Source organism: Vibrio phycocola (genome assembly GCF_053850235.1).
Map to the genome: position 1 here is coordinate 634,385 of NZ_JBSQDJ010000001.1, position 57,671 is coordinate 692,055.

39 protein-coding genes (2 of these 39 running past the window's edge) are annotated in these 57,671 nt (G+C 40.9%); 11 read left to right on the forward strand and 28 right to left on the reverse strand.

What is annotated here, in order from left to right:
- The 5 genes from prpC to ACWU4D_RS02950 form a co-directional block, all read right to left on the reverse strand.
- On the reverse strand, window positions 1–39 hold the 5' portion of the coding sequence (gene prpC, locus ACWU4D_RS02930) for a bifunctional 2-methylcitrate synthase/citrate synthase (RefSeq protein WP_456049877.1). It extends 1,089 nt beyond the left edge of the window; 39 of the gene's 1,128 nt are visible here — the first part of the coding sequence; it begins with the start codon at window positions 37–39; its stop codon lies off the left edge, out of view.
- Window positions 40–177: 138 nt separating this feature from the next.
- Complete coding sequence (prpB, locus tag ACWU4D_RS02935) at window positions 178–1,068, reverse strand: methylisocitrate lyase (RefSeq protein WP_456049878.1); 891 nt, start codon at window positions 1,066–1,068, stop codon at window positions 178–180.
- Between the two features lie 9 nt (window positions 1,069–1,077).
- Window positions 1,078–1,788 carry a GntR family transcriptional regulator gene (locus ACWU4D_RS02940; protein WP_456049879.1) on the reverse strand — a complete coding sequence of 237 codons (711 nt, stop codon included), beginning with the start codon at window positions 1,786–1,788 and terminating at the stop codon, window positions 1,078–1,080.
- Between the two features lie 326 nt (window positions 1,789–2,114).
- Window positions 2,115–2,822, reverse strand: coding sequence for a DUF2057 family protein (locus tag ACWU4D_RS02945; RefSeq protein WP_456049880.1), 708 nt, complete (start codon window positions 2,820–2,822; stop codon window positions 2,115–2,117).
- Between the two features lie 99 nt (window positions 2,823–2,921).
- Window positions 2,922–6,029 carry a beta-galactosidase gene (locus tag ACWU4D_RS02950; protein ID WP_456049881.1) on the reverse strand — a complete coding sequence of 1,036 codons (3,108 nt, stop codon included), beginning with the start codon at window positions 6,027–6,029 and terminating at the stop codon, window positions 2,922–2,924.
- A 257-nt stretch (window positions 6,030–6,286) separates the two neighbouring features.
- Here ACWU4D_RS02950 and nqrM point away from each other — a divergent pair, with 257 nt between their 5' ends.
- Window positions 6,287–6,502 (forward strand): (Na+)-NQR maturation NqrM, encoded by a 216-nt coding sequence (gene nqrM, locus ACWU4D_RS02955; RefSeq protein ID WP_456049882.1) that lies wholly within the window; start codon window positions 6,287–6,289, stop codon window positions 6,500–6,502.
- Window positions 6,503–6,534: 32 nt separating this feature from the next.
- Here nqrM and ACWU4D_RS02960 read toward each other — a convergent pair whose 3' ends face one another.
- From ACWU4D_RS02960 to ACWU4D_RS02995, 8 genes are all read right to left on the reverse strand, one after another.
- Window positions 6,535–7,017, reverse strand: a complete 483-nt coding sequence (locus ACWU4D_RS02960; protein ID WP_456049883.1) for a DUF2947 domain-containing protein — start codon at window positions 7,015–7,017, stop codon at window positions 6,535–6,537.
- A 9-nt stretch (window positions 7,018–7,026) separates the two neighbouring features.
- A complete protein-coding gene (locus ACWU4D_RS02965; RefSeq protein WP_456049980.1) occupies window positions 7,027–7,581 on the reverse strand; it encodes an HD domain-containing protein in 555 nt (184 codons plus the stop codon).
- A gap of 39 nt (window positions 7,582–7,620) precedes the next feature.
- Window positions 7,621–8,187, reverse strand: coding sequence for a GNAT family N-acetyltransferase (locus ACWU4D_RS02970; protein ID WP_456049884.1), 567 nt, complete (start codon window positions 8,185–8,187; stop codon window positions 7,621–7,623).
- 52 nt (window positions 8,188–8,239) lie between these two features.
- Window positions 8,240–9,784, reverse strand: coding sequence for a transcriptional regulator TyrR (gene tyrR, locus ACWU4D_RS02975; protein ID WP_456049885.1), 1,545 nt, complete (start codon window positions 9,782–9,784; stop codon window positions 8,240–8,242).
- Between the two features lie 143 nt (window positions 9,785–9,927).
- Entirely contained in the window at window positions 9,928–10,977 is a 1,050-nt protein-coding gene (locus ACWU4D_RS02980; RefSeq protein WP_456049886.1) for a YcjF family protein, read from the reverse strand.
- Window positions 10,974–12,356, reverse strand: a complete 1,383-nt coding sequence (locus ACWU4D_RS02985) for a YcjX family protein (protein ID WP_456049887.1) — start codon at window positions 12,354–12,356, stop codon at window positions 10,974–10,976. The genes ACWU4D_RS02980 and ACWU4D_RS02985 overlap by 4 nt, the downstream gene beginning before the upstream one ends.
- Window positions 12,357–12,464: 108 nt before the next feature.
- Entirely contained in the window at window positions 12,465–12,653 is a 189-nt protein-coding gene (locus ACWU4D_RS02990) for a hypothetical protein (RefSeq protein ID WP_456049888.1), read from the reverse strand.
- A 128-nt stretch (window positions 12,654–12,781) separates the two neighbouring features.
- Window positions 12,782–14,299, reverse strand: a complete 1,518-nt coding sequence (locus ACWU4D_RS02995; RefSeq protein WP_456049889.1) for a fumarate hydratase — start codon at window positions 14,297–14,299, stop codon at window positions 12,782–12,784.
- 193 nt (window positions 14,300–14,492) lie between these two features.
- On the opposite strand from ACWU4D_RS02995, the gene pabB reads away from it, so the two are divergent.
- Window positions 14,493–15,896: an aminodeoxychorismate synthase component I gene (gene pabB, locus ACWU4D_RS03000; RefSeq protein ID WP_456049890.1), complete on the forward strand. Its 1,404-nt coding sequence runs from the start codon at window positions 14,493–14,495 to the stop codon at window positions 15,894–15,896.
- On the forward strand, window positions 15,893–16,477 hold the full coding sequence (locus ACWU4D_RS03005; protein WP_456049891.1) for a CoA pyrophosphatase: 585 nt from the start codon (window positions 15,893–15,895) through the stop codon (window positions 16,475–16,477). The genes pabB and ACWU4D_RS03005 overlap by 4 nt, the downstream gene beginning before the upstream one ends.
- 1 nt (window position 16,478) lies before the next feature.
- On the opposite strand, the gene ACWU4D_RS03010 is transcribed toward ACWU4D_RS03005, so the two are convergent.
- Complete coding sequence (locus ACWU4D_RS03010) at window positions 16,479–16,880, reverse strand: phosphate-starvation-inducible protein PsiE (protein WP_456049892.1); 402 nt, start codon at window positions 16,878–16,880, stop codon at window positions 16,479–16,481.
- Between the two features lie 188 nt (window positions 16,881–17,068).
- On the opposite strand from ACWU4D_RS03010, the gene ACWU4D_RS03015 reads away from it, so the two are divergent.
- Window positions 17,069–17,542, forward strand: a complete 474-nt coding sequence (locus tag ACWU4D_RS03015; RefSeq protein ID WP_456049893.1) for a redoxin family protein — start codon at window positions 17,069–17,071, stop codon at window positions 17,540–17,542.
- 42 nt (window positions 17,543–17,584) lie between these two features.
- Here ACWU4D_RS03015 and ACWU4D_RS03020 read toward each other — a convergent pair whose 3' ends face one another.
- Entirely contained in the window at window positions 17,585–18,082 is a 498-nt protein-coding gene (locus tag ACWU4D_RS03020; RefSeq protein ID WP_456049894.1) for a DUF2127 domain-containing protein, read from the reverse strand.
- Window positions 18,083–18,561: 479 nt separating this feature from the next.
- Here ACWU4D_RS03020 and asnS point away from each other — a divergent pair, with 479 nt between their 5' ends.
- Both asnS and ACWU4D_RS03030 read left to right on the forward strand, forming a co-directional pair.
- Window positions 18,562–19,962 carry an asparagine--tRNA ligase gene (asnS, locus tag ACWU4D_RS03025; protein ID WP_456049895.1) on the forward strand — a complete coding sequence of 467 codons (1,401 nt, stop codon included), beginning with the start codon at window positions 18,562–18,564 and terminating at the stop codon, window positions 19,960–19,962.
- Window positions 19,963–20,207: 245 nt separating this feature from the next.
- A complete protein-coding gene (locus ACWU4D_RS03030) occupies window positions 20,208–21,398 on the forward strand; it encodes an amino acid aminotransferase (protein ID WP_456049896.1) in 1,191 nt (396 codons plus the stop codon).
- A gap of 98 nt (window positions 21,399–21,496) precedes the next feature.
- Here ACWU4D_RS03030 and ACWU4D_RS03035 read toward each other — a convergent pair whose 3' ends face one another.
- From ACWU4D_RS03035 to ACWU4D_RS03060, 6 genes are read right to left on the reverse strand one after another with little or no spacing between them, the layout of a single operon-like run.
- Window positions 21,497–25,210 (reverse strand): cellulose synthase subunit BcsC-related outer membrane protein, encoded by a 3,714-nt coding sequence (locus ACWU4D_RS03035; protein WP_456049897.1) that lies wholly within the window; start codon window positions 25,208–25,210, stop codon window positions 21,497–21,499.
- Entirely contained in the window at window positions 25,207–26,325 is a 1,119-nt protein-coding gene (gene bcsZ / locus ACWU4D_RS03040; RefSeq protein ID WP_456049898.1) for a cellulose synthase complex periplasmic endoglucanase BcsZ, read from the reverse strand. Before bcsZ ends, ACWU4D_RS03035 begins: the two co-directional genes overlap by 4 nt.
- Before the next feature lie 15 nt (window positions 26,326–26,340).
- A complete protein-coding gene (bcsB, locus tag ACWU4D_RS03045; protein ID WP_456049899.1) occupies window positions 26,341–28,551 on the reverse strand; it encodes a cellulose biosynthesis cyclic di-GMP-binding regulatory protein BcsB in 2,211 nt (736 codons plus the stop codon).
- A 3-nt stretch (window positions 28,552–28,554) separates the two neighbouring features.
- Window positions 28,555–31,155, reverse strand: a complete 2,601-nt coding sequence (gene bcsA / locus ACWU4D_RS03050) for a UDP-forming cellulose synthase catalytic subunit (protein ID WP_456049900.1) — start codon at window positions 31,153–31,155, stop codon at window positions 28,555–28,557.
- On the reverse strand, window positions 31,148–31,912 hold the full coding sequence (locus ACWU4D_RS03055) for a ParA family protein (RefSeq protein WP_456049901.1): 765 nt from the start codon (window positions 31,910–31,912) through the stop codon (window positions 31,148–31,150). Before ACWU4D_RS03055 ends, bcsA begins: the two co-directional genes overlap by 8 nt.
- The gene (locus ACWU4D_RS03060; RefSeq protein WP_456049902.1) at window positions 31,890–32,093 is read right to left on the reverse strand and encodes a hypothetical protein; all 204 of its coding nucleotides are present in this window, start codon (window positions 32,091–32,093) and stop codon (window positions 31,890–31,892) included. Before ACWU4D_RS03060 ends, ACWU4D_RS03055 begins: the two co-directional genes overlap by 23 nt.
- Window positions 32,094–32,336: 243 nt before the next feature.
- Here ACWU4D_RS03060 and bcsG point away from each other — a divergent pair, with 243 nt between their 5' ends.
- The 4 genes from bcsG (at window position 32,337) to ACWU4D_RS03080 (ending at window position 40,084) form a co-directional block, all read left to right on the forward strand.
- Entirely contained in the window at window positions 32,337–33,941 is a 1,605-nt protein-coding gene (gene bcsG / locus ACWU4D_RS03065; RefSeq protein ID WP_456049903.1) for a cellulose biosynthesis protein BcsG, read from the forward strand.
- Between the two features lie 170 nt (window positions 33,942–34,111).
- Complete coding sequence (locus ACWU4D_RS03070) at window positions 34,112–35,128, forward strand: ABC transporter substrate-binding protein (RefSeq protein ID WP_456049904.1); 1,017 nt, start codon at window positions 34,112–34,114, stop codon at window positions 35,126–35,128.
- Window positions 35,129–35,135: 7 nt separating this feature from the next.
- Entirely contained in the window at window positions 35,136–36,458 is a 1,323-nt protein-coding gene (locus ACWU4D_RS03075) for a diguanylate cyclase (protein ID WP_456049905.1), read from the forward strand.
- 251 nt (window positions 36,459–36,709) lie between these two features.
- Complete coding sequence (locus ACWU4D_RS03080) at window positions 36,710–40,084, forward strand: EAL domain-containing protein (RefSeq protein ID WP_456049906.1); 3,375 nt, start codon at window positions 36,710–36,712, stop codon at window positions 40,082–40,084.
- A 110-nt stretch (window positions 40,085–40,194) separates the two neighbouring features.
- Here the strand turns inward: ACWU4D_RS03080 and ACWU4D_RS03085 are convergent, their stop codons facing one another.
- The 7 genes from ACWU4D_RS03085 to ACWU4D_RS03115 form a co-directional block, all read right to left on the reverse strand.
- On the reverse strand, window positions 40,195–41,409 hold the full coding sequence (locus ACWU4D_RS03085; protein WP_456049907.1) for an HlyD family efflux transporter periplasmic adaptor subunit: 1,215 nt from the start codon (window positions 41,407–41,409) through the stop codon (window positions 40,195–40,197).
- Window positions 41,399–43,597 carry an ATP-binding cassette domain-containing protein gene (locus ACWU4D_RS03090; RefSeq protein ID WP_456049908.1) on the reverse strand — a complete coding sequence of 733 codons (2,199 nt, stop codon included), beginning with the start codon at window positions 43,595–43,597 and terminating at the stop codon, window positions 41,399–41,401. Before ACWU4D_RS03090 ends, ACWU4D_RS03085 begins: the two co-directional genes overlap by 11 nt.
- Window positions 43,594–44,820 (reverse strand): TolC family protein, encoded by a 1,227-nt coding sequence (locus ACWU4D_RS03095; RefSeq protein ID WP_456049909.1) that lies wholly within the window; start codon window positions 44,818–44,820, stop codon window positions 43,594–43,596. The genes ACWU4D_RS03090 and ACWU4D_RS03095 overlap by 4 nt, the downstream gene beginning before the upstream one ends.
- Window positions 44,821–45,008: 188 nt before the next feature.
- Window positions 45,009–47,654: a sulfotransferase gene (locus tag ACWU4D_RS03100; protein ID WP_456049910.1), complete on the reverse strand. Its 2,646-nt coding sequence runs from the start codon at window positions 47,652–47,654 to the stop codon at window positions 45,009–45,011.
- Window positions 47,655–48,032: 378 nt separating this feature from the next.
- Entirely contained in the window at window positions 48,033–52,175 is a 4,143-nt protein-coding gene (locus ACWU4D_RS03105) for a beta strand repeat-containing protein (RefSeq protein ID WP_456049911.1), read from the reverse strand.
- A gap of 288 nt (window positions 52,176–52,463) precedes the next feature.
- Window positions 52,464–53,777 carry a cadherin repeat domain-containing protein gene (locus tag ACWU4D_RS03110; RefSeq protein ID WP_456049912.1) on the reverse strand — a complete coding sequence of 438 codons (1,314 nt, stop codon included), beginning with the start codon at window positions 53,775–53,777 and terminating at the stop codon, window positions 52,464–52,466.
- Between the two features lie 39 nt (window positions 53,778–53,816).
- Window positions 53,817–55,409, reverse strand: a complete 1,593-nt coding sequence (locus ACWU4D_RS03115; protein ID WP_456049913.1) for a cadherin repeat domain-containing protein — start codon at window positions 55,407–55,409, stop codon at window positions 53,817–53,819.
- A 900-nt stretch (window positions 55,410–56,309) separates the two neighbouring features.
- Here ACWU4D_RS03115 and ACWU4D_RS03120 point away from each other — a divergent pair.
- Window positions 56,310–57,671, forward strand: the 5' portion of a protein-coding gene (locus ACWU4D_RS03120; protein ID WP_456049914.1) for a TonB-dependent receptor plug domain-containing protein. It continues 705 nt past the right edge of the window; 1,362 of the gene's 2,067 nt are visible here — the first part of the coding sequence; it begins with the start codon at window positions 56,310–56,312; its stop codon lies beyond the right edge, outside the window.

The window sequence follows — 57,671 nt, forward strand, 5'->3', positions numbered from 1 at the left end:
GCCGCGCAAGCCCGCCCCGCCTATTGCTTTATAAGGCATGGTTATCTCCTTTTGATCGCTGCGCTTAAGTGACTGATTGTCGTCGCCTCTTTGGACGAGCCTCTATGGGCAAAGTCGCGTTGATCGATTCACGTTATTAGATGTATTTGAACTATTTTTGTCAGTTCGTCGAGCTAGTTAAGATTTGTATAACTGATCAAGCTTATCCTCATATTGGTGATAGTTGAGATATTCGTAGAGCTCTGATCGCGTTTGCATTTGGTCAACAACGTCACGTTGATGTCCTTCACTTAGTAATGATTGATAAACCTGTTCAGCCGCTCGATTCATGGCTCGAAACGCACTCAATGGATAAAGCACCATATCAACACCAACTCTGGCTAGTTCCGTTGATGAATACAAAGGTGTTTGTCCAAATTCGGTAATATTGGCAAGAATTGGCACTGGACGACCAATAGCGGAATCAAGTGCTTCCTTGAATTGTTGATATTGCTCGAGTTGATTAATCGCTTCAGGAAAAACCATATCAGCACCTGCCTCGACATAAGCAACTGCTCGCTCTATCGCTTTATCTATGCCTTCAATTGCGAGAGCGTCCGTTCGAGCCATCATAACGAAACTGTCATCGTGTCTTGCATCAACAGCAGCTCTGATGCGATCACACATCTCTTGAGTACTGACTACGGCTTTGTTTGGTCGGTGGCCACATCGTTTTTGAGCAACTTGATCTTCCATATGAACCGCTGCGGCGCCCGCTTTCTCCATCATTCTAATGGTACGAGCAATGTTAAATGCACCACCAAAACCCGTGTCGATATCAACTAGAAGTGGCAACGTCGACGCATTAGTTACTCTATCAACATCGGCTACCACATCATTCAACGTGGTGATTCCTAAATCGGGTAATCCGTATGACGCATTGGCGATACCGCCACCAGAAAGGTATATAGCGTTATGGCCCAGTTGTTCTGCCATCATTGCGCAATAGGGATTAATCGCACCGACAATTTGTAGCGGGTTATTGTCGACAATTGCCTGTCTAAATTTTTGTCCGGGAGTCACTGACATCACCTTCTCCTAATTAGAGGATTCATTGTTTAAATCAAGTTCAATCAATTTTCTGCTTGCCGCGATATGACGACGCATGAGCATTTCAGCTAACTCTTGATCGTGTTGAGAAATGGCATGAAGTATATTTTCATGCTCTCGAAGTGCTTCTTGGGGATCGGTTACCGCTCGTGGAGATTGATAGCGAAACATTCGCAACTGCTGGTAGAGTTCGTCACATAGCAAAGTGATAAGATGTTGGTTGCCGCTTGCTTTTATAACCAAGTAATGGAAGTCGAAATTGCCATCTTGTTGCAAGTAGCGTTTTCCTCCATTTTGATTAAGGTGTTCGCGGTGCGATTGCAGTAGTTGCGTTAACTCCGCTAATTGTTCATCGGAGATGTTCTTTGCAGCTAACCGTGCTGCCATTCCTTCTAATGCTTCACGTACCGAGTAAAGCTCGATTAATTTTTCACTGGTGAGCTCAATAACACGAGCGCCAACATGTGGAATTCTTTCGATTAACCCCAACCCTTCTAGTCTCATTAACGCTTCTCGCAATGGGCCACGACTTACAGCAAGACGCTTTGCTAGCTCCGGTTCAGAGATTTTACTACCAGAAGGAATTTCTCCTTGAACGATGGCATCGACTAAGTATTCGGTAAGATGTTCCGATTTGGTGTTCTCTTTTTCACTTTCCTGGTTTCTTTGTTTTTTTATTGGTTTCAATTCGCCCATCATATTTGGTACCTGTCCTCAATGCGTACAACAAGCATAATCGGTTAGATTGTCGACAATCAATACAATTGTCGACAATCTAGACTAAGGTCTAAAGCAAAACTAGCTGAATTAGTGTAATAAGGGGAAATATCGCACCTAAAGTCTTATAAGTTAAATCTCACGAAGTGACATTGTTGACAATATTAAAGGAAAATTAAAAGAAGGGAGTAAAGCTATTCACCGTTATTGATTGACTAAAACCGACTATTTTTTCGATAGACTGAACACATGTTGGTACATAATTGCCAACATGTGTTTAAAGGAGAGTTGCGTTAACTTTTCGGGATTTATTGATTCACATATTCTCTAAAGCGCGCTTGAGTTTGCGCATCAGCTTTGTGATACCAGAATAGCAACATCTCTTCTGCAGTATTCCCGTTTTCGGGAGTACTACTGCTCTGAGAGGTTGTAGCGTTATCTAACGCAACATTTGTCGTTGTTAATGTTCCTGGGGCTGGAGCAACAACAGTCGAGCTACTACCAAAAGGGGCAATCACTGCAACGCCACGACCTTTCCGATTATAATCTTCTGCTTCACGACTATAGTTTCTTGAGACTTGAACACCACCTTTAATCAACACATCTTCGACAACGGCAATTGGTGCACCACTTTTATCATTCAGAGACCAGTGAAGGTTTTCAATATCGGCTTCGGCTTGATCGACATTTTTATAGCTAGGAAAATCAAACGTTAGCTCGGTATTAGTCGCTTCAAAACGTGCAATAATGGCTTTACTTGATACTGTCACCGTTCGTTCTTGACCATCTACCTCAGCGTCAAAGTAAGGTTCATATTTAAATACAATTTGACTGACACCATCGGGTAAATTAACCGTACGCTCCGATGACAAAAACCCTTTACTGGTTATGTCTGGGGAACTCGCATTCACTGAAAGGATACTGACTGTGTCATCGGTTTTTATTGTCACTTCAGCATTTACGATTGCACTACAACTTGCGATTAGCGCACCAATAATAATTTTCCGTAGTTTCATGAATTTATCCAAACTAGTTTAATAACTCTTAACCTATCCAAGCTCACCATATTATCAGAAAACTGCAAAGCTCCCTGTGTGACTTACATAAATTGAGAGTTATATACTCATATTCAATGTTAATTGATAACGATATTCTTTACTCTTCAAGCGAAACTCTTCGTGAACACTAGGAGTCCATGAATCGTCACCACCAACGCCCATGTGACAGTGATCTAGCCTCACCCAACAAATTCCGTCGTCAATAAGCTCGTTGGTGTGGTTAGCGTGAGTTAGGTTATCGAGACTGTAACGACTCACCTGTAATTGATGTATTCCACTGACCATTAATTTCCCAATAGAACTCCAACGAACATCACAACGCAGACCATTATCCGTAGGGAATATGTAAGGGGTATGCATTTCACTTAATGATACCGTGTAATTTCCGATCTGTGCTGATGCTTTGCGGTCAGGGTAATTTTCATGGGGACCACGACCATACCAATTGACAGACTCAGGTTGGCGGTTCAATCCTAATTCAATCCCTACACGCGGCAGTGAAGGCAGCGATGACGCCGGCAAGACTCGAATATCAAAGCTGACATCACCACTTGCTTCAATCGTCGTTTCCCACTGGGTAACCAGCATAAGTTCAGATTCAAAGTGATAATGATGTTCACTCACTACTTTTACGGCAAAAGGTGTAACGTAATGAGTTAACAGTTTACCTTGATGTTGCCAATCGCCAATACCAGCGTTCGACCAAACGGCGATCCATGAATTAGGATCGAGAAAATTGGCTTCACTGGTGCCGATATCGTTATCGAGAGGTGCTCGATAGAAGTTATCATGAATTGGAGATGCGAGTTGTGGTTCGCCGTTGACTGTCCACTGTTCAATTCGTCCGGTTGAAGTAGAGAATATAACCTTCTGGCGAGCATTTATAACTGTCAGAGAAGTGTTATTTTTTACAACCTCAAACGATTCTGTTGCCAATTTTGGTATTGGTGCTTGAAGCCTTTCAACTTTGCTATATGGAAATTGCTGTTGTGAGATAATATGCCCAGCTTCGCTCCAATTCGTCGCGACACTTTTTATCACACTAACTTCAACAAAATACTCTTTGCCTGCCACATAGGTACAATTAAAATCGGGAACGTTTAAGATGATCGTTTGTTGTGCCGAAAGTTCTAAATCAAGACTAATCGATGATAATTCATGCCCATTCTCAAGTAGACGCCAACGCACTTGTTCATCAATCGAATCAGTAAATAGATATTCGCTGGTAATCGAGACGGTAAAAGGATCCGGCGCCACTAACTCAATTTGATGAAACTGCTGACATTGCTTCGCTTCATATAGTGTTGGATGCGGCGTTCGATCTGGAAAAATCAAACCATTGATACAAAACTGTCGATCGTTGATTTCATCGCCAAAGTCACCCCCATATGCCCAATATTTTTGACCGTTTTCGTCGGTCTTGGTAATTCCTTGGTCAACCCAATCCCAGATAAATCCACCTTGAAGCCGAGGATACTCACGAAACGCTTGCCAATAGTCTTCAAAGCTACCGAGACTATTTCCCATTGCGTGCGCATATTCACACAGAATCAATGGTCGAGTTTCGTCAGGTAGTGATATCCACTTTTTGATCGCGATTTTTGGCACCACATCGGGCGCGTCGGGCAAAAGTTGGTCAGTTTCTACTCGGGCATACATCGGTGCGATGATATCGGTAGCAGCGGTAGCCGAACCTCCCCCTTCATATTGTACAGGTCGAGATGGATCGCGCTGTTTAATCCATTGGTATAAAGCGTGATGATTGCTTCCAATTCCCGATTCGTTCCCCAGTGACCAAATAATAATTGAAGGGTGATTCTTGTCTCTTTCGACCATTCTAGTTACTCGCTCGCTATAAGCATGTAACCAACTGGTGTCATTGGATAGTCGGGACATTGGAAACTGACCATGAGTTTCAATATTGGCTTCATCAACAACATAGAGACCATATTCATCGCACAACTCATACCACAAAGACTGATTTGGATAGTGCGCGGTACGAACGGCATTAAAGTTGAACTGTTTCATCAATTTGATATCAGCAATCATAGAATCTCGATCCACCGCGTGACCAAGCTCAGGATGATGTTCGTGACGATTGACGCCGCGAATCAGTAGCGGCTTACCATTTAAAGTGAGCAAACCACTCGTAATTTCAACGTTGCGAAAACCTATATTGTAAGCTTCACAATCCAGAGTATTTCCTTGACCGTCTTTTAGGGCAATCACGATGCGGTATAAGCTAGGGGACTCCGCACTCCATTTTGAAGGGTTTGCCACGCGAATATCGTGAAAGGCTTTGTCTGCCCAACGCCCTTTTTCATCGACGTAGCGAGTGTTGGGCATTGCTGACACAGGTTCAATGATCGTGTTTCCAGCCCTGTCGTATAAACTGACTTCGACTCTGTGCTTATCACTCACATTGGCAATATGTGTTTCAACCTTTAACTGCGCATCTCGATACAACGCATCTAGGTCTGTTTTAATATCAATATCAAACAAATACGATGGTGCTTTATGCGTTAGGGTAACATCACGAAATATTCCGCTGAGCCACCACATATCTTGATCTTCTAAATATGAACCGTCCGACCAACGCATGACCATCAAGGTGATTTGGTTTTCTCCATCAACAAGAAATGAGTTTAGGTCGAATTCGGTTGGTAAGCGACTGTCTTGACCATACCCTACCCATTCACCATTACACCAGAGATGGAATGCTGAATTCACTCCTTCAAACGTGACAATGTCACTCCCTTGTTGGAACTTATATTTGAATTTATGCCGATAGACCCCTGTTGGGTTCTGAGATGGTACCATTGGTGGCGTATCAGCAAAGGGGTATTTTATATTGGTATAAATCGGATGATCAAAGCCTTGAAGTTGCCAATTGCTTGGTACCGTAATAGATTCCCATCCGCTGTCATCACACTCTCTACTTACCTGTTCAGCTACCACGGATTCTGGCTGATCAAACAACTTAAATTTCCATTCGCCATTTAAACTGATTTGATTACTTGCCGTTTTACTCAAGGTATCATTTTGCAACGCTTCTACTTCATCACAGTAACCATGATAAACAGCGTGCGCGTTAATCGCGTTTCGTTGAGTAACATTCTGATTTTCCCAATCTCTTGCGGCAATGATGGAGCTGAAATCTTTCATCGATGAATGACCTTTTGTGGTGACTTATTAGAATAGATGAATCCGAGTGTAGAACGAAAAGTTAATAGTACGATGCTATCAATGGTAACGTTTACATTAATTCCGATAAATTATCAAAATAGCCAGTTAACAACTGAGAGCAACGTTAGATTTTCTAGCAAAGTAAGTCGAGTTTCCTTAAAATATAACCTCTTTCGACTTTATAAATTGCATATGCTATTATCTATAAATCGAAATTGATTTCTTGTAGGTTAGCGATGACATTACTTTATACGTTTCTATTTTTTCTAATTGTGATGGCTTTAATGGCTATTGGCGTAATGATGAAGCGCAAAGCAATACAGGGCAGCTGTGGTGGGTTGGCAAATGTAGATGTAGATAGGTTGTGTAATTGTGAAACGGTTTGTGAAGAAGAGCATGACGTTGAGAAGCAGCTATATCAAATAGAAGAACCCAGTAAGCCAACCGAGTAAACGATTGACCTACCTATTTCAAGCGTTCTTCATTACGCTTCTTTATTTCGAAAACCAATTTTCACCGAACCATTATCATGAAACCAAAGCGCTTCATTACGACGCCGAGCAATCAATATTGGCCCATCGTCATAAAATAGAAAGTTCTTCCAATGTTGCTTAAATACTTTCCATTTGGTTTCAATGACGTTGTATTTTTCATAACAGAAATAGACCGTCACATCATCCTGCCAGTTTATGTGTTCTAAAACCGCCAAAGGCAATGCTGCATCGTCCCCTTCCCACTCCTGCATCCAGTTGACTTCATTTGACCAGTTGGCCAATTTCATCGGCCAATCCGATTGAGCTAACCTTTCAGCATCAGGGCTTGAATCACTGACATTCTCTTTCCAAAACAAACTCGCGCGTTGTTGAGACATCGGTTTTATTTGTTCTAATGCTTCTGGTGGCAATGGCATTGAAGCATGGGTGAATATCCACTTCCGTGAATATTCTTCAAGTGATATATAAGCCAAACCTATCTCCTAAGATTTTAACCAGCCGTTTTTGACTGCGTCACCGATGATCTTTTGTGCGTATTCCCACAACGTTTGCGAACCAACTTCAATTCGTTGATTCACTGCAATCACTTGATCACGATGAATACCATGTTCTTTCCAACTTTGACCTTGGTTGTGATAATTGAGCAACATTGGCACTAAACGATCAAGTGCTTTGGCAAACTGTGCATCCGCCGTTGCTGCGGCTTCGAACTCTAGCCAAAGTTGGTATAGCTCCTCACCTTGTTCTTGAGGTAACATTCCGAACAAGCGTTTCGCGGCCTTTAGTTCTTCGTCTTCTTGAGTTGCCGACGCAACAACATCGTAAACAAATGTATCACCTGCATCAATTTCTACTACATCATGAATCAGTAACATCTTAACTACGCGCGCTATCTCTACGGGACGATTGGCATGCTCTTCCAATAACACAGCCATCAATGCAACGTGCCAACTGTGTTCAGCGCTGTTCTCTTCACGTCCGCGTGCAGATTTCACTCTAGTACGGCGTAAAACTGATTTAAGCTGATCCAGCTCCATCACCAACTCGAGTTGTTTTTCTAAATTTTTGTTCAAACGTTATTCCTCGTTTGGTTTCCAATTTGGGTTAATTAATGCGGTTAAATTATGGTCTTCCCATTTCCCATTAATTAATAAATATTCTTTTGCAAATCCTTCTTCAACGAACCCGTTACGATGTAACACATTTGAACTGCGTTTGTTTCTCGGCATATAAGCAGCATTGATTCTATGCATATGTTGTTCTTCGAACATATACTCACACGCCAATTTTAAAGCTGCGGTCATGATACCTTTTCCAACTGCAGCAGCAGCCAAAGAGTATCCAACATTGCATGAATAAACAGGAAAACGGACTAATTGACTGAATGAAATGGTCCCGACCATCTTATTGTCAACAAACACAAGCAGGTAAAAACCCAAGCCTATTTTATGTAATTCAGCTAACTTAATTAAGCGTTGCGACCATGACGCAGGGCTATAAAAAACCCTTTCTCGTTCTGGTTCCCAAGGTTTTAAGTGGTCTCGATTGGTAATAAAATAACTACTAATTCTCGATGCATCATCCAAACGCGCATCACGAACGATTACATTACCATCGGTTAAATAGACATGCCCAGCGGTCATCTTACGTTAAACCTCTTTACCATTTATCGATAAATTGTGTTCTAACTCGAGACTAAGACTTATTGATGCCATAATCACGCAGTTTATTGGCGATTGAAGTATGAGAAACCCCCAATCGTTTCGCGAGTTTTCGACTCGACGGAAAAGATTGATACAGCTTATCCAATATTTTTGACTCATAATCACTCATGATTGTGTCGAGTGTACCTTCCAAGTTTAACTGCAATGCAGCAGCGGCCTCACTTTCTACGCTCGGTAATTGAAAATGCTCAATATTCATCGCTTGGTCATCGACTTCAGTTAATGCTCTGAGTACCGAGTTCTCCAACTGACGAATGTTGCCTGGCCAAGGGTAATACGCCAGTTGCTCAAATAGCTCGGTACTAATTTGGGGTTTTAGCATCCCCAGTACTTTACAGTGCTTAGCAACAAATAATTCGACTAAAGGTTGAATATCGCTCGGTCGGTCTTTTAATGTGGGAATCTTAAGAGTCAATACATTAAGGCGGTAATAGAGATCTTCACGAAACTGTCCCGATTCGGCCAATAATGCAAGATCATGCCGAGTAGAGGCAATGACCCTAACATTGAACTGAAGTTCCTGTTCTTCACCGACACGACGAAATGAGCCGTCTTGTAGAAAGCGGAGTAACTTGCTCTGCAAATGCGGAGACATCTCACCGATTTCATCGAGAAATACTGTGCCACCGTCGGCTTGCTCGAAAATTCCTTTATGGCCTTGCTGATGATTAAACGACCCGGGAGCATGGCCAAACAATTCCGTTTCAGCCACATCATCAGGCATCGATGCACAGCTCAGAACCAAGAATGGTGCATTTGCGCGTTCAGAACGGTTATGGCACGCTTTGGCTAACATTTCCTTGCCAGTACCCGTATCGCCCTCTATCAATAAAGGCTGTTCCAATAGCGCGAGTTTTTTAGCTTGATTGATTAATGCCTTGTGGCGGTTGGATACCCCAACAAAGTGCTCAAACCCTAAATCATGATGCAAAGGCAATAGACTGTTAACCTCGCCGTGTGCTTGACTCGCACGGAAGATCATCATAATGCTTGCGAGTGTTTTTTCATGGCTGTCGGATTGAATATAAACCGGCATGATTTCAAGACGATAGTCCAGCCCATCTAATACAATATATTCACGCAAGCGAGCTTGATTTCCTTCAAGCCAATCGGTCAGATTAAAAGAGGTAACAAAATTTGAAATCGGCTGTTCAACAATCTCTTGTTCCGATTTGTTGAACAACGCTATAGCTGCACTATTGGCCATATCAATCGTACCTTTTAGGTCGATAGAGAGTACAGCATCGGGTAAGTTATTTAGGAGTGAAACCAATTCAGTATTGTGACGCTCAATCGGCATAAACTGGATTTTTCGTACGTCTTTTACCCCTTGAATTCGACGTATCTGTGTCATTAGTTCGCTGAATGTATCAAAATCGATGTCAGGACAGTTGAGGTAAATTATGCCGACAACATCAATTTCGATTCCTCGTAAATCAATATTACGGCTGGCTAGGAGATCAAGTAGTTCACGGGTTAATCCGAGACGATCTTCGCATATAACTTCTAGACGCACGTCCACCAATCCTTAGGTGTAAGGTAAAGTTGACAGTAGTGTCTATCAAGCCCTTAACTAGGTCAAGGTATCTCATCGCTTATTTAATAAAAATACCCGCATAATCAATCTAAAGCCGATTAACGAACGGGTTATTCTAATCTTCATTTTTTATTGCTAGTAGTATCAGTAACTAACGACTTAACACGGCCAATAATCTGTTTTCGCACATGACCTAATTTAACGTTGCGATCAGGAAACCAGGGTAATGGCCGAAGTAATGTTAGAGCTTGAACACCAAGCCTCGCATTTAAGATACCCACACCAATACCTTGCCCTGCTCGTGCCGACAACTTACTGGCTAAACTGGTCGATAACATGTCCATGCCACTGTCTATTGCCAATTCGGTCACACCGGCAAATGCCATGTTTTTCAGGACGCTTTTAAACAAACGAATTCGCGCCCAATAGCCCAAAGATACCCCATAAATCTCGGAAAGATCATCGACCATTTTCAAGTTTCGCCATGCAACCAGTAACATGTCGGCAATCGCGAGCGGACTTATTGCCACCAGAGCGGCGCTTTCACTGGAATATTTCGAAATGGTTTCAAGTGCAAGCTCATCTTGTTGCTTCATCACAATACTGTCATAGAGATCGAATACTTCCGCATCGCTATGAGCCCCGTGCAGCTTGTTTTTCCATTCCGCTAGCTTGACCTTATCGACCGCGTCTTTGCCATTGGTTGCGAGTTTTTCACAAAACTCTTGTGCATGGCCGACACTATTTTGCTTAATGAGTGCTTCAGCTTGTTCTTGCAATGTAAAGTGATAACGTAACTTTCTTAAGGCTATCACTTCTTTCAACAATCTCGCTATACCAAATACTGACAAACCAGCAATAAAGCCCGTCCAGCCCAGACTCAACCAACTTTTGGTGTTAATTGCATCCAATACTAAATCAGTCAATTGCCACGCCAATAGCCCAGTAAACCCTACAGCAAGTAGAGAAATGCCCCATTTCCGAGTGCGACTCGGGCGAATAACGGATGCAACATCACTCAAAGCGGCTTCACTAGCAAGAGAGTCTTGTTCGACAAAGGTTGCCGCTAAATCAAACTCTTTCGACGAAGTCGCCTTAAACGGATCGCCAATGGCTTCATTTTGATTATCCGTTGGTTCTTCAAATATTCGTTCTCGTTTTATATCTTTCATCGTAATTTATCTCCCAATAGAAAATCGAGAACACTATCCATTCTTATATGTGGTAATGGTTCATCATTACTTAGGTGTGGAGGCATAAACGAACGAAAATTAAAGCTATTTTCATCTTTCCAAAAGCTTGGTTCTGGTAGCTTAGGAGGAACATCGCCCGGATAAAGAGTAATACTGTTCCCCTGCTCTGTTCTGCCTCTAAGAGCAAAGTGAGACTCACCATCTGCTTCTATCTTTCCTGATTTCGTTGCTCTAATAGACGCAACACTCGCGCAACTTAACTCAATATCTTGGTAGGCAACTTGCTGCCAAGCTGGGTGGACTAATTGAGTTAACAACGATACCAAGTTCTCATGTTGATCAGGCGTAATATGATCAGCTTTCGTCGCTGCAAAAAGCACTTTATCAATTTTTGGCGAGAATAAACGACCGAGTAGTCCCGTGCGTCCATATTTGAAGCTGGTCAAGAGCTGCTCTAAAGCATCACGCATGTCGGAAAAGGCTTCATCACTGTGGTTTAATGGAGTTAAGCAATCCACGAGTACAATCTGACGGTCAAAGGTCGAAAAATGTTGCTCGTAAAACGCTTTGATGACTTTAGATTGATATTCCTGATAACGGTTGCGAAGCTTTTGGTAACTTGAATCACGTTGTTGTTCAGATGCCTTTCTATCAAACAGTACTGGGAAAAACTGCAACACAGGTGCTCCAGCAAGCTCTCCGGGTAATACAAAACGCCCAGGCTGAGCCCAATGAAGACCGCTCGTTTTGCATTGATTCAGATATTCTGTGTAACTCTCAGCAACTCGAGTCAATGTCCCATCGTCAACATTTTGGGTAAAATCGAGTTCGTTATAGTGACTAAGCCAATCACTTGCGAGTGTTTTTCTGACACCTTTGATTGCATCGAATTGCTGCTGAGACCACTGTTCAAAACTTTGATTTAACATTGGCAAGTCTAATAACCACTCTCCAGGATAATCAACAATATCAAGATATAGCGTTTTTGTTCTGCCAAACAGACCTTTGGTGCGACTATTCGTGCGGTATTTTAGTGCCAATCTAATCTCACTCACATCTCTTGTCGGCACTGGCCACTGTGGAGGTGTGGATTGCAGTTGAGTCATCGCATCATCATAGTTAAAACTGGGGATCAACATATTCTGTTGAGAAACCCGTTTTGCTCCAATAAGGCGATGTTCGCGTTGAGCATTTAGAAACGGCAAATTCTGATGGGTTGAGGTGTGTAGCAGTTGATTCACTAGCGATGTAATAAATGCGGTTTTACCAGCACGTGATAAACCAGTAACGGCAATCTTAATATTTCCATCTACCGTTCGGTTTAATATGTCTGAAATTTCGTGAGTCAAATCTATCAAGAGGTACGGCTCCTTCGAGAAACAGTTTACGCGCTGAATGTTGTGCTTTGTTATCAACTTTATATGTGGTTCGTCGTTCTCATTTTAAAGTGGCGATGATAAAAGCAGCTACACGTCATCTTGGATTAATTTCACGATCACCAGTAATGCGAGTTCGAGAAGCAATAAGAACGCTCCGCTTAGTAACACATAGCGCTCTGTTAATATCCCAAACCCTTGAAGAAAGAAATCATATCCCACCATTACGGCGAATAACGTAAAAAAACAAAGTTGTAAAAATTTAATAAATTTGACCATGTTAGTACTCGAAACTTGAATAAGTATGTAGATTGTTTCCGAGGATAACATACTAAAAAACAAAGAGCTGCCGTTTCAATGGCAGCTCTATCAGCAAAAAGTAAACGTGGCTAACTACTAAGACTTGCTTACTTATTGGCTTCCATTATTTTAACTTTCCATGTGTCAGGACCAATTTGGTGAGCATTGGCGCCAGTTGAGTCAACTGCAACCGTAACGGGCATATCTTCGACTTCAAACTCGTAAATCGCTTCCATACCGAGTTCTTCAAAGGCAACAACGCGAGCTTTTTTAATCGCTTTAGCCACTAGATACGCAGCTCCGCCTACGGCCATTAAATAAACCGATTTATGTTTCTTGATCGATTCTACTGCCGCCGGTCCACGTTCCGCTTTACCAATCATGCCCATAATACCGACTTGTTCGCCAAGCATAAGGTCGGTAAATTTGTCCATACGAGTTGATGTCGTCGGTCCAGCAGGTCCAACAACTTCGTCGCCAACAGCATCGACGGGACCAACGTAATAGATAAACTTATCTTTCAAATCCACACCATCTGGCAAACTTTCACCATTGGCTAACATGGTTTGAATTCGTTTATGTGCAGCATCACGACCAGTTAAAATTTTACCAGAAAGTAGAACAGTCTCTCCGGTACGCCAAGTTTGTGTTTCTTCGCGAGTCACGGTATTTAAGTTAGCGCGACGTGTATTTGCGCCCGCTTCCCAAGTGATATCTGGCCAATCTTCAAGTTTTGGTGGTGTTAATTCAGCAGGGCCAGATCCGTCTAGAGTGAAGTGAACGTGACGTGTCGCTGCACAGTTTGGAATTAAACAAACGGGTTTAGACGCTGCGTGAGTTGGCGCTGACTTGATTTTTACATCAACAACCGTTGTTAGACCGCCTAAACCTTGCGCACCGATACCCAATTTATTCACACGCTCAAAGATATCTAAACGTAATTCTTCTTCAGCATTTGATGGGCCACGATCAATTAACTCTTGGATATCAATATGTTCCATTAACGATTCTTTAGCTAACACAGCGGCTTTCTCTGCTGTACCGCCGATACCAATACCCAGCATGCCAGGAGGACACCAACCCGCCCCCATTAATGGAAGGGTTTTCTCTACCCATTCAGCAATATCATCGGATGGATTGAGCATCACCATCTTAGTTTTGTTTTCAGAGCCACCACCTTTCGCGGCAATCTGAATTTCAACACTGTTTCCCGGTACCATATTAATATGAACAACCGCAGGTGTGTTGTCCTTAGTATTGATACGCTTACCCGCAGGATCTTTTAACACCGATGCACGAAGTGGATTATCTGGATTGGTATACGCCTGACGAACCCCTTCATCTACCATCTCTTGAACTGTCATATCGCCTTCCCATTGGACATTCATACCAATGTTAACGAAGCAGGTAACAATCCCCGTATCCTGACAGATAGGACGACGCCCTTCTGCGGACATACGTGAGTTAATTAAGATTTGGGCCATGGCATCTTTTGCCGCTTGACTCTCTTCTTTGTGGTAGGCTTTTTCTAGAGCTTGAACGAAATCGAGAGGATGATAATAGGAGATGTACTGAAGCGCATCAGCCACACTGCTGATTACGTCTTCCTTTTTAATTACCGTCATTGCTTGCCTCATTTAATGTGTGATCTACTGTCCGTAGTTTATTATCGTTATAGATTGAATATAATACTTCGCTTCCATCAAAAATAACCATAATGAACGATACGTCGTAGAACTTTATGTTTGTATTTTATGATACTCTTGGTTTTACAATCATTCTACGCAGTCAGCTTACTCTCTGTCACATTTTAAACAAATGATTAACAATAAAAACTTACATTTATCCATTGTCGAAATGGAATACCAGAAAGACTTAGCAACTTCACTTTTCGATAGTTTACAATCTCTCGACTGGTCGATGTTATTACACTCTGCGGCCGATGATCATGTCGATAATCGATACGATATTATTGTTGCAAATCCATGTGCAACATTAACCACTTTTGGCGAAGATACACTGATTGATATCTCTGGTGATACACAATCTAGTCAAACGGACCCTTTTGAACTTATTGCTCAGTTAACCGCCAAGTTCACCCCTTCTGCATCCATTGATTCGGAATTTCCGTTTACTGGTGGAGCTTTAGGTTACTTCGCTTATGATTTGGGGCGCCGAGTTGAACGTATCCCAACTATTGCTGAAAATGATATAGATATGCCGGATATGGCGATTGGCATATATACTTGGGCCATAGTTATTGATCATCAATCTAAAACTGCGCAGTTAGTTGGAGAGAATTTATCAAACGCAAAGCAGTTTATTGACCGACATATCCAATCCAATCAGGAAGCGATTGAATTAGAATTTGCGTTGACCAGTGATTGGACGTCAAATATGACGCCGCAAAGCTACCAGAAAAAATTTGCTAAAATTCATCATTACCTCTTATCAGGAGACTGTTATCAGGTAAATTTAGCACAGCGTTTTATCGCGAATTACCACGGTAGTGAGTGGAAAGCCTATCAGGAATTAGCGACCTCTAATCAGGCGCCGTTTTCTGCATTTCTCCGCCTTCCTCAAGGGGCGGTTCTCAGTGTTTCTCCCGAACGCTTTATTGGGCTAAATAACCGAGTTATAGAAACGAAGCCAATTAAAGGAACTAGACCAAGAAGTGATATCCCGCATCTAGACGAAGCTCATGTCGAAGACCTAAAGAATGCTAAGAAAGATCAGGCTGAGAACCTTATGATTGTCGACTTGTTGCGCAATGATATTGGCCGGGTCGCTTTGCCTGGTTCTGTCTCTGTTCCTAGCCTATTTGATATTGAAAGCTTCCCCGCTGTCCATCACTTAGTGAGTACTATTCGTGCGGAATTGGCTCCTAGCTATCAAGCCACCGATTTATTGCGGGCGTGCTTTCCAGGGGGCTCTATTACTGGTGCACCGAAAGTTCGAGCCATGGAAATAATCGAAGAACTCGAGCCTCATCGTCGGAATGTCTACTGTGGCAGTATTGGCTATATATGTCGGAATGGACGAGTCGATACGAGTATAACCATACGAACCTTGGTTGCGAATAAAGGAAGATTATACGCTTGGGCTGGAGGCGGCCTCGTTGCCGACAGTCAAGTCGATGCCGAATATCAAGAAACTTTTGACAAGTTATCCCGAATCCTGCCGATACTAAGTTATGGTTATCAAGAAAAGGTAGGAAAATGATCTGGAATCGTCACGCTTTTATTCGTCAATTTAGTCTGTCTCAACCACAACTCTATCGTAATCAGTTGCCCAATCGTGATCAAAACCTACGGAATGCGGCGGTATTGATTGGTCTAGTTGAGCGTGATACTGGTTACCACATAATCTTGACTCAAAGAGCAAAGCATTTGCGCCATCACCCTGGTCAAATTAGCTTTCCCGGAGGCAAAGTCGAAGGGTACGATTTGAGTCTGAGCGATACTGCGCTTCGTGAAACTTATGAAGAGGTTGGGATAGAAAATGAGCTGATCGACGTTGTCGGTCAACTTCCGCCTATCACAACCGTAACCGGGTTCTCAGTGACACCAATTGTTGGAATAATTGATTCGAATTATGAACTCAACATTGACCACAATGAAGTTGCCGAGGTATTTGAAGTTCCCGCTTCGTACCTATTTAGTCCCCACAATATAAAATCGTTAAGCATTTTACGAAAAAATCGCAACCACAGTATCTATGCAATCCCCTATCAAAATTACTTAATTTGGGGAGCGACAGCACAAATCATCGACTCACTTCAACGTCACATTCGTATATCGTGAATTACACATCTTTGCCGATCTTATCGTAAGGTAATCGAGTATGACCGTAACGAATAACCAAAATAGCCAACGCAACAATTAATATCGCGCCCGATAGTCCCAACATTCTCCATGTATCTAAGTTCTTCATATCTAGCGCCATGTATCGAGCTAACGCAACAATCACAATATAAAGGGGCATTCTCACAGGTAAGCGTCCCGATTTAAGATACAAACCCACCATTGCAAGAACTTCTAAATAGATAAACAGTAGAAGCAGATCGGCTAACGTTACCGCCATCTGGTCAATGATAAATAACACCTCAGAAATCATCGCTATTACGGTCAATAAACCTATTAATAACAACCCAAGATCTTCGACAATATTGAGAACTTTACCACCATTTTTTTTAAGAATACTCATCGCTACCACTTTCCTTTGAAAATACTATGGCCATCCTAGCCACTTAATAAGACATTTTAACGATAACCAATTGAAAAGCTTTCGTAAATCTCTAAATAAATAAAAGCCTTACTAATGCTCCGTTTTAACAGAGCGGAATTAAGGCTATTCTTTTACAACAACGTCTTTCCACATAGTAAGGATACCTAATGATTAAAATCGGCGACAATATTCCTGCCACTCCCGTAAGCCAACTGACAACAGAAGGCATGGCTAACCATAATCTCAATGAGTTATTTGCAGAGAAAAAAGTGGTGCTATTTGCGGTTCCTGGTGCTTACACTCCAACTTGCTCTGAGTCTCACTTACCTGGCTACGTAGTTTTAGCCGACCAAATAAAAGACAAAGGCGTGGATCTTATCGCATGTATTTCAGTCAATGATGCGTTTGTAATGAAATCTTGGGGAGAAGCCCAGAACGCGGATGAAATAATGATGCTCGGTGATGGAGATGCCAGTTTTACCAAAGCTCTTGGTCTAGATATGGATACTGCAACTTTTGGCGGTGTGCGTTCTCAGCGTTACGCTATGGTCATTGAAAACGGAGTGGTCACCACGTTAAATGTAGAACCAGCAAAATCATTTGGAGTGAGTAAAGCTGAAGAGATAATTAAGAGTCTGTAATCTTATGCTTCAAACCAATAACGCGCCTTTCAGCGCGTTATTCTATTGTTCTGTAACATATTCATTAGCCGCTAATAGCTTCTTTTTCTTTCTTGTTTTTATTACCCAATATAAGTATCCGACAATGGTTAAATTGATTGCCAAAACAACGTAGCTAAGAATAGATGGTGATGTCACACACTCATAAAGTTCAAATGGAATATAAATACTACCACTGATAAACGAAAACCATTCCGTCCAAAGATATTGGTTCCACAACCCATACGCTTCAACGATCCTTATTAAGCCATATAGGAATACTAAGGCGATAACAACCTGCAAGTTGCCCGGTGTGATCATTTCCGCTTTAAGAGCTAACTTAGTAACGTGCTGGTTTTCTCGACTAATATTTATTGTTTCTGCGATGTCATAAATCAGCTCCGGAATGTTCTGTCCGGCAAGCACATAGATTCCATAACACGCCAAGAATGCCAACGCCGCCCGCGCCACAGCGAATAGTGCGACCGCTTTTACGCCTTTGTATTCTTCTTTATCCTTCATGCAGTATGTGCCTCTTCTTCCATTTAGTTTAACGCTAACCTTGCAACATTAATGTCGAATAGGCTAAAGACTCTGCTGTCAGTATGACAATTAATATACCAATAAGTTTAGTCCCTTAATTCCCATTAAGGCGAACCATATGGTGATATACATAAAAGCAACGGCTTTTATCATCAAAAATCACTATTGATAATACTATAGTTATTCCTGATATTTCTCGACCCTCGATTGAAGTAACCATGAATTTTATATGGATTTGTCTCACAACTCAGATCTGCCGATTATCTATTAACCACAATTGACTCGATATCGAAAAGAAATCACGGCTAAATTTAGATTAAAGGTTGAAGCGATAAAATTGACAGGTAAACTGTTGCCTAATTATTTTCAAAATTGCATTAATGCCCTTTTCGGCCTTGTTTACCACAGTATTTTCACCGAAATTGGGGCAAAACACCTTTATGGAGAAGAAGACTAAAATGACTTACGCGCCTGTAGTTGACGTATTGAGTGGAAAGTTAGCGGTAGACAGTGAAGTAACTGTTCGCGGTTGGGTTCGCTCACGTCGTGATTCCAAAGCTGGAATCTCTTTTATTGCTATTTATGATGGTTCTTGTTTTGATCCCATTCAGGCAGTAGTCCCTAATAGCCTTAATAATTACAACGACGAAGTCCTTAAGTTAACGACAGGATGCTCAGTTGAAATCACGGGTACCATCGTTGAATCTCCAGCTAAAGGCCAAGATTTCGAAATGGCGGCGACCAATGTTAAGGTTGTGGGATGGGTTGAAGATGCTGATACCTACCCAATGGCAAAAACACGCCATTCAATTGAATACCTTCGTGAAGTAGCTCACCTACGTCCACGTACCAACATCATTGGTTCTGTAGCCCGCGTTCGTAACTGTTTATCGCAAGCGATTCATCGTTTTTACCACGAACAAGGTTATGTGTGGCTTTCAGCGCCATTAATTACGGCATCTGACGCTGAAGGTGCAGGAGAAATGTTCCGAGTATCCACATTGGATATGAACAACCTACCTCGTACAGAAGCTGGTGACGTTGATTACAATGAAGACTTTTTTGGTAAAGAAACCTTCTTAACCGTATCAGGTCAGTTAAATGCCGAAACCTACGCTTGTGCATTAAGTAAAGTCTATACATTTGGCCCAACATTCCGTGCTGAAAACTCGAATACAAGTCGTCACCTTGCCGAGTTTTGGATGGTAGAACCTGAAGTTGCGTTTGCCGATTTGAACGATGCAGCTAAACTCGCTGAGGATATGCTTAAGTATGTATTTAAGGCGGTTCTAGAAGAGCGTCGTGACGATCTAGAGTTTTTCGCTCAACGTGTCGATAAAGAAGCCATTACTCGTCTAGAAAAATTTGTTGATTCTGATTTCGCTCAAGTTGATTACACTGACGCGGTTCAAATCCTGATCGACTCAGGCAAAAAGTTTGAATTCGATGTTGAATGGGGAATCGATCTTTCATCTGAGCACGAGCGATTCTTAGCAGAAGAGCACTTTAAAGCTCCCGTTATCGTTAAAAACTACCCTAAAGACATTAAAGCGTTTTACATGCGCTTAAACGATGACGGTAAAACCGTTGCCGCCATGGATGTTCTTGCTCCTGGAATCGGCGAAATCATCGGTGGTTCACAACGTGAAGAGCGTTTGGATGTGCTTGATGCTCGCATGATTGAAATGGGATTAGATCCTGAACACATGAGCTGGTATCGTGATTTACGTCGTTACGGCACTGTTCCACATGCTGGATTTGGCCTTGGTTTTGAACGTTTGGTCTCTTATGTAACTGGTGTAGCTAACGTGCGTGATGTTATTCCTTTCCCAAGAACTCCGCGTTCCGCAAATTTCTAAAAATAGAATACCTACTCAGCCATAAAAGCCGCTTATCAAGCGGCTTTTTTATGACTAAATTCTGTATTAGCGCATTTTTTAGTCTTAAGAATCACAGCTGTATTTGGGTTCAAATCAATCAAATAAACGATATTTATATATTTTCAAAATTACCTTCATCTATTGGTTGTAACACACCATTCATACAGGTATAAATAATGGGATTTGCACACTTTAACCCACCCTCAAAAATATGGACGAGAAACATGTTTGAAAAAATCGCAGCCGCCCCCGCAGACCCAATATTAGGCCTTACAGAAGAATTTAAAGCGGACCAACGTTCGAATAAAATCAACCTTGGAGTTGGTATTTATAAGAATGAAGAAGGGCAAACCCCTGTATTAGCAACGGTAAAGAAAGCAGAAGCTGCGCTTTTAGAAAGCGAAAAAACTAAATCATATTTAACTATCGAAGGGACTGCAGAATATGGCTTAGCTGTTCAAAAGCTTTTATTCGGCGAAAACTCAAATATTGTTTCAAATAAGCTTGCGAAAACCGCACAAGCTCCAGGCGGAACTGGCGCCTTACGTGTGGCTGGCGAATTTATTAAACGTCAGCTCAATGACGCAACAATTTGGGTGAGTAATCCTACATGGGCAAACCATAAAGGCGTGTTTGCAGCAGCCGGCTTACCTATCTCAGAATATTCATACTACAACTCAGAGACCAAAGAGAAAAACTTCGCCGCAATGGTGGCTGATTTAGAGAAGGCATCTGAAGGTGATGTCGTTCTTTTGCACGGCTGTTGCCATAACCCTACCGGTATTGACCCAACGGAACAAGAGTGGGAAACATTAGCGAAGTTATGTGCTAAAAAAGGATTATTACCATTATTTGATTTTGCCTATCAAGGATTTGCTTCGGGTGTTGACGAAGATGCACAAGGGTTGAGAATTTTCGCTAAGCACAATCAAGAAATTTTAGTCGCGAGTTCATTCTCAAAGAATTTTGGACTCTATAACGAACGCGTTGGTGCATTCACATTGGTTTCTGGCGATGCTGAACTTTCAACGACCGCTTTCTCACAGGTAAAAGCGATTATCCGTTCAATTTATTCTAACCCACCAGCTCACGGATCTGCTGTCGTTACCTATATTTTGAATGACGATGCTTTACGCGCTGAATGGGAAACTGAAGTTAAACAGATGCGCGACCGTATTCAAGAGATGCGTGAACTGTTTGTTGCTTCACTCAAAGCTGAGGGTGTTCAGGAAGACTTTAGCTTTATATCTCGTCAAAATGGAATGTTCTCATTCTCGGGTTTAACTAAAGAGCAAGTTAATCGTCTTAAAGTAGAATTTGGTGTCTACATCGTTGGTTCAGGCCGCATCAGTGTCGCTGGTATGACTAAGTCCAATATGGGCCCGCTATGCAAAGCAATTGCTCAAGTATTATAAATTTATTAATTACTTCGTGAGAATTTAACAATTCAATGCTGATGATAGTCAAAGCCTCCAAATGGAGGCTTTTTTATCAAACGAGTTGTAATTTAGGACTAATCAAACTCTGCATAACGCGTAACGGTATTCGGCGTTAAATCGCCATGACTCCATATTTGATTCAGGTAATAGCGACTATAGAGTTGCACCTCAAATGGCTCATAATCCTCAGAATATTGATGACTCAATCTAAGCCCTAAATCTAAGTGTTTATAAAGTCGTGTTTCAATTCCGACCTCGCCACTAAAACCAAAGCTTTGACTCGTCGACGATTCTTCGTCAGTATTAAACAACCCATCACTTTTCACTGTTGAATAAGAGACCCCCGCTCCGCCCCATAACAATACTTTAGGAGTAATTCGCGTCGCATAGCTAACGGGAACGGAAAGTGAAAAGTAACTTTGAGGGCTGTAGTATCCACCTAAGCCATAGCTAAACTCATCCTGATTGTTATCAAACGAAAACCAAATTGAATTTAGAGAGACTGACAGTTGCTCTGAATCTGCCTGAATAAGCTTATGATACAGTCCTCCTAGCAATGCAGAACGGTGATTATCTTCCACATTATCACCGTTTAATTGATGATACTGCAGGCTCATCCAAGCCCCCCATGCGTTGCCTTGATCATAACTTAAGTCTACTTTGACACCAGTTTTTGTTACTTTACCCCACTCGGTTTCTTCTCGAGATTGACCATCGGTATTCTCTACGCCAGCGTATGAGACAATGGTGGAGGTCATAGGCCTTCGCGATAATGTCACATCGATACCAATACTTGAAATGTCAACGGGGATGGTTATGCCACCAACGATCGTTGATTTAGTATCGAAGTCTAGTCGTCCAATATCACCACTCCAACCATTCCCCCTAAACCCGATACCGAATAGTTGACCATTTATGTTCTGATCGATATCGCTTTCACTTTGTTCGTTTAGAAAATCAATTTGTTTTATATTCCCAGTTTCAAGTTCCAGTAAATCCGCTCTGACAAAGAACTTTCCATCTATATCATCAACGGGGAAACTCACTTCAATTGGAATCGTTCGTTGAATATTTCTACTCGAATTTTGCGACGAATGAAATCCAACCGCTAAATCAATGTTTGACTGCGCTTGCATCGTGTCAATATCTGAACGAATCGCCTTACCAACCTCGGTCGAATCATCTTGGTGATAAATTTCGTATAAATTTGATTGGTTCGACTTAGCGCGAGTATTCGTTGTCAATGCTCGAGCAGCAAGCTTGGGAGATAGGATTCGATTGCGATGAGAAACTGAGATCGAGAGTAAATCACTCATCAATTGACGATCGCGGCCACTGTTCTCACTTAATTCATACAGTAGCTTAGTCGATTCATCTTCTCGATTGAGCTCGTCGAGTAATGTCGCTAAGGTTTTTGAGTCATCTAGACTTAACTTTTTACGTGAATGGTATAAGTCATCACTAAGCCTATATGCTTCATTGGTTTTACCTTCGTCCTCAACAATTGCCGACAACAGCGCCAATTTGACACTTAACTCGTTGGGAGATAACGATAGAGTCCGCCGATAAAGTGCGGTTGCTTTTTGACTATTACCATCATCGCGCCACTCAGCGGCTTTTCGCAAATCAAATTCTGTTTTGATTTCACGCCAATCGGCTAACTGCTGAGCCGATAGATTGGTTTGCTTTGTGTAACCCCATTGCTTACTGAGACGTTCAAACTCATCATACAAGCCAAATGAAACCAGTAAATCCAAATACTCTAGCTGCAACGATTTAGGTTCATCTGACATTGGAATATCAGACGTTAATGCTACCGACGAACGATATGTTTCACCCATAGAAAACCACGATCTTAAAACCGCATAGCGCAACAATGAATCATCACTCACTTCATTAAGCAAGTTTTGAATCTGGCTGTTGGCGATACCGTTATTTTTATTGTACTGGCGTGAAATAAAAGTAAGTCTTCGCTCAAGTTTAAGGCGACGTAACGTACTATGCATAGAAGGAGTAAAGCGTTTTAAACTGATTTGATTTAATACATCAATTGCTCCAGATACATTATCCAACCCCGAAAGGTAAATACTGTAAGCGTGAGCCATTTCAGGAGATTTGTCTTGTGAAGACCAACGCTTCATCAATGCGTTTGCTCTGCCTTCTTCACCAACATCAATGAGCCCTAATGCGACCTTCCTTCGTAACCATGCATCACTAATACCCTCATTTGCCAGTCGACTAATTAACGTCTTGGCACGCTGTGTATTCCCGACTCTTAATGCTTTATCAAATTCATTGAGTTCGTTTTCGTACTTGGTATTTCTTACTAGGGTTTCAATTTGTTTTTGTTGAGATAGTGGTTTGAGATCATAATACTCGACGGCGTAACGCACGCCTCTCACTTCAACTAGCGATTTAAACTCACCTTCGAGTGCACGAGCGCTTGTTTTCTCTTTCGTGAGCGCAATTCGATAACTCTCTAGCGCTAATTGATATCTGTCACGCAGATAGTACGCATCTGCTAGTCCAATATACGCTTCGGCGTAGTCGGGAATAATCGTTACTGCTTGAGCAAACAGATTCTGAGCTTCAAAGTAACTTTCCATCGCGAATTCTTGCTTTGCTAAAGCAAGTGTCGTCCAATATTCCGATTCATCACTGTATGACTGCCAATGTGCGCGCGTCTTTGAATCTTGTGATTTCGATATTGCTTGTTTGTAAGCTTTTAATGCTGGGATTGCATGGCCCAATTCTGTTTCTATATGCCCGAGTAATCCATATATCTCGGCATCTGCTCGCCCAGAAGTGATCACAGAATTGATTTTAAGTTTTGCTTGCTCATAGTTTTCATTGTCATAGAACATTATCGCTGCGTGCTTGGCTTGATAAACAGGGTCTCTCTTCTGAGCAATACTAGCGACCTTCATTTCTTTGATGTCGGCAAGATCGTTTAATACTTCTTTATCATCCGAAAATTTTTGTTCAATCAATATAATGTCAGCAATTGAACGCTCCGTTGCGGGCAAATCAGAAATTAGATTAAGCCATGATTTAGCCGCATGTTTCCCATAGGTATTGTCTGAAATAAATCGATTATATATGGCTCGCTTCAACGTATAATTAGAATCACTATTGGAAATATGATCTGCAAGTTCAATTTGATAACGAGTAACATTATTAAATTCAATATTTAGCTGATGCAAACCATGAAGCGCATTCGAGCGTGTCGCCTCAATTTTAGTTTCAATAATGAGGTAGTCGATAGCGATATCAGGAGCGGGTATCCCATGAGAAAACAGCGCCTGATACTGTTCACGCGCAAGTTGGTAACGTCCCGCTTTAGCGAGCAATTTAGCTCGTTGATATTCTGAACTGCGTTGAGTATGAATATCTTTATAGGTTATCAATAATTGATAATAACGACTATCAATAGGAATCGCCCTCAAAATCACATCGCTTTTATCAAACTCACCGCTATCAACAGCCATTAACCCTAGGTAATAGTTTGCTTCTATATTGTTCGGATCTACGGCTAATACTCGTTGAAGCGCGCCTCTAGCCAAATCGTATCGATAATTCGCATAGGCATTTTTACCCTGTTCTATCAAAGCCTCAATTAAGTTGCCTTTACTCGTAGTACCAGAAACTAAGGTTTTTCTAAGTTGTGTTAATTCTGATGACGTTGGCATAGTCGCCAAATAGTCAAAACTCAAGGGTTGAGAATAAGCTTCGCTACTGATACCGACTACCGCAAATGCAGCTAAAAGGGCTTTTAATCTAGTCATCATGATTTGCATTGCTCATTTGATGGGAGAATTAACTCTCCAGACGCACCGAACCGATAACGACCTTCCAGCCAACCTAACGAATACAAGGTTAGTACTGAGTCATAGTAACGTTCGTTATTATCAAATTTCATACCCTTTTTGACGCGTGCTAACTGCCGCTTCAAAGCTCTATTCTCGTTTAACGACTTAAGCATTGGCAGCATCGAAGCCGAGAAACCCTCACTACCTTGCTCCTTAGCCGTACCTCGAATGGTATTCGCAAGACGCGGTGGATACCCTTTTACTTTTGTGCTGCTCACCATAGGCTTAAAGCGTTTAAGCAATGCCTCTTTTTGTGGTGCATCATCGTGGAGCATCCCAGCCCATAAATAACTTCTAATTGAGTTGTAGCTCCCTACACCATCTGTTTTCCGATCGACCTGTAGTTTTCCGTTGGTGACTTCAATCCAGTCTGGTGAGAAACCATTATGTGCGGAATCATAAGTGACACGGTAACCACTAGAAATCAAATCATCCCACTTTGAATCACTGTTTAATTGGGCGATTCGCTCTAAGATCTGAATTGGGCTATAGCTAGGATTGAGCCTGTATGTATTACGACCAAGATCGAAACCCACAGGACCAGGCAAAAGTACGAGTCCATAGTTATCGACGTTTACCGTTTCATACTCCAAAATGTTTTTTGCTAAACGCTTACTTGCGGAACGATAGGCGTAGTTATTCCAGATAATACCGGCTTCAGCCAAATCATAGGCAATCCACAAATCAGAATCTGATGCCGAGTTGCTGTCTAACACATCGTAACGATCAAGTTCTTTGTTCCATCCCCACAACCACGCAGGTAGCGTGCTGCCTATATTGCCATTGGAGAGTTCAGTCTGAGTCCAATGAAATAACTGATCAAACGTTTTTCTGTCATTGGCAACGAGAGCAAAAAACATTGCATAAGATTGCCCTTCTGAGGTTGTAATTTTGCGTTCGTCGCTGTAATCGATAACTCGACCATCTACGATAAAATGCTCTTTGAACCCTTCCCACTCAGGCCAATCACACTGCTCGGCAAAGCTTGTGAAAGAAGGAAGCATCAATAATCCAATTATCGATTTTACATTCATCTAATCCTGCTCCATTTAATCAGGTTTTCCGTTTTTTCGGTCATGTGCAATATTTGAGAGTGCTCGCCATACTAGATAACTAAAGAAAACGATAAAAACTAAAAGTCCCGCTAATAGAGCCGTAGAGAATTGTGAAGCATGAAACCAAATAAACTTCATAATTGGAAGTGAGCCAATGTAGTAACTCTCTTTTGCCTCAAAGCTTTTAATTTCTTGTGAATTAATAACCGCGGTACCACCGTAAAACACATCCCCACTCACTGTTCCTTTAAACAACGGGGACAACAACTCCATAGCGTTACTTGACGACATATTAAGCGCAACAACGGTTCTTTCTGATGTCGCGGAAGACTCAAAACTCGACACCGTTGCCATCGCACCACTTTGAGTGAGTTTGACGTCATTTTGGAGTTTATCGACAGATGCTTTGTCTTGTTGAACCATTGACGAAAACTCAACAGTTCCATCATTACCAAGGATGACACGGTTTTGCTCTTGCCCTAATTCAGTCAAAACTTCAGACGGTAAATTAACGGCGAAAATATCCTTACCGGTCAAAGATGCGGATGTTTTTCCGTAGGCAAGAGAAACGTAATAACCTGGGAATCCCGATGTCGAACCGGTAAATGCCATAAAGTTAATATAACTCTGCAAATCGTTCTGATTCGGAGTTTCAGGCAATATAACCAAGGTATCGGCTAAGTCAGCTAAGCGCGTATAAGGGAAAGCACTGTTGGCAAACGACGACAAGTTGGGCATTTCCATATAGTGAGGAAAACCAGAGAAATCAATCGTCGAATTGGGATTAATCGAACCAAAAAATGCATTCGCGCGCTCAGTGGAACACTCCCCTTGGTTTCCATTGGCAAATTGAAATTTAAGTCCTAGTTTGTTCTGCTCACCTTGACTTACCATGGGCGCCATACTTAATGCAGCATTAACACCATCAATCACTGGAAGGGACATTGAGTTTGATTCTTCTGCACCACTCACTTCATCCAATGAAAATGCACCAGAGAACTGACCATTTAAACTCACGGTTAATTGAGAAATTTGATCCGGCTTTAAAGGAGAATAGCGATAGGAGACATCAAGCTCAGCACCTTTACTGCGCCAAACAAATAAGTCAGGTGGAAGCGTAAAATCAAACCCTATAGCACCACCATGATTTCCTTGTTGTTCAAACTGATATGACTCGGAAAGAAGTTCGCCAAACTTGACAGGTGCTGACGTATTGAGCCATTTAGGGGCATCATAAGGTAAACGAGGTTGAGGAGGTTCAATGTAGTCTACACGGCTAATCGGGCCATTAAGTGCTGTTTGATTAGAGATCAAGCCAAGCACAGCATTTTGTAGGTCTGCTTCATCGCGCCCCATAACAAGTAGTAGTTTATGATACTGACTAGTAGGGTGATCGATCACTTCTAAATATGCACCATCAACATTCGGTAAGTCAGCCAGAAACGAAGGTTTTTGATCGTTAGTTAGTAGGACTATCGCATTCGATTGTGGCAATTGATCTTCGACCAAACTAAAGTCGGTGTCTCGCCAATCTGCTAGCGCGCCAAAATAAGATGCAACTATGCCACTTTGCTTGATGATACCTAATGATGGCAAAGAACTTGTTACTAATGGCAATGCCAGTGAAGTAGAATCTCTAGGATCAAAAAAAGGTGCTGGTAATATACTCAGATTGTTCGCTAACTCTAGACGTTGAGTTTCGATGATTAATGAGCTTTGTTCGGCAAGTTCTAGCCAAATGTTTGCGCGATCTGGGTGCTGACATTGATCTTCAGTAAAGCCGACAAGTTCAAATTTTAGTTGATTGTAATCAGTAATAAACTCATTCATCAGTTCGATATCAACGCTCGACTGGCTGCCTACATTTCGCTTATCGAACTCAATCACTTTGGTTAATTGATCATTAAGGTAGATTTTCAGATGCGAAGAGTTCTCCAACAGTGAAGGAGACGCAATATAATTTAATCTAACACTCGTAGACTCAGCGACTTGATCGAGCCTTAACCCAAACCCAAGGTATCCGACGCTTTGGTTACCTTGTAATTTTAAAGTCCCTGCCACACCAAGATCTTTGAACGAATACTCATGTAAGAGTGAGGATTGACTCTTGTTATCTGCGGCCAATGTCATCGAAGGATAAGCAGCAATTAATGGTACAGCTATCAATGCGGCTTGTATCAACGCGTTTTTCATTTTCATGTTCATAAATTAAAATTCTTTAAGAATGGGATGTGGTTTAAGAGAAACTAACAATTTAGCCACTGGCAATAGGGGTTTGTATCTGCCCAATTTAACGTTACAAATATTCTTCACTAATTGATAATAGCCTACTCCACCAGCGTTAAATATTTGCAATAAGCTGTCTAAAGGCTTGTCGTGTTTATATTCATTTTGCCAACGGCTCCATATATCTGAGCGTGCAAAGGTACATTGCACATATTCGACCTGCTTAGCTAATGACATAGTTTCAAACTGTAAACGACAGCTTGAAGCATCAACAGCAATCACGTTAGCGTCAAAACTACAACGTTGTTGCCCTTTTTGCAGAATCAACATTACCTTGTCACCGGACGTGAGTTGATGACCAAGTTCTGACTCGATATTCCACTTCAATTTCACTCCACTTAATGAGAAGTCGATCATTTCTGTCTCAACCCGATAACCGCCTGGTATTTTCATTTGAGCAGAAAATGCGGTGCCGACCCGGTGCTCTTTGCGTACTTGTTTAGATTCCTGAGCAATCGCGATAGCTGCGCCGATGATCAGTAAATTATATGCCGTCCACATCAGATTAACGGCTATCGTGGATGACGTACCAAAATCATCAAGGTCTAATTTGAATAGACCAAATATGACACCAATTAAATTTAATCCCATAAATACCAAATATGGTGTCGAGATTAACCAGTCAAAATGCGACGACGGGATTAACCCCCCCTTAGCGGTCACATTAAATGTGCCTTTATGAGGCGCAAACAAGGCTACCGTAGTTGGTCTTGCGATATACCACGCGAGTACAGTTTCATATACCTCTCCCCAAAACGAGTAGCGATACTTACCTTGAATCTTCGAGTTTGTAATATTGGAAATAACCATATGGGGGATCACGTACGCCAATAGTGCTACTGCTGGTGCATCGATAATATGAGCGCCGAAAACTAAGTAACCTAAGGGAGCCAACAAGAAAATCATTCTTGGAATGCCCGACAAGAAATGGAGCATTGCATTCAGGTAGCACAAGCGCTGTCGCCAATTCAAACCAACACCTGCCAGTGGGTTATCAATGCGAAATATCTGAGCCATTCCCCGTGCCCATCGAATTCTCTGCCCGATATGAGCAGAAAGTGTCTCTGTCGCTAACCCCGCAGAAAGGGGCTGCTTCAAATATGCTGACTTATAACCTAATCGATGAAGCCTTAAAGAGGTATGAGCATCTTCTGTTACCGTTTCGACTGCTATACCGCCGACTTCTTGCAACGGACCACGCTTAATTATAGCGCAAGAGCCACAAAAGAATGCCGCGTCCCAAAGATCATTCCCATCTTGTACTAACCCATAAAATAGACTGCCTTCATTAGGTACTGACCGAAAATTATTAAGATTTCGCTCAAACGGGTCTGGGGAGAAAAAATGATGGGGGGTTTGAATTAACGCGAGGTTTGGGTCTTCTTGGAATAACCCCATAGTAAGCTGAAGAAACGCTCGAGTTGGTATGTGGTCACAATCGAATATGGCGATAAAGTCGCCATCCGTTTTTAGTAGCGCTTTATTAATATTTCCGGCTTTGGCATGCTCATTGGTGGTTCGAGTTATATAACCGACGTGAGCTAACTCAGCAAACTCCTCAAATTCCGTTCGCTTGCCATCGTCAAGAATGTAGATGTTGAGCTTATCTTTAGGCCAATCGATTCCTTGAGCAGCGAACACCGTTGCCCTAACGACATCTAGAGGTTCATTATAACTTGGTATGAAAACGTCAACACTTGGCCACTTAGTTGTGTCTGAAACTAACTGCTTGGGGACCCGATTTAACGGCCACGAGTTTTGAAAATACCCTAACATCAGAACGACCCATGCATAAACCTCGGCGCAAAGTAAAATAACGCCAAATGCAGTAGACATCGCGTCATGCCAGTTAATTGTTTCGGATAAACGCCACCAAATATAACGAGTAGACACAATGGCCGAGATCGACATCATGACCAGCAATGAAATACGCCCTGGTACGGAACGTAATACAAATGCAACCAAGGTAATAATTCCAACACTCATTATTTGCTGTTCTAATGATAATGGAACCATCACAAACACCGTCGCTATAGCGGCAAACACACTAAGAAAGAACGCGAGAATAACTTTATTTACGATTAATTTAGACGTCGACTGTGCCTTATTATCTGAACGTTCATTTCTATGTTCGAAATCGGTAATTCGTTTTCCAACAAAAGAAATTTTGCGCTTTAACGTCGTTAGAACAAACCTAGCGCCCATCGCTATCCAGGAGGGAAAATAGAAAAATAGTGAGAGTAATTTAGATAAAAGAACAAACAGTAACCAAATGGATTGAATGCAAAATCGTAGAGGATCTACCAACGAAGGGCGACAAAAATTCACATTAGGATACAGTGAAACCAGTAACTTCCAAGAAGCATTCCCATTGATGGTTGATGTGAGTATAATCGATGAAAAAAGCCACCAGCACCCAACTAACACTCGCCCGACACCTGACGAAGTTACACCGTAATGCGCCTCAAACAGTGCCATTACATAGGTAAAACCAGATTTCGACTTACCAGAGGAATTATTCACTATCAGTATCCGCTTCAAGCCATGTTCGGCACCATTGCGCCAGGTTCTCTATATTCTTGTAGGCAAAGGATTTGTTTGCGTACGATTTTAGCGTAACCATGTTCGCTGCCGCTTCTAGAAATTCAGGGGAATTGAAAATAGGATCAGGCAAAATTCTATCAGTAAACTCGTCGCTAATAATGGTATACAGATCATTCTCAATACTTAGCTCAGGGCTATACCTGTTGATGAGTAATTTCACATTATCGTTGTCGAAATATGAGTTATTTAGTGAGCCATTCAGCATATTTAAGCGTTGATAAGTCTGTGCATCAGCGGCCCCAACTACTATGACCAAATCGAATAATTCAGACAAATCAACGAAACGATGAAATTCATGTGGTATGTGGACGACCGAATAAGACGGAGTACCTTGTTCATCAAATTGCTTCAGTGTTCTACTAAGCTTACTTAAACAATGACAATCATCGATGTGCACAAGACTGAAACCAGAATTGTGGGGGTTTGAAAAAAACGTAAATGGTAAATCGCTGGAATAGATAGAATCTAACTTATTGTTAAAACAAGAAGAATCTAACTCTGCTTTCCATTCTACACTCAAATCAATACTTTGACCGTAATGAAGAGATAATTGATCCATTTCATCGGTTTGCCAAAGCCAAGTTTTGTGTGATATAGACAATATATCCGCAAGATTAGCAGCGACTGTTGTGGCACCACATCCAGATTTTAGATTAAGCAGCGCAATTGTTTTCATTTAAATTTTGACCATCTGAAGAGTTATTTTTGTCCAAAACATTAATATCTTTGTTAATGAGAGAAAATATTGCCCATTTCCTACGAATCCTATCTAAATCATTAGATTGATTTATTTCATTATAGATCCCATTAGATATTTCATAGTTTGCATAAATTTCTTCTATATCTTTACTCTTCACTTTAGCTCCTAATCTAGCCTACCAACAATGAATGGATAGAATCACTTAAAACTAAACCTAATGTTAGTAGCTATGAAAAGTAATGCAATTTCCAGTCTTAAATCTAATACATTCAAATGTATAGGTTAGTTTAATCTAAATTAAAAGAATATCTCTCAGAATTGATACATCTAAGATGTTAATCTATATTTAAATACACAATTTATTCTACTCCGAAGTAATACTTCCAAGAGACACCAAAGCATGTCAACACCATCAGAATTAATTTGTCACAATTTCAAAAAGTTAAACATTGACATAAAATGGTGGAACGTATATTTCGCGATAAAATTTTATCTTTTTTTTACCGATCTTATAGATTTTAACCTTATTTATAACATTGCTTTTTTCTTGTTAATAATTTTATTACCACAGATTCTCTCCAATCGCCTTCTTCAAAAATTAATTCTTGGTTTCATAGCATGCTGTTTATTATATTTCGATTCTTTTCTTCCACCATTTACTAGCTTAATTAATCAATTAGAATCGGTATTACAATTTGATACACTTTATCTACTTGACTTAATTCAACGCTTCGTCGATATAAAATTATTTATTGGTTTTCTAGCATTATGCGTCGTTTATAATTTTATTCGTCATTACCTCCGTATTACCGTTATTGTATTATTGACTATTTGCTATATTTCACTAATTCAATTGACCTCTTCGTCGATACAAAACAATTCGATAAAAAATAATCTATCCGAAAACACGCTTAGCCTAGATCAAACACTGTCTTCAGATAGGGACAATTTTTTTGATAATCAAGAATTAAAGCAAACTCACTTGGTTGCAGATTCGAATTCCGTCGCACCTTTTGACATGTTGTTCATCAGTATTTGTTCTCTATCATGGGATGATTTAAAACTTGCGCAATTATCAGAACATCCATTATTTCAACGGTTTGATATAACATTTACAAACTACAATTCTGCCACCTCTTATAGTGGGCCAGCTGTAGTGAGACTTTTACGTGCAGGATGTGGTCAGCCAAGTCACTCTACGTTGTTCGATGAAGCAAACAGTCAAGCATGTTATCTCTTCGAGAACCTTAGCAACCTTGGTTTTGATACTAGTATCACAATGAATCACAATGGGGTGTTCGATAACTTTACTCAATTGATTGGTGAAGCTGGTCATATGACGAACATCACAACGGAATATAATACTCTTGACCGATATCAGGTTGCATTTGATGGTTCGCCTATAAAACGAGATCTAGACGTATTGGATCAAGTATTGAAAAAGTCTGACTCCGATGTAACAAATAGTGTCACCTTATACAATACGATCTCATTACATGATGGTAATCGTATTGTTAATAGCGACAATTCAACCAGTATCGTCAGTTACAAGCGTCGGCTTAACAACCTTCTTAATGATTTAGACACCATATATCAACAAATAGAAGATAGCGGCAGGAATATCACTGTCGTATTCATACCTGAGCATGGTTCTGGCTTGCGCGGTGATAAAATACAAGTATCTGGTATCCGTGACATCCCCGCCCCAGCGATCATTAATATTCCTGTTGGGGTCACTTTCTTTGGAGCAAACCTTAATAAGCAAGACTCTCGTATTCAGATAGATGCCCCATCAAGTCATTTAGCGTTAGGACAACTTACGACAAACATCATTGATAGTAATACGTACGGTGCAAGACATTTAGATTTAGACTTACTTACTGCAAACCTACCTTCAACACCGATCGTTGCTCAAAATGCTGGAGTGACAATGATGATGAAAGATGACAAAAGTTACATCACACTCGATGAACGGACTTGGAATGAATATCCTACCAATGAATAGTCGCAATAGATCACGCAATTCACAGCAGATATATCGAACGTTTTCACTCATATGCTACTAAGCTCTCACTTTTCAGCTATTAGATACTGATCACTTAATTGGTTAATGCGCCTTAAACTGCATCTTGTACTAAAGTTAACAGTACGATTAGATGTATATAGGTAAGCTCAATGACTCTTAGTAAACGATGGCTGTATACACTTTTATTTTGTTTCTCGATAACCAATGTAAGTGCCAACTCCGCCCCTCACAGGTTCAAAATTCTTCATGTAATGAGTTATCACCATAGTTGGGATTGGAATATCCAACAATTCCAGGGTTTTAAAGATGGCATAGGCGATTTAGATGTCGACTACAAAGTCATTGAACTTGATACAAAAAGAGTCAGTTCTGTCTCTGCCATTGAAACTAAAGCTAAATTAGCCAAAGAAATAATCTCCAGCTGGAAACCTGACCTTTTATACACCAACGATGATAATGCCCAAAAATACGTTGCTCAAGATTATGTTGGATCAGCTATGCCGATCGTATTTAGTGCCGTAAATCGAGCCCCATCTGAATATGGCTTTTTAGGATCTTCAAATGTGACTGGTGTAATGGAGTATGAACATATTATTCCAACCATCAATTTGCTCCGTCAAATCCAACAAGATATCAAGCGTATCACCGTTATCGTTGATAACGATCCAACCTGGGTTGGTGTTATTTCTAGAATGAAAGAAGCGTTAGTACCGGAAATGGAGATAGACGTCGTTAATTGGTCGCTCATGCATACTTTTGATGAATACAAAGAAACGATTACGCAGCTTCAGAATGAAGTTGATGCTATTGCACTCCTTGGCGTATTTAATCTCAAAGATCGTTTAGGCAATAATGTAGATTATAAAAAAATACTAAAATGGACAGCAGAGAATAGTCAACTACCCGATTTTTCATTCTGGGAGTCTAGAGTTGATAATGGAACCCTTTGTGCCGTTGCAGTTTCTGGGTATGAACAAGGCCACCTCGCAGGTGTTATGGCACGCAGAATATTAAAAGATGGAGTAAGTCCCAAGTCAATAAAGATGTCCCCAAGTCTAAAAGGTGAGCCCATGATTAGTTTATCTAGAGCAAAAGATTTAGGCATTAAACTGGATGTTCAATTGCTGTTGGATAACTCAGTCAAAAATAAATACAGCTGGGATTAATAGTAACGTGCAAGGTTTACTCAGTCGAAAAATAACACTCATATTTAGCGCCGGACTTATTTTAGTGACGGTAATTCTTGTGACTATGTTTTCAAAAGAGATCAGCAACCGCTATCACGATGTGTTAATTGAAAGAGGGAATAACGCGGCGAGTAAACTCGTATTTCAGACAGAGAAGCTGTTAAAGTTAGGCTTGCTTCCTGAGGAATTCAATGGCTATGAGACCCTTTTAAGCAAAGTGTTCGACAATATTGAAGGTTTATTGTCCGTTACACTTTGTGACGAAAGTGGCAAAAGTTTGTTTACCTTCCCTAATACTGATGACGTCGTATATACAGAAAACAAGCATCTACTTACTTTCAGTCATACTTCGAATATGAGCAGTTACACAATAAAGAAAGCTGTCAGCAGTACTGTACCGCATCAGCTATATATTGTTGTTGAACTCGACCAGAATTATATTTTTAAAAATACTACTGCTTTTATTAACACAATTTTACTTCACTCTGGAATCGTGTCACTTTTAGCTATCTTAGCAATACTCGTTTTCCTTCGGCTCAATTTTGGACAACCATTGCAAAGTCTTATCTCCCAAATTCAACGCCTTGAAGTTGACCAAGATAAGATACTTCAAAGCGACCTTACTCAACGGAAAGACGAAATAGGAATTGTGGCTAATTCATTTGAGCAACTCATCAAACGTCTTTCATATCATCAAGATACATTGGCGAAGACAAACCAGGAGCTAATGTCAATCACCGAAGAACTTGAGTATCGTGTATCAATGCGAACCCACGAGTTAGAAGAAGCGAATGAAAAGTTAGAGTCTATCGCCCATTATGACTTTCTGACGGGTTTATTCAATCGTCATAATTTGAAATCTATTCTTGAGCAACGTATCGAATATTGCAAAATGCATAATCACACATTTGCGCTGATTATGCTTGATCTCGATGATTTCAAGTTAATTAATGACAAATATGGACATACTGCAGGGGATGTTGTATTGGGAACAATAGGACAGCGAATGCGTAATTCGTTAGATGACCTAGATTATATTTTCAGATTCGGTGGTGATGAGTTTATCTTAATCGTTGAGGATTTCAAAGATATCGAATCATTAGAGACACTGGTTATTAATATTAAAGATGTTATTTCTCAGCCTGTACCATATGAGAATTTAATTCTACCTGTAAATGTAAGTATCGGCGTCTCTTTCAGTGATATTTATGAAAGCTTCGATATTGATAAAATAATACAACTTGCTGACAATTCGATGTATAAAGCCAAAAAGAATAAACTTGATTATGTTATTAATAACATAATGTAAATTTTCGATAATTAAAGACCAAAATAATAAATAAATTTTTTTACAATGCATTTATTAACACCTATTTATATTGACAAATCCATATTTATACTCATCCACTAATGCTAATTTTATAACTAGCGTAATTTCTCACTAGTAAGACATTCTTTATAACGACCACCGTTTGATTTCCTATTTCTATCATTGCAGCAATTATGCAATAAGTTTATTGTTATTGTATTATTATTTTATTAATTTCACGGTACAACACGATGGGTATGCCCAACCTAAGAAACAATCGACCCACCATCGCAGTTATGACAAATATGATGGCTACACCTTTTTCTGAAGGGGTAATATTCGGTGCGTCGGATTATGCAAAGCAACATCGATATAACGTGATTTGTTTTTCTGGGGCTGCATTTTCTAAACCTTCACCGATTAATATGTCACGCCATCGTATTTTTGAGCTTATAGACACGTCGTTAGTCGATGGCATTGTTGTTCCGATGGGCTCACTAAGCAGGTTTATACCTGAAGATGAGCAAGTTCAGTTCCTCAAACAATTTTCTGACATCCCAATAGTTACTGTCGCCAGTTATCTGCCAGAGTATATGGACGTAGGATATAGCTCACGCCAAGGGATGTGGGAGTTGGTTGCTCATCTTAAAGTACAACACAACGTAGAACGATTTGCGTATGCTGGAGCGACAGGAATACATCGCTCTACAATTGTAAAAAAACAGATGTTAATTGAAGCAATAGAAGCTCATGGATTAAGCTTTGACGAAGAGTTTACTATCACCAGTGACACGCTATTACACGCAGATATTCCCGGACTCGCAAACTTATTCAATAGAGAAAGACACTTATGGCCACAAGCGATTGTCGCTGGTACCGATAATCTAGCTCGTACGACACTCACTGCATTAAAACAACTTGGTATACGAGTACCAGAAGATGTCATCGTTACAGGGTCAATGGGCAGTGACGACAGCTTATTCACAGAGCCATCACTAACCAGTATTGTCGAACCAACTTATGAACTAGGATGGCACGCTGCTGAACGTTTGATCGCAGCCATTGAAGGGCATCCATTTAAAGACAATTTGGTGCTCCCTACTTCACTAAAAATTCGACACTCTTGTGGTTGCAAAGGATCTGACTATGATTTGGTTTCCTTACCACAAGTAGTCGACCAAACATTATCATTATCTAATTTTCATACCTTGCTCAATCAAATAATATCCAACACCCTACCTGAGATTCGCTCTACACTCGATAAAGACATATCTCAACATCTACTCTCTTTATTTATTAATGATATAAATTCTACTAACTCAAATGAATTAATCATTTATCTAAAAGACAAATTGAGTCATTCATTTAAGACAAAAGAGTTATATTTATGGACTAAGTTATCACTTTGTATTCATCACTTTATTATGGAGAGGATTTCTCAGAATAATAATCACATTGAGGCACAGTTAGCATCCGACATATTAAATGTAGTTCAATCATATAATGAAAAAGCCTCACGATATAGGAATTTTGAATCTGATAAATACGTAGGTGTGATGCGAGAAATTGGAATTCAACTTAATTCTCAATTTAACCTAGAAGAAATAAGCTTATTGTTAGCTGATGGATTAAATATTACGGATTACTACATTAGTATATTTGAAGATTTAGATAAACCACAAAGTTTAGTTCGTAATATTATGGCATTAAGAGATAATCATTGCTTAGACGTAGTAACATCTTCCTATAACCCAATGCAGTTGTTGCCATCAGAAATCGAACCCTATGGTGACGTATTTTCTCTATTAGTAATGCCACTTTCTTTTCAAGAAGAGTTTCTCGGGTTTTGTGTTTTTAGCCTTGGTGAACGAAAAGGAGTGATATATGAAGGGCTGCTTACCCTATTCTCCTCCGCCATCAAAAATCAATTACATGTCGAGAATTTGCGTGAAGCCGAGAAGAAATTCAGTGACATTGCTCATAGCGCGTCCGACTGGCTTTGGGAAATTGATACCCAAGGAATCTTTACCTATTGTTCTGATGGCGTAGAAAGTGTCTTGGGATATCAATCTGATATGATTGTCGGAACGCCGCTTGTTAACCTATTAGAACACCCAAATCCTTTATATGTTTCTGAATTAATGAATTCAATGGCCGGGGATAACGATTTGGTGAGTTATGAGAAATGTTACATAAGTAAAAGCGGATGTCGCAAGGTACTACTTGCCACAGGTAAACCAATAATAAAACTCGATCGCATAGTTGGATACCGAGGTGCCTATAAAGATATTTCAGACATAAAAGCACACGAAGCTCATATAAAACAGTTGGCTTATTATGACCCTTTGACCAATTTACCAAATCGAACGTCATGCAACATTAAGCTCAATGAGGTCGTGCTACAGTCACGATATAGCCAAAGTAAATTTGCGGTATTATTTATCGACCTAGACGGATTCAAATTAATCAACGATTCAATGGGTCATAACGCTGGTGATATCTTATTACGAAAGGTCACCTATCTATTTGAAAAATGTACCCGTGAATATGATATTTTGACTCGCTTTGGTGGTGATGAATTTGTCTTCATTATGCCAAATATTAATGATAATTCCACGGCGCAACTCGTCGCTACAAAAATGATCGACATTTTATCGAGTCCGATTCAGATATACGACCAGTCAATATTTGTTACCGCGAGTATTGGCATTTCAATATTCCCGGAGAATGGCCAATCGGCAGAGTCATTATTAATCAACGCTGACAAAGCGATGTATCAAGTTAAACAAAATGGTAAGAATCGCTTCGCCTTCTACAAACCTGAAATTGAAGAAAAGCTCCAACGAACGGTTTTAATTCGTAACTTACTTCACCGTGCTCTAAGAGAGAATAATTTTCAACTCCAATTCCAACCATTGGTCCATTCGATATCCAAAGAAATCACCGGATTCGAAGCCTTAATTCGTTTAAATGAGCCGGAAGATGATGGCAATCTGGTTGTTGTAGGCCCGGCCGAATTCATTCCTATCGCGGAAGAAGTGGGATTAATCGAACAAATTGGTTTTTGGGTATTTAATGCGGTATGTCAGCAACAACGTGAGTGGCAAGATGCAGGTATATTTTTAAAGTGTTCAGTAAACGTCTCTACGAAACAATTCAGAAACCCAAAACTTGCATCTGAGTTTATTTCACTGATTGAGAAGTCAGGAATCGATCCAAAATATTTAACGATAGAGGTTACAGAAAGCGCAGTAATCGATAATGAGGAGAAAGCTCGAGTCATCTTACAAAAATTATCAGACTACGGCTTAAGTATTGCTATTGATGATTTTGGAACTGGCTATGCATCGCTCAGTTGCTTACAAAACATGCCAGTTGATACCCTTAAAATTGATCGTTCTTTTGTCCACGATTGCACAACAAACCGAGACAATGCGAAAATAATTTCCGCAATTATTACGATGGCAAAAAGTCTAAATCTTACGATAGTCGCAGAAGGTGTTGAAACGGTCGGTGAGTTTGATTTCTTACTCGGATTAGGTGGTGACATTATTCAGGGGTATTACTTTGCCCGGCCACTGTATTCCTACCAAGTTCCAAGCTTTTTAAACGCCTTAGATGTTTAAAGTAAACGCTTTTTTAATCTATCAAAACCCAAAAGCCTCCAATCTGCATATTGCTGATTGGAGGCTCCGACCATAGACCAATGTCTTCTTGTTCTGTTACTACGAAACCATTACCGTTCACCTAGCGACTCAGAAAGTGTTTTACGCAATGGTTTCAACAGATAGTCGTATAACGTACGATCACCAATACGAATATCAACTTGCGTTGTCATCCCTGGCAGAATCTCCAGTTCCTTACCTGTAGTCGTCGTAACAGGCGTTGTTGGAATGGAGATATGCACACGATAAAAAATTTCATCACCATTAGAGGTTTGTTCTTTTAACGTATCGGGACTGACATAAACCACATTGCCAATCACTCCACCAAAAATAGTGTAATCAAATGGGTCAAAACGAACCATGGCTTCAAGATCTTTTCTCACCAACGCAATATCAAGTGGACTCACTTTGGCTTCAATGATTAATTCGTCATCAATTGGAATGATTTGCATCAGCTCTTCACCGGAACGCAACACCCCACCAATTGTTGTAACTTGAATGTTTTTTACTATCCCAGGCACCATCGCAACAAACACGCTGTCATCCAATTGTTGCTGGCGTTGCATCAGTACTTGTTCATTCTGAGCGATGGAATCTTCAGATTTGGTAAGCTCTTCGCTCGCTTCTTCAAGATAACGGTTTTTGCGAGAGACCAGTTTAGACTCAAGTTCGTTTAACGCACGCTCTGCTCGAATCTCTTCACTACGGTTAACATCACCATGCCGCTTTAATCCTTTCATTAAGTTAACTTCTTCTTTAGCCAACGCAATACCGTCTTCGTAGACCTTGATTTCATCAAGAAGCCCTTGGCGGCGCTGGTTAAATAGCGCCCGCTCAACCGTTAAAATTTCCTGATAATTATTTAGGTCTTCAGGAAACTCCAAGGTTTCTTGACCAGTCACTTCGGCTCTCAATCGTACCGTTTTCGCCTTTTGTGCAAATAATAATGCTTTAATTTCTTCAACTGACGCCGCAAAGCGAGTTTCATCTAATCGTGCTAACACATCACCTTTTTCAACTCGATCACCCTCGCGTACGTTCAAAACCTGTAACACACCACCGTCAACCGCCTTTATCACTTGTACGCGACTGCTTGCGATCACTTCTCCACTTGCACGGGCAACTTGATCAATACGAAAGACATTCGCCCAAGCAATAAACCCACAAAACCCAATGAATAAAATAAACAAAACAAGCGAGTAAGCACTATTATGTTTTTTACTTAAGCGTTCTGCTCTTCGCAATTGCACGGCTTCTGGGTCATCAAAAAATCGACTAAATAACACGATTTCGCCCTCCATTTGTTACGACTGGTTTAGAGCTCGAGTTCATTGTTTTATTCGTTCCCTGACCTCGGCGAGACATTAACTTAGCCATTACAATATCTGGGCTTCCATCTTCAACTACTTTACCTTGTTCAAGAGCGATTATTCGGTTCGCCATTCTCGAAGCGATACCAGTGCGATGAGTAGAAATAATTAAAATATCATCCGGTTTTACTTTTGAGTTGATTGCATTCAACACCTGTTCGTCACTCTCGTAATCGAGTGATGCAGTGGGTTCATCAAGGAGCCACACTTTAGGTTGTCCTAAAAAGACACGACCTAGCCCAACTATTTGTTTCTGACCACCAGATAATCCTTCGCCACCTTCGCTAATGGGTAAGTCCATATTGCGAGGGCTAGCTGATGCAATTCTATCGATACCAAGAGTTTCACATACTCGCAGTAACTCGGAATCACTGACAGCCCCGGAGAGCGCGAGGTTCGAACGTAACGTCCCTTTAAACAAGTGCACATTTTGTGGAAGATAACCCACTTGGTCGCTCACGACCGCTGGGTCTATTTCCCATAACTCCGCATTGCCAAGTTTGACACTTCCTTCAGTCGGACGATATAAGCCTGCTAACACTTTTAATAACGTTGATTTACCGCTGCCGATCGCACCAACAAGAAGTACTCGATCACCCGCTTTAAAATCTAATTGAGGAATATTTAATTGCAGCACTGGTGATTCAGGAAATGAAAAACTCACGTCGCGTAGAGCAATCGCATCTGGTGCTTTTTCTGGCACCAACAAGGATTGCTCTGGTTCACGTTCTGTACTTAAATCAAGCAGTCCGTCTACCATAGTAAGCGCTTGAGACACGCCTTGCCATTGAGAGATAATTTGAACACTTCGTGCAATTGGCCCAATAACACGCCCACCCAAAATACTACAACCGATCAATGCGCCCATACTAAGGTTACCGCTTTCTATCTGTCCAACCCCAACGACAATTGCTGCAACATACGCTAATGATGATAAGCTTCCAACAACATTGATTGTCCGATTACTGATGTCTTTCTGAGTAATGTTGTAGCCAGAAATAGAACGAGTAATATCCTTCCATTGATCTGAGAAACGCCAACTTGCGCCACTCGCTCGTATCGATTCCGATCCACGTATTACATCAACGAGCAAACCTTGTCGTTCGTTACTTCGAATCATTCTTTCTTTTGCTAAGGAGCGTAAACGAGCCTGAGCAAACAGTCCGATCAACAGCGCTACCGGGAGTAGCGCCACATATACCCACGCTATAGGCCCGCCGATAAAACTGATAAAAATGATAAATACTAAGGCAAATGGCATATCGACCAAGGCGAAAATAACCCCAGAAGAAAAGAATTGTCGAACTGAATCTAACCCGCCAACTTGAGCTGCTAATGTCCCAAGACTTTGTGGTCTAGTATCTAGACGTAAGTGCATTACATGTTCGAACACTCGCTGTGATAAATTACGGTCGACGTTACACGATAAACTGTCGAGTATTCGATTTCGGGCTTGCTTTAAAAACCAGTCGATGAGAATCACGATCCCCATTCCACTGACAAGTGTCCACAAAGTCGCATACGCTAACGTTGGTACTACGCGGTCATAAACTTGCATCGCAAAAATCGACGTCGCCACTGCAAGCAAATTGATCATTAATGTTGCTATCACAACATCTCGTAGCCAACCCTTGGTTCGAAACAGTTCTTGCCACACCATTGCCGAGGCACGTTTACCTTTTGAGGCGCCTTCTGCTGAACTTTTTCCCATATCCGGTGTTTTAAGCCACAGAACTTTCGCCGATTGAAGCATCTCTTCTTCAAGGTCAATCCGTTGGCCATTTTCATCGGACAATAGAATTTTGCCGTCTTCACGTTCAGCCACCAGCCATTGATTGTCGAGCCATAACAGTGCAGGTAGGCGTCGTTGGTCAAAACGGTGCCAATTTAGTTCCATTGGCTGTACGCCACGCAATTTCAATTTTTGAAATATTGCGCCAAGACGCGTCAACAATGGTGACCCTGTTAACTCCTCATCAACGGACTTAATAGCGTTATTTAACGCTCCTTGCTTTACACTTACATTGAGGCGCTCAAGTAACGCTTTTAAGGGCTGATTTGGTATCGGCAATAATGAAGACGGGTTTTGCGTTGTATCGTTCATCGAGTTACTCCAGTCAACCGATCCAATTGACCAGCCATAATTGCAAGTTTAAGTGTCAGCGCTGAAAATTGCTGATCTGTCTCGATTAACGAATACCGCATCGTCGTCAATTCTCGTTGTTGATTCAGTACCTCCACCCAAGTTTTACGGCTGGTTTCATACTGACGTAAAAATGAAGACATCGTTTTCTCGAGCGATGCCACCGACTTTAGCTGTGATTCTCGTAACTGCTGTTGCAAAGATGCATTTAAGAATAAGTTCTGAGTTTCGCGTTCGACTTCATTTCTGACACTATCGTATTCGTACTCGGCCGCAACAATTCCCATTTCAGCTCCTTGAGCTTGACTCAAACCCGCGGCACCCATGCCTTCCAATGAGCCTTCGACAACCAGTCCAACACGTGTTTCATTGTCATAATAGTCGTTTAGATACTGCTGCACTTTTAACGAAACCGTCGGAAAAAGAGCACTCTTTTTTTGCTGATGCTGACTTTTTGCCAATTCAATTAGCTGTGCGGCATGAGCAATATCTGAGCTGTTTTCTAATGTGAGTTGTTTCAAACGCTCTGAAGATGGGAGTTGTAAAAGAGCGGAGTCAATCGCCAGCTCAGCAGTAGTTTCCACACGAGTTAGTGTGTTTAGTTCATTGAGTGCGGATTGTAACTCGGCTTCATAACCGAATTTGTCGGCCGTTGCCTGCAGCAAGCGTGATTCTGCCAAGTTAACATCGGCATAGGACGCTAACTGGCCACGATGCCGTCGCTTGATCTTACCAAATAGCTGTTGATACGTTTCGACATTACGTGTAGAAACATCCAATTTATATCGAGCACTCAATACTTGTGTGTACGCTGTGGCAGTGCTTTCCATCAATTCGCGTTTAACCTGCAACAACGCCTGCTCTTCCAACGTATAATTGGATTTAGCTGCCTCAATTGTCGCATCGATTTTGCCAAAGGCCCATAAGGGTTGAGCAACTTCGATAAAGCTCGCATTATCACCTTGAGTTGTAATTGAGCCATTTAGCGATGGGTAACGCCCCGCCTTCGCGGCGTCAATTTGACTGTCTTGAATAGCAAGCTGAGTGTTTTGTCCTTTAACCGCTGGATTATGTTCTAAGGTGGCTTTCAGTGCCCCTATTAATCCAACATTTACATCGTTCGGTGACGATAACATCACAGACTCTTCGGCGACTGAAGGTAAAGGCGTTATAGATAACGACATGAATACAACTACCGATGTGACCAAACTAAATCGCTTTAACACGTAAATACCAACCATTAGCCAGAACTATACTACACAGCAAATCATAACATGATTGCCATAACGACATTTTAATAATGATGAGCTTAAAACCTGATTAACTCAAATTTCCCACTCATAAAGGTTACCCTTTCCACATTCTACCTATGTCAATCTTCGTCCAAATCTTCATCCACCAACGTTCGATTCACTTTAGTTCTCAATAAGGCTGCCTTTTCATGCTCTCCAATTTCTTCATAAGCCAAAATTAAGTTATCGCGCCAATCTTTTTGCCAAGGGCAAGTGTCGAGAGCTTTCTCAAGCAACTCAATACCGTTTGCGATATGACCTTTACGGCAGTAAATTAACCCCACCATATAGTTCGCAGCGGCATGTTCTGGATTATGATGCAGCATTTTCTTCAAACTCATTTCGGCTTCATCAAGCTTGTTATCTCGAAAAAGAGCAACACCATCTTGTAGAAAACCTGGTTCAGGGAGGGTCAACATATCGGTGATAGGATCCGGCACGATTTTGGCATTGGTTCCCTTAATAAGTGGTTTGAGGTAACGTTGGTAATGTTTCCATTTGGCTTTAGATGTTTTGTAAATCGGCTGACGTACTTGCCATACACTCGCTGTTTTCACTGGCCTATCTAACTCATTAAAACCAAGTACCTGATCTTCCCACTCTACCCCAATATATTTGAGCATTGTACGCGCACTTCCCTCTAGGTCTTCGACTACATCTTCATAGTTGAGTTCCAGAATCTCTCCGGGAAATACTTGATTCCAGTGATGCATTAACAAATTATGATCGGCAAGTTGCTCTCCAATCCAAGTTAAGTCATACGCAAACCCCATACCTCCGAATTTGGCTTGATAATCGGTAAAATAGTTAGAGATTGCGATATCTCTTGGGTCACGGCGAACCGAAATGATTTTTGCATTAGGGAAGAGAAATTTAATCAAACCAACATGTTCAAAGTTGTGTGGTAACTTGTCGACCACATGGATCGCGTCGGGTTTATCCTCCGCCGCGAGTTCTTTAAGTTCCGTAATAATGCTATCACTGATTTTCTTCGCTAAATAAGGTGAAATATCGTCGACACAATCAGGGTAAGTTCGACCGGAGCCTACATGACGTTCCCAGCGTTCTAACCCCTGTTTCCGAGCGGGGATCACACCTAGCTCTCCAGCTCCAAATATCTTGCTATGACCAGAAATAATCTGTTCGACTAATGTGGTACCTGAACGAGGCATACCTAAAACAAATACCGGAAGCGAAGAATCGCTACCACACTCTTTACGATGCTGAAATAGCGCCTTACTAAAGCGAGCACGAATACGAGCACACTGATTGCGATGCGCTTTTGGATCATAATTCAGCCGAGCTTTATTAACGTCATTCCCTTCTACTGCGAGCTCGAACGCTTTGTCATAATCTTTTCGTTTTTCATAAGCTGACGCTATTTGTAATAACAACCCACTTTTTACGCTACCTTCTAATCCAGGTTGACGGGCAACCTTTTCCATACGATTCAACGTTTCCACATCGTCTGGAAAGCGTCGTGCGTTAATAAGTGAAGAATATCCTTTGGCAGGATCGATCTCTTTAATGCGCTCAAACAGTTCAATTGCAGCATCTATATTTCCGCACTGCATTTGCAACTGACCTAAGCCAGAAAGTGCAGGTAAAAAGTAACGGTTATCGTCTAATATCTGATTAAAGAGGGTCTCAGCCAAATCATAATTTTGCTCCTGACTTTCAACTTGAGCGAGTGCGTTTTTAGCTTGAACTTGAAGCTGCGTGATCATTAAAGATGACGTTTGTTGGTCTTCTTGTAATGCTTGTGCTTGCTCAATAGCCTGTTCTGCGGCTTTACGTGCACGTTCTGGCATACCGGTCAAACATACGGCCGATAAACGAACCCACAAAATGACTTGCTGTTTATCTTGCTCTTTTGCAAAGCGAATCGCTCGGCGCAGTAACTGGGCTGACTGCAAATGACGTCCCAAAACCTGAGCCAGCTCAGCTTGCTGAGAAATTAAATTAAGACTTTGAGGATAATGCTTTAACGCCGAATTTAATGCATCAATGGCCGCATCGTGTTTATCGTGACTTGCCAACAAAGCCGCATAACCCGCCGTTAATTGAGTCCAATCATTCTCTTCAATATCATCCCTACGCTGTTCAAGCCACTCTTCTGCTTGTACTTGGTTCTCTGTCGCAACCCAGAGCTCTAATTGCAATTGGCGAAGTTGAGCACTAAAGAAATCTTGGACCGATTCGGACAGATCATCATATTGGTGGCCAAACTGATCAATGGCCTTGTCTAAACTTTGTTGGGCATTGTAGAAATCTTTCTCTCTAAGATAAAGACCAATCAACGCATTCCACACCGGCAAGCGATGAGGCGCTAGCTTCACTGATCTTCGGCAAAATTCGAGAGCCTGATGTGGTTCACCCTTAGCCATATAACACCAAGCAAGACGAGCTTGTAATAGAGCGTTTTCAGGAAGAGCTTCTTGTGTTTTTTGAAGTAGTGACAATGCATCATCAACGCGCTGTAGTACACAATACACACCGGCAAGATCGATTCGAGCCTCACTATCTAATTGCTCAAGTTGATCTTCCAAGCGTTGACATAAACGGATACTTTCGGCTCGTGCACCTAGGTTAGCGTGTGCTAATGCAAGTAATGGCAACGCTTGCTGGTCATTAGTTTCCGCTAAATACCTTTCCGCAGCCTGAGCTAATTCACTAAATTGTTGCAGATCAACCAAACGACGCAGACTGGCAATTATGGACACCATAACCTCCTGAGAGTTAATGTAAATTTTCAGTATAGTAGCAAAGATATCACGGTATGTAGTAATAATTAAAACAGCTGAAATCGAACAAGAACGGATATATAACTCAATTACTATAAGTCTACTCTTAGCTACCTTATAGAAAAATTGCTCTATTAATTACAATGTAGAAAGGAAGCCTAGGTTTTCAAGCGGATTTCATATAATTAAATGTGTTGATAGGAGGATCAATACATATTACGTCTGTCGCAATAGTAAAATAAAGGAACACTCCTTTTATATTTTTTATTAGAGAGATTAGATCTATCTTAGAAAGGACAAACTACTATTGTAATTAACATCCCTAGAACAATAGTAGAATTTGTCTGATTTTAGTGGGCGTTATACAGGTAGTGCAGCACTCGTTGGCAATGAGTTTGTATAGTTTATCGCTACTGGCAGTTGAGACCCATTGGTAATGTTAGCAATCGACCCATCCCAAAGATAAACTTGATTAATATTACTAACTTGTGATGTCCACTCAACCGCTCCTGTGTTAATAAGACTTGATATATCGCTATCCCATGTCTCAGTTCCACTAACAAAAGTTATAGAGTCATCATTCCCTAAATTATTGGGTTGTGTCCATTGCTCGACTGCAGTTCCATCATAATCACCAGCAACAACATAGATAGAGTAAGTTGTATTAGCATCGAATGATCCACCATTGCCCGTAGAGTCACCCGTTGCTAAGTCAAATACCACAGTCGCTGTACTGTTTTCATTAAGATCATTAACCGCTAACGTGACATCTTGAGTTGATGAGTTCGAAAATGAATCCGTTGCAGTCACGGTAAACGAGTAGCTTGATTGAGACTCGAAATCTGGGTCGACATTCAATGTAACTGCCCCCGTTGATTCGTTAATACTAAACGAACCCGCGTCCGCTCCTGAAATACCGTATGTGACACTGCTATCATCAACAGCTGCAGCGGTGTATACCACTTGACCACTTCCACTATTCTCATCAATAGCACTTGCAACGGCACTACTTGAAAATACTGGAGCAGATACATCTGTGTCAGCGACATCATTAACCGCTAACGTGACATCTTGAGTTGATGAATTCAAAGATGAATCTGTTGCAGTCACGGTAAACGAGTAGCTTGGTTTCGACTCAAAATCTGGATCGACATTTAATGTCACAGCCCCTGTTGTACTGTTAATGATAAATGAGCCCGCGTCCGCCCCTGAAATACTATATGTGACACTGCTATCATCTGTCGCAGTAGCTGTGTATACCACCTGTCCGCTACCGCTGTTCTCATTAATTGGACTTGCGACGGCACCACTTGAAAATACGGGAGCAGATACATCTGTATCGGCGACATCATTAACCGCTAACGTGACATTTTGAGTTGATGAATTCAAAGATGAATCCGTTGCAGTCACGGTAAACGAGTAGCTTGGCTTCGACTCAAAATCTGGATCGACATTTAATGTCACAGCCCCTGTTGTACTGTTAATGCTAAATGAGCCCGCGTCCACTCCAGAAATACTATATGTGACACTGCTATCATCTGCCGCAGCGGCTGTATATACTACCTGGCCGCTACCACTGTTCTCATCAATAGCATTTGCAATGGCACCACTCGAAAAAACTGGGGCCGAAGTGTCTATGTCTATAACAGACAATGTTACATTTTGATTGGTATCATTGCCTGCTGTGTCAGTTGCAACAACAGTGAAGTTATAACTCGATTGACTATCGAAATTTGGGTTATCCTTTATCGAAACCTTACCATTCGAACTGTTTATGGTGAAACTGTCTTTATCAGCTCCTGACAAACTATACGTTACGCTACTATCGTCAGTTGCTATTGCAGTGTAAACCACCTGATTACTGCCACTGCCTTCTTCTATCGAAGCAACGTTAGAACTGGTGAATACCGGTGCGGTGTCATCAAGATTGTTTATCGATAAAGTAACTGGTTTATCCGATGAATTCCCGTTTGCATCAGTTGCCTTAACGGTAAACGAGTAACTCGACTTTGCTTCATAATCAGGAGAAGCTTTAAGCGTCACCTTGCCAGTTGAACTATCAATATTAAAGCTATTTGCATCGGAACCGGTAAGGCTATAAGTTACGGAATTTTGGTCGGTGGCAACGGCAGTGTAAACTAATGTACCCGCATCAACATTTTCATTAACTGAAACAGAGTTTGAGCTTGTGAAAACTGGATTGGTATCATCGACATCCTTTATGTTCAAAGTAACATTCTCTGTATCAGAGTTACCTGCTTTATCTGTCGCTACAACGGTAAACGAATAACTCTGCTTTGTTTCATAATCAGGAGAAGCCTTTAATGTAACCTGACCTGTTGAGCTATTAATGCTAAAGAAGCTCTTGTCTGCACCGGATAAGCTATAAGTTAAAGATGAGCTGGTGCTAGCACTATCATCGATGTCCGCTGTATCAGCAGCTGTAACAGTATAAACCACCTGACCATTACCACTATTCTCATTGATTGTAGCCGCTACCGTACCACTCGTAATTTCAGGATCACTTTCATCAAGATCATTCACTGAAACAGTTACAACGTCACTTGAAAAATTACCTTCTACATCAGTCACTGTTACCGTAAATTGGTAGTTAGGCTTAGCCTCAGCATTGGGGTTAATCGTTAGCGTAACTTTACCTGTTGAAGAATCAACACTTAAATCTGAGTCAACGTTACTAAAACTAAAGGTTAATTTACCACTGCCTTGATCCGTTGCTTCAACTTCATATACAACTTGATTTGCTCCACTATTCTCATCAACGGAAACAGAGCTAGGACTATTTATAGAAGGCGCATCTTCATCCACATCTGTAATTTCAAGGTTTACATTTTTACTAGTGTCGTTTCCGTAACTATCCGTTGCGATAATTGTAAATGTATAACGAGTCTGGGATTCAAAGTCTGGGTCTGCAATCAGTGCTACTTCCCCTGTTGAGCTATTTAAGCTAAACGCGTCTGAATCTGCTCCTGATAATGAATAAGTTAACGCACTGTCGTCTGTCGCCGCTATTATATACACCACTTGTCCTGCACCACTATTTTCAGCAAGCGTCTTGGCATTTGAACCACTTGTGATTACAGGATCAACGGTATCAATAAGACCACCCAAATCAATTCCACTGTCATCACTTATTTCAAAGGTATCCGCCCCATTTTCAAGTATTGCAGTCCCTGTTTGAGTTATCGACGCAGCGCCACTTGAGCTAATAGTGATTTCATTAGATAACTGGTTGATTGTTTGTGAAAGGCTTCCAGTATTAGTATCAGCACCAGAAAGCATCGCCAAGACTTCACCATACAGCTCAGCATCTGTATTTCCATCGATATAGCCGTCTTCTAAAACGGTAACGACATTACCAGTAATATCTGTAACACCGAATAGAGAACCAATCGCCTCATTGACAGCAATATCTTCACTAGATACAGAAATGTTATTGAGATCGATCCCAGCTTTTTGTACTGCAAGCTCTGTCAGAGGAGTAACACTAACTTCGACGGAGTTTCCAGAAACTGTTGTCATCGCACTTAACGTAGTAGAAAGACTAGTACCTACTCCACTAGTTTCGTCGATATAATCAGCGTCGGTCCCATTAATATCTGATATTACGACCAATACTGGGCCGGAATAGCTTGAACCTAATGTTAATGAAACGCTACCATTACTCATGTCCACGTTTTGGCTAGCTAAAACGTTTCCAAATTCATCATATACAGTAACACCGACAGTAGAAATAAACTCACCGGCAAATGCTGATACGCTAACTGACGTAACAGCGGATGAACCACCACCGCCGCTCCCACTATCGCTTCCACCAGCTAGACCCGCGACACCGGCTGCTCCGAGTACACCAAGGGTTGTGTATAAAAGGCTATTTCCGCCTGAATCAGAATTACCTGATTCAATAGCAAAGCCATTAGTTGGTTCCTCATCAGATATGCTTACGAAATCTGAATCAGTAGTTGTAACTCCGGTGTCCGTTAAACCTTCAAGACCAGTATAAGAATCTTGAGTTACTTCATCCAAAGTCTCATTAGTGACGCCGTCACCCAATTCTGGTTCCGTTAGAAAGGCTGTAGTAGATTCAAGCTCAGTTAACTCTTCTACACCAGAATCTAGATCAAGAGAATCAATTTCAGAATTCCAAACCACGCCAGGTTCTGAGCCTATATCGCCACCAGCAACTAATGTCCCATCTAATTCTTCTGATCCGCTAGATGGCTCAAAATCCCCGTCAAATGAATATACTGCAGGTTGGTCCATTGCCGTGTAGAAATCTTCCAAGATAGCTACAGGTCGTTCATCATGAATAATTTCAAGCTTATCGCGGTAGTGTCTAAGTTCTAAGTCTTCAACAACCGAATTTCCATTACTGTCAACCAAAGTGTAAATGGCGCCAGGTTGGGCATAGTACACCATATGAATTTCGCTTAATCGCAAAAAGGAAACCTGACCATTGGATACAACTTTAAGCTGTAGAGACATACCGCTACCTACTATCAATTAATCTAACTTATGCAACATTCTACAAACAAAATTCATATTTGCCACTGAGCAGATTTTGAGAAAACCCAAAAAACCTACAATATATAAAGCTAAGATATTGTTATTAAATCATTTTTAATGGAAGTCTTAAAAATAAGAATAGGCGAAATGAGTAAAATCAATGTCAGAGAATTGACAGAGGAACGACTATTTGACTAATTCATAAAACAATCAAATAGTCGTATAAATGAAGGATGTAAGAAATAACCAAGATAGATAGGTGAAGAATTAGGCCGTTTGGAAACTGAGAGAAGCCGCTGTTCCATTCCATAAGTCTACTGAGCTCGATCCTTGATTAAAAGCACCATTATGGTAAAGAGATACAGTTTCGAAATTTGTCCCACCACCCGATCCGATAGCAATCCAGCTATAGAATTGGGTAGTATCAGTTCCGTTTATTATCTCAGTGTTAGTTCCACGGTTTATAGTGATATTACTATGGTTAAGAATGACAATATCATCATTCGATAGGTTCTCGGCGCTGCTCCACATCAGGTTAGTATTGAAATTTGATGAACCATCAGTGGTAACCGTAATAGTATATTCGGTATCCAGATCAAATATTCGTCCATTATCATCGGATGAAGTACCACTGATTAGGTCAAACTCTATTGATACTTGATACTGAACATCCTCTATAGATAAAGAAACCGACTGACTAGCGACATTACCATCAACATCAGCAGCGCTAACATCAAATGAATAAGAACTCTTAGTTTCAAAATCGGGATTCTCAATAAGAGTAACCTCTCCCGTAATTCCATCAATAGTAAAACTATTTGCATCTATACCGGACAGACTGTAGTTGACGCTGCCATTATCGTTTGCGACTGCCGTATACACAACCTGACCACCACCGATATTCTCTTCTACTGATGCAGAGCTATCACTAGTAATACGTAAAGCTGCAGGCGCTGAATTACTTGAACTATCACCTCCACTAGAAGCCAAAGCAGCAACACCAACAGCCCCCAAAGTACCTAGAGTTGTATATAAAATACCATTACCAGATTCTTCTTCATAAAATTCAAATTGGTCAACTTGATCTTCTTGTTTGGCGTTTAGCTCTTCAATTACAGATACAGCAGCAACTTCTTCTGTATGTGGTGCAGAGCTGGCTTCATCATTTGAAGTGCTTTCTAATATAACGTCTTCAACACTATCTTGCGTGTCCTCAACAAGCATTAGCGCATCTGTTTCATAGCTCCAAACTAAACCTGGCTCAGACTTTCCGCCTCCTGAAATTATCGCTCTCTGTCCTTGACTGCTTCCATTGACTCCAACCGTACCATCTAAGGAATACATTGCGGGATTATTAGTAGCAGAATAAAAACTTTCAAGTACAGCAATTGGGTCTTGATCATAGATGACTTCTAAGCGATCTAGGTGATGTCTGAGTTCCAATTTATCTAGAATGACGTCACCATTTTTATCCACTAACGTATACATTGCCCCTGGCTGGGTTTGATACACCATATGAATTTGGCTCAGTTTTAAAAATGAAACTTGGCCATCAACTACAACTTGAAGCTGGAAAGACATCTACTACCTCTTTAATACACTTTTATTATCTATAACGAGCTATACAGAAACACTAGTAGGCAAACTTAATAAATTACTCTGATTAATATTTGAGTTTGCTACCGTGCCGTTCCATAAGTCAGCAACTGCAGTTGGACCAATAGAAAAAGTGCCATGCACATCAGCAAATACTATAGGGCTGCCATACCAAAGGTACGTTGACACAGAACCAAAGCTGGCCGTTACACCATTGATTCCTACCAAAACAAAAGAATCATCAGCCCCAAGGTTTTGCGCATCGTCCCACTTCGCATCATCGGTTAATGACAGTGAACTCGTATCAGAATCTGCGACAATATAAATAGAATACGACGTGTTAGCATCAAAACTTTGTCCGCTGTGATCTGACGACTCACCTGAAGTAAGATCAAAAACTACTACGCTAGGATCAATTTCAACAACATCGTTAATCGCCAACGTAACATCTTGCAGAGTTACATTTCCTAATGAATCACTCGCCTGAATCGTAAACGAATAGCTTGATTGAGTTTCATAATCAGGGTTTGCTTTAAGGGTTACCACTCCTGTATTACTATCTAAACTAAACAAACTTGCATCCGAACCTGAAATGCTATAGCCGACGCTATTAGCATCTGTTGCTGTCGCGGTATAAACGACTTGGCCACTGCCACTGTTTTCATCGATTGCGGTTGCTGTTGCACCACTGGTGATGACAGGTGGTGTATCATCAATATCATTGATCGCCAAATTTACGTTTTGGGTCGATGAGTTACCTTCTGAATCCGTTACCGTGACCGTAAATGAATAACTTGATTGAGTTTCATAATCTGGGTTTTGAGTTAGAGTTACCACACCTGATGAACCGTTAATGCTAAATGCACCGTTATCTGTGTTCGAAAGACTATAGGTAACACTTCCTTCATCGTTTGCTACTGCCCGGTAAACAGCTTGCCCACTTCCACTGTTTTCATTAATTGCAGTCGCCGAAGAACCACTGGTAAATACCGGAGCAGATGTGTCCGAATTCGATCCAGCTGAGTTGCCTGAATCCGCTGGACTACCAGAATCACCGCCACCACTACCGCCACCAGAAGCAAGCGCAGCAACACCAGCGGCGCCAACCACGCCGAGGGTCGTATATAAAACATTAGTGTTTTCTGTGAGCGAGAAGCTCACATCATCCGATGTTGAAGTGTCATAATCCGAAGCAATAACTGGCTCTGCCACAACGCTAGATTCTAATCCTAGATCGGTAGTAGCAACGTTCTCATTAAGAGATGCTATCTCGGAGTTCCACACTACGCCCGGCTCAGCACCGACATCACCACCGGATATTGCAGAGTTATCTTGTAGATCATCGACATTCGACTCACCAACCTCTTCAAATGCATATGCAGCAGGTTGTTCTGAAGGAGCGTAAAAATCTTCGAGTACCGCCACAGGAGCGTCCTCATGAATAATTTCTAGCTTGTCGAGATGATGTCTGAGTTCAAGATCCTCGGTAACAACATTGCCTTCGGCATCAACTAATGTATATACAGCACCCGGTTGTGCGTAATATACCATATGAATTTCGCTTAACTTTAAATAAGAAACGTCTTCACCTGAGACGACTTTAAGTTGCAGAGACATCCTGTATCTACCTTTTTTTTGAATGATTGGTTTAGCTTTGCCAGTAGTTTACTAACACCGCACTTATTTACCATGGCTCACTTCTTATAACCACATGTTAACATAGGCAACCACCTAAAATACCCCAATAACCATATGAATTAATGGGCAAAATCAACAATTATCAAAAATGAGAATATTGGAAAGTTGTTATATTAACTTTAAATAATGCACCGTAGCGTCAACTCAAAGTGATAAATTGGTAACATACGGGTAAAGTTTGAACATTGTGAACATTTGAGGGACAAATCAACAATTTTGACAATGTATTGATAGAATAATATATAGAGAATGAGAATTAGTTAATAGAGGGGAATATAGAATCTTATCCTAGTTTTAATTGTTATAATTGGTCAACTAAACACATATATAAGAGCTTAGATATAATACAAATATTTTCATATAATATGTTTATGGTCGATATTTACAGAAATACTATCATTCAATACTTCATATAAAATATATTAGATATTATTTATAATCATTATATATGTTAATTAGTGTAACATATATAACCACTCATTTACCTCTTCGAAAAAATCCAAGTAGTTATCATTCAAATACAACCAGTTAAAACAAAATTCATCTCGAATCACTACTACTATTCCTATTTACTTAGCTTTAGTTTTTAAATTAAATCTAAGTAAATTAATAAATATCAACAAGGTCTAGATTCATCCTCTATAATATAGTTTTTAGTATTTACTTAACGTTAAAATAGTCAATAAGTTGACATGTAATTGTCCATAATCTTGACAGTATTAAAATTTAAAAACGTTGACTATAGTTGATTTATAACGTGAATTTATATCAAGAGTCGATCGGATAAAGCCGAGATGAATGTTATCTTGAGGAATATTTATGAACCATTTCTGTCGAATAGCTTTAATTACTACCTTAGCACCCACATTCGCTTTAGCCAGTGACCTCGACTTCGATGCACTTGACATGGAATCCCTTATGGGCTCGGATGTACAACTTTCTTCCGCCATGAAACGACTGCAATCCGCTCGTGAAACGGCTGCCTCCGTTTATGTGTTATCCGTTGATGATATTATAAGCGCTGGAGCAGATTCCATACCTCAAGCATTGAAACTTGTACCAGGGATGCAGGTTCGCCAGATCGACAATAATGTTTGGGCTGTCAGTATCCGTTCAAGCGCAGGAGTCTACTCTAGTAAACTGCTTGTATTGGTTGATGGCCTAAGTGTGTATGACCCTATCCATGCAGGAGTAAATTGGCAGTCGCTAAATTTATCTCTATTCGATATTGATAGAATAGAAGTTATTCGTGGCCAAGGTAGTTTACTGTGGGGAAGTAACGCAACCAATGGCGTCGTCAATATAATAACGAAGCATAGTGAAGATACTCGTGGTACAAAAGTATATGCCGCTACAGGTAGCAAAATCGATCATGATTTAGTTGTGCGCTATGGCAATGACTTAGACAACCTAGGTTCATTTCGACTATCTGCTCAATCTCGCAAGATGAGCGAATCAGATGACGCTTATAAATATGATATAGGTACTAATGATTACAGTGAATCAGAAAGCATTATGGGAAGGCTCGATCTCAACTTGCGAGATGACCTTTTCTTATTGGTACAGAGTCAATATCAAGAACAAGACATTGGCAGTAGTATCCGAGTTCCAGATGCTACAACGCATATCAATACCCCTATTACCGATGAAGATAATCGTCGAAATTATTCGTTAATGTCTCGAGTAGACCATTCCGTCGATCGAGATACCAGTCAAATGTTGCAGGTGGCTTACACGGGTACGACAAGCAAAAACATGTATTACCAAGAGAACAACAACACTCTCGATATTGATTATCAGCGCAACGCATTAATGAATTCAATTCAGTTTGACTGGGGTATCAACTATCGCTATGCGGATCTTGAGCTTTCCGAAACTGACTATGTAGCCATAGAAAACGACTCATATAAAATGGAACAATATGGTGCATTTATCCAAGCACAGTTTGAATTGTCACCTGACGAATTGAAGTTCATTATTGGCAATAAATCCGAACACAATGAAATGACAGGTTGGGAACATCAACCGATGGCAAGGTTGGTCTGGACGCCAGACTCTCGTCATACACTTTGGGGGTCTGTTTCTCGAGGCGTAAGAATTCCATCATTGATCGAATATAGTGCCGATATCACAGTGGGAGGAGTCTCTGTCTCAGAACTTGACCCAAGCCTAAGTGCATAT

Bases quoted from the DNA above. Each gene is read 5' to 3' on its own strand.
- ACWU4D_RS03035 (WP_456049897.1), bottom strand. From the start codon at position 25,210: ATGATGACTAGATTAAAAGCCCTTTTAGCTGCATTTGCGGTAGTCGGT.
- asnS (WP_456049895.1), top strand. From the start codon at position 18,562: ATGACTTACGCGCCTGTAGTTGACGTATTGAGTGGAAAGTTAGCGGTA.
- ACWU4D_RS03070 (WP_456049904.1), top strand. From the start codon at position 34,112: ATGACTCTTAGTAAACGATGGCTGTATACACTTTTATTTTGTTTCTCG.
- bcsZ (WP_456049898.1), bottom strand. From the start codon at position 26,325: ATGAATGTAAAATCGATAATTGGATTATTGATGCTTCCTTCTTTCACA.
- nqrM (WP_456049882.1), top strand. From the start codon at position 6,287: ATGACATTACTTTATACGTTTCTATTTTTTCTAATTGTGATGGCTTTA.
- ACWU4D_RS03010 (WP_456049892.1), bottom strand. From the start codon at position 16,880: ATGAGTATTCTTAAAAAAAATGGTGGTAAAGTTCTCAATATTGTCGAA.
- ACWU4D_RS03115 (WP_456049913.1), bottom strand. From the start codon at position 55,409: ATGTCTCTGCAACTTAAAGTCGTCTCAGGTGAAGACGTTTCTTATTTA.
- ACWU4D_RS03015 (WP_456049893.1), top strand. From the start codon at position 17,069: ATGATTAAAATCGGCGACAATATTCCTGCCACTCCCGTAAGCCAACTG.
- ACWU4D_RS03105 (WP_456049911.1), bottom strand. From the start codon at position 52,175: ATGTCTCTACAGCTTAAAGTTGTATCCAATGGTCAGGTTTCCTTTTTG.
- ACWU4D_RS02980 (WP_456049886.1), bottom strand. From the start codon at position 10,977: ATGAAAGATATAAAACGAGAACGAATATTTGAAGAACCAACGGATAAT.
- ACWU4D_RS02970 (WP_456049884.1), bottom strand. From the start codon at position 8,187: ATGACCGCTGGGCATGTCTATTTAACCGATGGTAATGTAATCGTTCGT.
- ACWU4D_RS03095 (WP_456049909.1), bottom strand. From the start codon at position 44,820: ATGTCGTTATCTATAACGCCTTTACCTTCAGTCGCCGAAGAGTCTGTG.
- ACWU4D_RS03030 (WP_456049896.1), top strand. From the start codon at position 20,208: ATGTTTGAAAAAATCGCAGCCGCCCCCGCAGACCCAATATTAGGCCTT.
- prpB (WP_456049878.1), bottom strand. From the start codon at position 1,068: ATGTCAGTGACTCCCGGACAAAAATTTAGACAGGCAATTGTCGACAAT.
- ACWU4D_RS02990 (WP_456049888.1), bottom strand. From the start codon at position 12,653: ATGGTCAAATTTATTAAATTTTTACAACTTTGTTTTTTTACGTTATTC.
- ACWU4D_RS03020 (WP_456049894.1), bottom strand. From the start codon at position 18,082: ATGAAGGATAAAGAAGAATACAAAGGCGTAAAAGCGGTCGCACTATTC.
- ACWU4D_RS02945 (WP_456049880.1), bottom strand. From the start codon at position 2,822: ATGAAACTACGGAAAATTATTATTGGTGCGCTAATCGCAAGTTGTAGT.
- ACWU4D_RS03005 (WP_456049891.1), top strand. From the start codon at position 15,893: ATGATCTGGAATCGTCACGCTTTTATTCGTCAATTTAGTCTGTCTCAA.
- ACWU4D_RS03090 (WP_456049908.1), bottom strand. From the start codon at position 43,597: ATGAACGATACAACGCAAAACCCGTCTTCATTATTGCCGATACCAAAT.
- ACWU4D_RS03110 (WP_456049912.1), bottom strand. From the start codon at position 53,777: ATGTCTTTCCAGCTTCAAGTTGTAGTTGATGGCCAAGTTTCATTTTTA.
- ACWU4D_RS02965 (WP_456049980.1), bottom strand. From the start codon at position 7,581: ATGGAGCTGGATCAGCTTAAATCAGTTTTACGCCGTACTAGAGTGAAA.
- pabB (WP_456049890.1), top strand. From the start codon at position 14,493: ATGATTAACAATAAAAACTTACATTTATCCATTGTCGAAATGGAATAC.
- ACWU4D_RS03080 (WP_456049906.1), top strand. From the start codon at position 36,710: ATGGGTATGCCCAACCTAAGAAACAATCGACCCACCATCGCAGTTATG.
- ACWU4D_RS02940 (WP_456049879.1), bottom strand. From the start codon at position 1,788: ATGATGGGCGAATTGAAACCAATAAAAAAACAAAGAAACCAGGAAAGT.
- ACWU4D_RS03100 (WP_456049910.1), bottom strand. From the start codon at position 47,654: ATGGTGTCCATAATTGCCAGTCTGCGTCGTTTGGTTGATCTGCAACAA.
- ACWU4D_RS03055 (WP_456049901.1), bottom strand. From the start codon at position 31,912: ATGAAAACAATTGCGCTGCTTAATCTAAAATCTGGATGTGGTGCCACA.
- ACWU4D_RS02950 (WP_456049881.1), bottom strand. From the start codon at position 6,029: ATGAAAGATTTCAGCTCCATCATTGCCGCAAGAGATTGGGAAAATCAG.
- ACWU4D_RS02995 (WP_456049889.1), bottom strand. From the start codon at position 14,299: ATGACGGTAATTAAAAAGGAAGACGTAATCAGCAGTGTGGCTGATGCG.
- bcsB (WP_456049899.1), bottom strand. From the start codon at position 28,551: ATGAACATGAAAATGAAAAACGCGTTGATACAAGCCGCATTGATAGCT.
- bcsG (WP_456049903.1), top strand. From the start codon at position 32,337: ATGTCAACACCATCAGAATTAATTTGTCACAATTTCAAAAAGTTAAAC.